The organism is Pseudomonas sp. W2Jun17 (assembly GCF_023127795.1).
Lineage (GTDB): Bacteria > Pseudomonadota > Gammaproteobacteria > Pseudomonadales > Pseudomonadaceae > Aquipseudomonas > Aquipseudomonas synxantha_A.
Map to the genome: position 1 here is coordinate 566 of NZ_SPKO01000034.1, position 54,791 is coordinate 55,356.

Consider the following 54,791-nt stretch of genomic DNA (forward strand, 5'->3'; position numbering starts at 1 on the left):
TGCCGAACTGCTCAGCAACACAGGCTTGGCGGCCTCAACATGCGTGTCCAACCGCGGCCCCGCCACCTGCCTGGCCAGCAACTCCAACAACGCCCGCGCCCCGCCGGACTTGACGCCACTCAGCACCTGCGCACCCAGCCGCAGCTGTACGCCAATACCCCGCGTAGCCCAGATCAGTAGCAAATTGATCAACACTTCGCCGGTGATTTCACCCAGCAGCTCGTACATTTCGGGCGGCGGCAGCATCCGTATCCAGGCCACCACCGCTGCCACGTAGATAAACAGCAGCGGCTCATCACTGAGCACCAGCAATCCCTTGGCCAGCGTGTCTTTGCTCAGCGCGAGCAGCGCGTCCAGTTCGGCCCGGGAGAGGTACTTCAGCAACTTTTCGCTGTTGGATTTGAGGTTCGCGAGCAGGTCATACAGCTCGGTGATGCTGTCCCACAGGTTGTAGAGCGCCTTGCCAAGTCCGGTAGCGAAGGCAATGCCCTGCATCGCACTGCGCTTGTAAGCAGGATCTTTGGCAAAGTCTGCCCATTGAGGCGCGAAACGCTCGTCCCACTGTTTACGCAGATCAGCTTCCAACCCGGCAATCACTGACGTGTAGGAGGCATACAGCGCCTTGACGTGATCCCTGGAGACATTGGGGTAAAAGGTGATTTGGTACTGCTGATCGCGGGTACAGTCGTTGACTTCGAGAATGCCGCTGGGGCCGATGGTCCGATGAAGCGGCGCGCCGACTGGGCTGCCATCCCGAGCCAGGGCTTGCAGTTCCACTTGGGTATTGCCGATGGGTACAAACCGGGTACTTTCAAACAGATGCACCAGAGTCAACCCACCCTGGGCTTTGCATTGAGCGACGGTACGGCTGGGTTTATCGGAAGAAGCCGGCGCGACCAGTGCGACGTCTTCCCCAACCTTGAACACCTGCTCCACGGCAAGTGCCGAACCACCCAACAGGCTGTCGGCCCACGCGTCGAACGTGTTCAGGCAGGTACGAAAATCCGCTAAAACGCGAGTGACATCCGGCGCCTTGGGATCCATGGGGGCCAGCACGAAGCCAGCGATCACCGGAATCAAGAGCCAGCCCTGTCAACCAGGGCTCTAACGAAAACAACCATCTGCAATCCCTCGCACTGTTCAATCAGGCGAGGGACTTTGCAGAGGTTCTTGGGTAAAAGAAGTCGGCGTTATTCGCGGAGATGGCGAGGAAGTTTCGCCTAAACTTCAGGTAAACCGAGGCTTGGTGGTAGGAATCGGATTACAGGTGGAACAGTCTTACAGCTTCAACTGCCCAATCGCCTTGCTCAACTCACCCGCCAACGTCGCCAGTTCATTGCTGGTGGTCGCCGACGACACGGTCTGCTGTACAGTGTTTTCGGTGACATCGCGAATACTCACCACGGCGCGGTTCATCTCTTCGGCCACATGGCTTTGCTGTTCGGCGGCGACGGCGATCTGAGTATTGCTTTCGCGCATCTGCGCCACGGCACCGGTGATTTGCGCCAGTGCGGCGCCAGCTTCCTGGGCTTGTTGTACGCAGTCGTCGGCCTTGAATGAGCTTTCCTGCATAAAGTCCACCGCATCGCGAGTACCGGCTTGCAATGCCGAGACCATGCGGGTGATTTCGTCGGTAGAGCTTTGCACGCGCTTGGCCAGGTTGCGAACTTCGTCGGCAACCACCGCGAAACCTCGGCCCATTTCCCCGGCGCGGGCGGCTTCGATGGCGGCGTTGAGGGCGAGCAGGTTGGTCTGTTCGGCGATGCTGTGGATCACCCCGACCACGCCGTTGATCTGTTGGCTGTCCTGGGCCAGTTTCTGGATCATTTCGGCGGTCTGTTGTACGCCGTTGGACAGCCCGGCGATTGAACGCTGTACGCGGATGACCACCTCCTGGCCGCTGCCGGCGAGGGTGTCGGCGGTCTGGGACAGGTCGCGGGTAGCGCCGGCGTGCTGGGCGATATGGTGGACGGTGGCGGTCATCTCATTGATGGCGGTGGCGGCCTGGTCGGTTTCGCTCTGCTGGCCGAGCATACCGTGCTGCACCTCGTTCATGCTGCTGGCCAGGCGTGCGGCGCCGTCATCCAGTTGCCGGGCGGTGCGTGCCACGGTGTTGACCACGCGCTGGTAGCCGGCCTGCATGGCGTTGAATGCACTGGCCATCTGGCCGACCTCGTCCTTGCAGGCCAAGGGCACGCGTGCCGACAGGTCGCCGGTTTTCTCGACGTGCAGCATCACGTCCTTGAGGGTGTTGAGTTGGCTGAGCAGGAAGCGGATCAACAGTTGTGAGGCGCCGAGCATGGCCAGCATCAGGATTGCCACGGCGACGGCATAGTTGGCGAAGCGATCGCTGAACACTTGGCCAAGGCTGGGTGCGTAGGCGAGGACGGCGACGTGTTGACCGTCAACGCGATCGATCACCTCGGCGCCTATCAGTGGGTTTTTGCCCAACAGCGGCATGTGATTGAGTTCGACCCAGCCGCTGGCAGTACTCAAGGCTGGAAGAGGCTGGTCGCCCAATTGTGGGATTTGCCCCTGGGCATAGGCCAGCCATTGCTCGCCGGTGGGCAGGGCTTTGTCGGCTGGCCAGGCGCTGAGCAACCGCCCCTGAGCCTGGGCCGAAGCCTGGGATGCCTGGCTGCGTGCCTGTTGCTCAAGCTGTACCGCGTACAGCACCAGCAGCAGGGTGGTAATGAAGGCGACCGCATTGACGGCCCAGAATTTGTACTTAAGCGAGATATTGCTAAGCCAGGCACCCATGGAAGGTTTTCTCTGATAGCGGAAACAGTATTGGCAAGGTGCCATTATTGTGCCGCTACTCAGAAAAGCGTTTTTGACATGCGTCAATGCACGGCATCAATCCACATCAGGTAAGCCGAAAAAACGGCGGGCGCAGGCGGTGCTGTGCAATGCCAGGTCTTCGAGGGTTTCATGACGGTGCAAGGCCACTTCGCGCAGGACTTCGGGCAAGTACGCCGGTTCATTGCGACCGTTTTTTGGCTTGGGGCGCAGGGTGCGCGGCAGCAGGTACGGCGCGTCGCTTTCCAGCATCAGGCGGCCCCTGGGAATTTCCCTGACCAGCGGATGCAGGTGCGTCCCACGGCGTTCGTCGCAGATCCAGCCGGTGATGCCGATATGCAAGTCCAGGTCCAGGTAGCTGAATAGCGCCGCTTGTTCACCGGTGAAGCAGTGCACCACGGCGGCGGGCAGGTGGTCGCGGTAGTCTTTGAGGATCTCCAGCAGGCGCTGGTTGGCGTCGCGCTCGTGGAGAAACACCGGCAGTTTCAGCTCGACGGCCAGGGCCAGGTGGTGTTCGAGGACTTTTTCCTGCTGGGGGCGAGGGGAGAAGTCGCGGTTGAAATCCAGCCCGCACTCGCCCACGGCACGCACCCGACTTTCTCCCAACAGGCTACGCAGGCGCTGTGCACTGTCGCCGTTCCAGTCGCTGGCGGAGTGAGGGTGGATGCCAGCGGTACTGAACAAGCGCTGGCCGCTTTCATCAAGTTTTGCACACAGCTCCAGGGCCTGTTCACTGCCCTCGATGCTGGTGCCGGTGAGCACCAATTGCTGCACGCCAGCGGCGTAGGCGCGTTCGAGGACAGCCTGGTGCCTCTCGTCGAAACTGGGGTTGGTCAGGTTGACGCCGATATCAATGAGTTGCATGGTGCTATCTCCGCCTGCGGCCGGAAAGCATATCAGAGCTGTAGATTTATAAGAAAAACCAAGAACTACAACGCGTTATCGCTGTCTTTGAACGTCGCAAGCGACATTGTGGTTGGCCAGTTGCCTGTCACTGTGTCGCCGTTGCGCGCCTTGCCAGCGCATAGAGCGCTCTGTTTCTGACCTCCAGCACTTTGTTATTCGCGAAGGCGCTGGCCAGTATTCTTTCCGGAGAGCGGATGATCCGACCCTCGGCGTTGCTTATGTTGTGCCTGACGTTGCTACTGCCCATGGCGGCGGTCGCACGTCTGGACGGGCCGTTGGAAGTCACCAAGCCTGGCAAGGTGCGTGACCTGGCGCAAATTCGTTCCAGTCGCACCCTGCGCGTACTGGTCAACCAGAGCCGCAACAGCTCCGGTGAAGTGCAGGGCCAGGCCATCGGCGTCGAATACCATCGGTTGCGTGCCTTCGAACAGTACCTCAACGGTCACGCCCGCGATGGCCAGGAAATCAACCTCAAGATCATCCCCAAGGCCAAGGACCAGTTACTCGGCGCGTTGGCCCGTGGCGAAGGCGACCTGGTGGCGCCCGGCGAGTTGCTGGATGTGAAGGCCATACACAAAATCAGCGCCAGCGAGCCGATTGTCAGCGATGTGCCGTTGTGGCTGGTCGGCGTCAAGGGAGAGCGACGATTTACCAAGTTGGAGCAATTATCTGGTCGCACGTTGACGCTGACCACCGGCAGTGCGGCGGCGGATGCCATCAGTCAGGTCAATCAGAAGCTGGCGCTGCACAAACGAGCGCCGGTGAAGGTGGAGTGGGTTGACCCTAGCCTGGCGGTAGAGGATGTACTGGAGATGGTGCAGGCCGGGATTTTTCACCTGACGATCGTTGAAAAACCGATTGCCGAGCGCTGGTCGAAAATCCTGCCCAAGCTGCGCTTTGACAAGCAGGTGGTAATCAGCGAACCGGGTGACGAGTTCTGGTTCGTGCGCCAGGACGCTTCGATGCTGCGCGCCAGCATTGACCGATTTCTCAAGACCTATCGAACCCCTGCCGATCAGGATGTGGCGTTCCAGCGTATCTACCGACGCCTCTATCAGGTGCGCAACCCGCTGGCGCGCGCCGACCGTCAGCGTCTGGAAAAACTGCGCCCGGTCCTGCAAAAGCATGCGCGCGAGCAAGGGATGGACTGGCTGAACCTGGCGGCGTTGGCGTTCAAGGAGTCCTCCCTGGACCCAGGCGCACGCAATAGCGGCGGCCCGACCGGCCTGATGCAAATCACGCCTTCGGCGGCGCAACGGGTGGGGGTCAACAACATCGAGAGTCTCGATAGCAATGTGCAAGCTGGCGCACGTTACCTGGCGTTGATCCGGCGTAAATTTTTCTCCAGCCCCAAGCTCAACGAGCGCGAGCGCATGGCTTTTGTGCTGGCGGCCTACAACATGGGCCCGGAGCGGGTCCAGGGGATGCGCACCGAGGCCAAGCGCCGCGGGCTGAACCCCAATCAATGGTTCTTCCAGGTTGAACGCATCGCCATGGAGCAGGTGGGGATGGGCGGCGTCAGCTATGTTAATAGCATCAACAAGTATTACTTGGCGTTCGACCGGGAGCGAGAGTCCCTGGAGCCGCCTGCAGCAAAAATTGCCTTACGCAAATAATCAAATTTATCGATATTAATTAGGCAATATTTGCGCTTTTGTCATTGTTTAAACTGATTAATATAGCGGCCAACCAACCCCTACCTGGAAAAGGATTTACTTAAATGAGCCCAATGATTACACGCGTCCTGTCCACCCGCGCCGGTTACGGCCTGACTATCCTGCGCATCTTCGTCGGCATCATCTTTGCCGCTCACGGTTCGCAAAAACTGTTCGGCTGGTTTGGCGGCGGCGGCCTGGCGGGTACTGCCCAATTCATGGAAAGCCTCGGCCTGACGCCGGGTACCCTGATGGCAGTGTTGTCGGGCGGTACCGAGTTTTTCGCCGGCCTGGCCCTGATCATTGGTTTGCTCGCTCGCCCGGCAGCATTGGGCCTGACCTTCCTCACGCTGGTTGCGATCTTCTCGGTGCATATCCATAACGGCTTGTTCATGGCCAACAACGGGTATGAATTTGCTTTGGCTTTGCTCGGCGGGGCGCTGGCGGTATTGCTCGAAGGTGCGGGCAAACTGTCGGTTGATCGCGCCATCACTGACTGATCTGTTTGCATGTCCCGGAAAAGGCCCGCATCTGCGGGCCTTTTCGTTGCTCGGGATTCTTGACACTGCCCCACCGGCTTCTCTAGGATGCTGTTCATGCGCCGATTTAAACAGCTAATTGCGGGGCGCCACTGGGACTCAATGCAGCCCGACAGAAGTCCGTATCCTCACCCAGGGCGCTCTTCGAAATACCGCTAAAGCGCTGGTTCGGTGTTGCCTCTCACCTGCCCGCAGACTTTTGAGGCAGAGACACGACACGATGAATGCACCACGCCCTCTCATACGCCTGGCCCCGATTACCGCGGACCTGACTCAACGCAATCCAAAAATCCTCCTGGGTGGTAAACACCAGCCGACGCTCCTGCGTTATCTGGACGGCTGGCCACGCCGTAGCGGTCGGCCCTCGGCGTTCCTGATCCAGTTTGTCGAGGACGGCGAATCCCTGGCTCGTTTTGCCAGCAATAGTTTCGACCTTGCAGTGATCCAGGCGCCCAATGCCGGCGACGCCCATGAAGTGATTCACCAACTGACGCGTATTGCCCGCCAGGGGTTGATTGCGCGGCGTTGAGCCGTCAGTCATAGGCCGCTGGCGCGGCTGATCGGCGTCGACGTTGGTGGAGGGAAAGTCCCCAGGCAATCAGGCATAACAGTAACGGCATCGTGGCGATCATCAGCCCTTTAAGGTATCGCTCGAAACGCTGCAAGGGCGCGTATGCCTGGGCTTTGAGTGCATGCAACTCGATGGGCAATTGCAGGCGTTCCTTGTTGAGTGCCTGCAACTGGGTGTTGGTATCCACGGCCTGTGTGACCAGGCTTGCGTGCCCTGGATTCAGCCTTTGCCATGCTTGCTCTGTGAGCTCTTGTCGTCGCTCCAGTTCAACCGCACTTTTGCGATAAGCCTGTGCGGCTTCTTCGCGCATGTGTTCGAGCCTGTGCAGTGGCTGGGTGATGACGCGCGGTCGGATGCGCCTGAGTATCTCCGGAACTGCCAGGTTATCCAGGGTATTCAATACAAATTGCGCATTACCGTTGGGCTGAGCGTTGCTGACAGCGTCCGCGAGCACGTCAGTGTCAGCCACGACCACCACCTGGATCTGCTCGGCGTGTTGCATCCCCGGTGGCTGGCCCTTGAGGCCGTCGGGAAATACCGAATAAGCGGGGCCCTCGACACGGGCGGCAATCACGTGGCGCTCTCCTGTCGTGGCGGTTTCATCGATGAGTGAGTCGAACGTGGTCGCAGAAGCAAAGCGCCCTGCATCCAGCAGTGCGGACTGCCGGGAGCTCTGTAGCAAGGGGGTCAGCAGCGTACGATTTTTGTTGGACAGGGAGAGGGCGCCGCTGCTGGACACGGTCACGGCATCCAGGTTCCAGGTGCTCAGGTCTGTCGGGTTCATTGCCTGCCGTGGAAGTTCCAGCCTGGCTGGGTGCAGTACCTTTGGCATTCCGGGGCCGGGCGTAGCCGATGAGGCGTAAATATTATCGACCAACAGCTTGTCCGCAGGCATTTGTATACCCCATGCAGTGAGCAGCGCATCCAGCCTGGCGTTGGTCGTTATGGCTTGCGCAGCTATCTCGCTCACCGGGTCGATAAAGGCCATCAGCGTTGCGCCTCTCATTACCGCTTGCTCAATGGCATACAGAGCCTGCTCGGGCAGGGCACCGGGCTGTACGACCATCAATGTACTTATCGATGACGGCACTTGAGCGATGGTCGATGCCAGTTCCACCACGTTGAATTGTTCGCGCATCTGTTCCAGTAGTTCGCCGGCAGGTTCATGTAGCGCCAGTCCCGACAGCAGGCCGATAGTGGGACGTTCAGGGTGCATGAGTTTGTGGAGCAGGTGGCTGATTTCATATTCAAGCAATGACTCATGCTCGGGATTGAACAGGTCAATGCGTTGCGCGCTATGGCCGGCACGGGTGCCAATAAGGCCTAGGAATCCTTGCGTGTCATCCAGGCCAAACAAACCGGCTTTGTAAGCGTCTTCTGAAAAAGGCGTTGGGTTGATGACATGTAGATTGATCATGCCGTTGGCCGCTTTTTCGACTTCCTTGAGCATGTCTTCAACGCGACGGCCGTAACGACTCACTGCCTGGCTCCGTTGAGGGGCATTGATAGCATTGAAGTAATACAGGTCCAGTGGGGTTTCAAGTGTTGTCAGCAGTTGGCGCGTTGATGACGATAAGGTATGGATTTGTGTGTGTGAAAAGTCCCAGCGGATATTGGGTAGTTTCGGTACCCAGACCAGATTGAAGGCCAGAAACAGTAGCGATATGACAAGTAAGGTCATACCCGCACGAAGAGCGGATCCCATCAGTGGCTTTCCTTCTCAGCTGTTCTTGTAGTTGAGTGTGATGGTCGTCGCAAAGAGAAAAGCCAGGATCATACTTATAAAGTAAAAGCCGTCATGCAGTGTCAGTTTGCCGTTATCCATCGTGCTAAAGCGAGCAATAGGGTCAAGGGACATCAGGCTGTCGATAATCCAAATGGGTGTCTGGCTATCAAGTGCATCCAGCATTGAGGAAAGCGCGCTGGCAATCAGCAATAAGCCCAGTGTGAGCAGGAAAATAATGATGCGTTGCTTGGCAAGTACACAGATGAAGCAGCCCACCGAGAGATAACTTCCGGCCAACAACCAACTGGCCAGGAATTGTGACGCGATAACGGCATTATCCGGTGTGCCCAAATAGTTGACCGCGATCACCAAAGGGAAATTAAACATTAAGGCAATGGCGCAGACGGTCCAGGCTGCCATGAATTTTCCGACCACCTGTTCAGTGGCGGTGACAGGCAAGGATTTCAGCGTGTCGCAAAAGCTGCTGTTGTATTCATCCGACCACAACTGCGTCGATAAAATGGGGACCAACAATAGATAAAGCCAGGGGTGCAGTTCGAAGAAAGCCTGCAAATCGCTGCTGTTTCGCTCCATCCATTGCTGGGTGTCCAATCCCAATGTCGCACACAGCACGAGGAAAACCGCCACACTCAGGTAAGTGCTTGGTGAGCAGGCATAACTGGCGAGTTGACGCTTGAAAATAACAGGTAGCAGTCTCAAGCAGGTATCTCCTGGCTCAGATGGTGAACGACATCGCCCAGGCGACCCGGCTCCAGGCTCAAAGACGTTATGTTCCAGCCGCGATGTGCGATAAGCGCGTTAATCGAGGGGAAGATGGAGTGCCCGGGCATGGCCAGGACAGTCACCTTGCCCTGTGCATGTCGGTCCTCCTCGATGCCCGCGACACCGGGTAATACGGCAAGTGCGAGTAAGTCCAAGGGGCTGTCTGATGCAAGGGTCACCGCCTGGAAATGCCGGGAACTGCGCTGCAGATCCGCCAGAGAAGCATCGGCGGCCAGGCGGCCACCGGCGATGACCAGGGCACGGGTGCACATGTCCGTCAGTTCGTGGTACTGGCGGGAGGCGATAACGACCGTCATGTCCTCGGTCAGGGACTTGATGAGTGCGCTGAACTTGAGCCGTTGATCAGGGCATAGCCCCTGCGTGGGTTCATCGAGCAGGAGCAGGCTTGGGGAGTGGACTAAAGCCTGGGCCAATGCAACTCTGCGCTTCAAATCAGGGGGCAGTATGTCGGCGGGGCAGTCGAGCACGGGCATCAGGTCCAGCCGTGCGGCTACCTGCTCTACCTGGCTGCGCTTTTCCAGGCCCCTCAAACCACGAATGGCCGCAATAAAATCAAGTATGTTTTTGACGGACATTCTATGGTGGGTGAGTCCGCCTTGAAGTTGATAGCCAATGGCTTTTTTGGCTTGAAGTGAATGAGTTTGGGTATTGAACCCCAGAATATTGATTTGCCCAGAAGTCGGTTTGATCGTACCGGCGATCAAATTCAATAAGGTCGTTTTCCCTGCGCCACTTTCTCCCAGCAGGCCCACGCATTCCTGATGCTGCGCACTGAAGGAGATATTGGTAATTGCGCTTGTTCTGCCCAGCTGTTTTGTTAAGTTGCTTATCTCGATCATGTCGTTACCGAATAAGTGTTCGGGGCGTGTGCGAAGCGGCGCTGTATAGGGAAGGGCCTTAAAAAGAGTACGTTCATTAGTTGTGATTGGGAACGCACGGCGCGACTTATAAGAAGAATCCTACGTTCGGCTCGATAATTCGCTGAAACAATTGTTTTGTTTGGAGGGCTTATTAATGTTCGGATGTTTATCTGATGTTTATATAAGGTTTTCTCTTTTGTAACGAGGCCTGATCGCCATGATGCTTCTACGTACTCTTGTTCTTGAGCGCAGCGATGCGCAGGCACCTGTAAACGGTGCGTTGCTCTGTGGGTTTGCTGTCGCCCAAACGGCTTCGAACTTTCTTGTGTATAGCCTCGATGAAGAAGCCGAACCTGGTCATTCCAGGGTCTACATCGCGGTTCTGCGTAAAAAGCTTGAACGCTACTTCCTGGGCGGCGTTGATTCGAAGGAGGATTTGCAGGTGGCGATGCAGGTCTTCAAGCAGGTTCTGACGCAGGCGGCTGCACCTGGCTCCAAGGCGATTCCGGCTGCCGAGCCCCAGGTTCCGTTCCATTTCATTGACCTGAAGGGGTGCAGGTTGCCGCCTGCCCGACCCGAGGATCACCACTCGGTGATCATCAAGAAAGCATTGGTGATGAAGGTGATTACCTTGGGCATGTCAGCCCCTGCGTTGCCTGCCATCGAAAGTAGTACGGTGATCGTGCCGTCGATCCGCTTCTCATCGCAAATGGTTGCACCGCCACGCAACCCAACCCCACCCAGGATTGCGCCACAGCCTGTGGTTGAAGATATCGTGGAAGAACCGGTGCCATCGTTTGTGCAGATGCCGCAGGCGCCCGCTGAGGCAGTTAAGGTGCCTTTTCAGGTTGAACAGCCTGAAGTCCCACCGTTTGAGGAGCCTGCGCCGCTGGAGCAAGAGTCTTTGCTTGAGATGGACAGCACCCTGAGCAATCTCGCCAAGGTCGCTCAGGAGCTGACGCAAAAAAAACGCGCTGTCCTCGAAAAGGAAGAGCAACTTGAGCAGTGGCAGATGCGGCTGCAAGAGCAGCAAAGCCAATTGGACGAAAAACACCGAGAGCTGGAGCAGCGTCATACTCAATTGCAGGATCAGCAAACAGAGGTCAACCAAAAGGCGGAAAAGCTGGCGATGATGATGTCGCAGCTGTCAGGAGTGCGCCAGCATCTGCACGGGACGCTCTTTGGCCTGGATCAGGTCCTGGATGGCCAGGGATAAGTCGATGGGCTCGCCGCCCAGGTTCATTTATCATCACCCCCAGCCAGCCAACGCCTGGGCATGATGCCTGGCGTATTTGGCACCATTGGACACTGCCTGGGGATGCAAGCGTTTGAGTACCAAGCTGATTACCAAAGAAGGCCATGAAGCGCTTAAAAAAGAGTTGGACTACCTGTGGCGGGAAAAGCGTCCGGACACCACACGCAAAGTGACTTGGGCGGCCTCCCTGGGCGATCGCAGTGAAAACGCGGACTACCAGTACAACAAGAAACTGTTGCGGGAGATTGACCGGCGGGTGCGCTACCTGCGTAAACGCCTGGAAGATATGCGCGTGGTGGAATACATGCCCGAGCAGGAGGGCAAGGTGTTTTTCGGCGCATGGGTCGAAATCGAAAACGAACAGGGTGACACCAAGCGTTTTCGTATCGTGGGTTATGACGAGATTTATGACCGAATGGATTACATCTCCATCGACTCGCCCATGGCACGGGCTCTGCTGCGCAAGGAGGTGGACGATGAGGCAATCGTGCACACCCCAGGCGGCGAGGTGTGCTGGTGGATCACCAAGATTGAATATGTGAAGCAGGCATAATGGCCCGTGCTCTGAACCGAGCACGGGCCAGCCAGGTCTCAGCCTTCGCGCAATACGGTCAGCGGGCTGGCATTCAGTGCGCGACGCGTGCCGAATACCCCGGCAGCGCCGATCAGCACGGCCCCGATCACGGGTAGCAGTAGCAGCCACGGGTGGGGGTGCCACGCCAGGTCAAAGGCGTAGCGGTACAGCACCCACGTCACCAGTTCGGTGCCCAATGCCGCCAGCAGGCCACTGACGGCACCCAGCAGGCCGAACTCAATGCGTCGCGCCTTGATCAGCAATTTGCGCTCGGCACCCAGGGCTCGCAGCAAGGCTCCCTGGCGGATGCGTTCGTCCAGAGTGGCCTGCAAGCCGGAGAACAACACCGCCATGCCCGCCGCCAACACAAACAACAGCACGTACTCCACCGCCAGGGTCACTTGGGCAAGGATGCTGCGCAACTGCTCCAGCAACGCTTCGACCTGCAGGATAGTGACAGCCGGGAAGGCCCGTGCAAGATCGACGATCTGTTGGTCGTGACCGGGTGCCAGGTAGAAACTGGTCAGGTAGGTCGCGGGTAAGTCTTTCAAGGTGCCGGGCTGAAAGATCATGAAGAAGTTGGGTTGGAAATTATCCCAGTTGATGGTCCGCAGGCTGGTGACCCGTGCCTCGCGGTTTTCCCCGCCGATGGTGAACAGCAAATGGTCGTTGAGCTTGAGTTTCAGGCTCTCGGCCACCTTGGCTTCCACCGACACGCCAGGAATCTCATCGCTTGGTTGCGCCGACCACCAGGCGCCCGCCGTCAGGGCGTTACCCGGAGGTAAATCGGCAGCCCAGGTCAGGCTCAGATCGCGTTGAATCGCACGGTCGCCACTGGAGTCCTTGCTGACAATCTCTTGCACGGGTTCGCCGTTGATGCTGATCAATCGCCCCGGCACTACCGGATACAACGGTGCCGCTTGCGCCTGTACTTCCAGCAGGCGGGCGCCAAAGGTGTCCTTGTCGGCCGGCAGGATATTCAATGCGAAGTAGTTGGGCGCGTCTTTGGGCAGTTGATTTTGCCAGGTGTCGAGCAATTCGCCCCGCAACAGTGCGATCAATCCCATGGACAGCAGAATCAGGCCAAAGGCCAGGGATTGGCCTGCCGCCGCCAGCGGGTGGCGCAGCAATTGGCCCAGGCCCAGGCGCCAGGGCAAGGAGGCGCGAGCCAATAGGCGTCGCAGGCTTTGCAACATCAGCAGCAACAAGCCGCCAAGGATCAATGCCGCGACCACGCCGCCGCCCAGCAGAGCGAAGGTCAATACCAGGTCCAGGCTCAGGCGCCACATGATCAGGCCCAAGGCAAACAGCGCCGCGCCGTAGACCATCCAGGTGCTTGAGGGGATGGGCAGCAAATCGCGGCGCAATACCCGCAGCGGCGGTACGCGCCCCAGTGCCGCCAGTGGTGGGAGGGCGAAGCCTGCGAGGGCGACCAGCCCGGTGCCGATCCCCGCGACGGCCGGCAGCAATCCGCCCGGCGGCACATCGGCGGGCAGCAGGTCGTGGAGGAAATAGAACAAACCAAATTGCGCCAGCCAGCCGAGCAGGGCGCCGACCAGGCTTGCCAGCAAGCCCAGTACGCTCAGTTGCAGGCTGAACAGCAACATGGCTTCACGTCGTGACAATCCCAGGCAGCGCAACAACGCGCTGGCATCGAAACGACGACTGGCGAATCGGTTGGCCGACAGTGCCACGGCTACGCCGGCCAGCAGCACGGCCACCAGGCTGGCCATGTTCAGGTAGCGCTCGGCCTTGCCCAGGGCGCCGCCGATCTGCTGGTTGCCATCGCGCGAGTCCTGCAGTCGCTGGTTGGCGGCAAGGCCAGGCTTGATCAAGTCGCGATAGGTTTGCAGCGCCGTGCTGCCTTGCGGGGCGCGCCACAGTTCGCGGTAACTCACACGGCTACCTGGCTGGACTACTCCGGTGGCGTCCAAGTCGGTCAGGTTGATCATCACCCTGGGCGTGAGGCTGTAGAAGTTGCCGGCCCGGTCGGGCTCATACGTCAGGATACGCGCCAGGCGCAGGGTCTTCATGCCGACATCGATGCTGTCGCCGACTTTCAGGTCCAGCGCGGTCAGCAGCCTTGCTTCCACCCAGGCTTCACCGGGTTTGGGGCCGCCGCCCTGCGTTTGCGTACCGAAGGGCTCGGCGCTGCTTTTCAACTCGCCGCGCAAGGGGTACTGCTCGTTGACGGCCTTGATACTGGAAAGCTGAATGCCATTGTCCGTGGCGATAACGCTGGAGAACTCCACGATGCGGGCGTGATCCAGGCCCAGTTCGGCCCCGGACCTGATTTGCTCGGGGCGGGCAGGTGAGCTGCCTTCGAGCACCAGGTCGGCGCCGAGGAACTCGGTGGCACGCAACAGCATGGCGCCGTTGAGGCGCGCGCCGAAGTAGCCGATGGCGGTGCTGGCCGCCACGGCCACCAGCAGGGCAAAGAACAGCACGCGCAGTTCACCTGCGCGGGCGTCGCGCAGTAACTGGCGCATGGCGAGGCTGAACAGGCGCAACAGCGGCAAACGTGCCATCAAGGCTCCAGGGGCGCGACCATCAGGCCGGCTTCAAGGCGGATCAGGCGTCGGCAACGGTGGGCCAGGCGCTCGTCATGGGTGACCAGTACCAGGGTCGTGCCGCTCTCTTTATTGAGCTCGAACAGCAGGTCGCTGATGCGCTCGCCGGTATGGCTGTCGAGGTTGCCGGTGGGTTCGTCGGCAAACAGCACGTCCGGTTCGGCGGCAAACGCGCGGGCAATGGCGACCCGTTGCTGCTCGCCACCGGACAGTTGGCGCGGCGAGTGGGTCAGGCGCTGGCCCAGACCCACACGTTCCAACAGATGCCGGGCACGCTCGCGGGCGTCCTTGCGGCCGTCCAGCTCCAGCGGCAGCATCACGTTTTCCAGTGCGTTGAGGCTGTCGAGCAGTTGGAAGGATTGAAAGACGAAACCCACATGTTCGGCACGGATGCGTGCACGCTGGTCTTCGTCAAGCGTGCTCAAGGCTTGCCCCGCCAGAGTGACTTCGCCGCTGCTGGGCAGGTCGAGGCCGGCCAGCAGGCCCAGCAGGGTGGATTTACCGGAACCGGAGCTGCCGACGATAGCCAGGCTATCGCCCTTGTTCAGTTCCAGGCTCAGTTCGTGCAGGATAGTCAGTTCACCTTCCGCGCTGGGAACCACTTTGCTAAGGTTTCGCGCGGTGAGAATGCTTGCGCCCATGGAGAATCCGATGCGAATGTGGTTTTTGAGTGCTGGCCTGGCCTTGATGTGCATGGCCCAGAACGCAGCGGCGGGTACAGTCCTGATCGTTGGCGATAGTATCAGTGCCGGTTTCGGCCTGGATACCCGCAAAGGGTGGGTTGCGCTGCTGGAGCAACGGCTCAAGCAGGAGGGTTTTGACGACAAAGTGGTCAACGCATCCCTCAGTGGCGACACCAGTGCGGGTGGCCTCGCACGCCTGCCTGCGGCGCTTGCAGAGCATAAGCCTGACGTAGTGGTTATCGAACTTGGGGGCAATGATGGCTTGCGCGGGCAGCCGCCGGCGCAATTGAAACAAAATCTTGCGTCGATGATTGACCAGTCCAAGGCTGGCGGTGCCAAGGTGCTGCTGCTGGGTATGCAGTTGCCACCCAATTACGGGCCTCGATACACCACCGCATTTGCACAAGTCTATGGTGAGTTGGCCAAGGAAAATGACATTCCCCTGGTGCCGTTTTTCCTTGAGGGGGTGGGCGGTCATCCAGAGCTGATGCAGGCTGATCAATTGCACCCGGCGGTCGCGGCCCAAGGCAAGTTGCTGGAAAATGTCTGGCCGGCGCTAAAACCGCTGTTATGACGCTTTTCTACCGGCAGGCTTTCGGCTAAGGTGGCGCCCCCCTGATTTGGAGCCCTCGATGTCGCGCCCTGCCTGGTCCCTGTTTAACTACCAACTGATCGAGCCGGACGAGCAGCTGGATCTGTTCGCCTGTCAGGAAGTTCGGGTGCATCTGGTGGCGCGTCAATTGGAGTTGGGCGGCTCGATCGACCGCACGCTCTGTGGCACTTTATTGCCGGCGCAGCCACGCTGGTCGTCGGTGAATCGCTCGATCTTCCAGGATCAGCGCCTGTGCCCGTTGTGCCGGGCGATTCTGGAATCGCAAAAGCGCGGCACGCCGCCGATCTGGCCGGAGCTGCGGTTCGAGCTATAAAACAGCTTGAAGCCTGGCGCTGCGAAGCCGTATACAATCAATTTTTCCCTACCCGTCGTCTTGCGAAGGATTTTCCGGATGTTGTCGCGCCTTTCCGTCGTCACCTGCTGCCTGTCTCTCGCTGCGCTTTGTGCGGCCGGTCCGGCGGCAGCCTTGCAGTTGCCCCTGCCGCCGCCAGGCGAGGACATTGTCGGTCAGGTCCAGGTCATCAAGGCCAAGTACGAAGATACCTTTGCCGACCTGGGCACCACGTACGACCTGGGCTACTCGGAAATGGTTGCGGCCAACCCCGGCGTCGATGCCTGGCTGCCGGGCGCGGGCACCGATATTGTGCTGCCGACACGTTTTATCCTGCCGCCGGGGCCACGGGAAGGCATTGTGATCAATTTGGCCGAGTACCGACTCTACTACTATCCAAAGGGCCAGGACGTCGTCTACACCTTCCCGCTGGGCATCGGCCGTGAAGGCTGGGGCTCGCCGATCGCCCACACCAGTATCATCGCCAAAACGCCGAACCCGACCTGGACGCCACCGGCCTCGATCAAGGCCGAGCACGCCGCCAACGGTGACCCGCTGCCCAACGTGGTGCCTGCCGGTCCGGATAACCCGCTGGGGCCGTTCAAGTTCACGCTGGGCACGCCGGGTTACCTGATCCATGGCTCCAACATGAAATTTGGTATCGGCACGCGTACCAGCCACGGCTGTTTCCGCATGTTCAATAACAACGTACTGGAAATGGCCGGCATGGTGCCGGTGGGCACCTCGGTACGCATTATCAACGACGCCTACAAGTTCGGCAGCAGTGGTGGCAAGGTCTACCTTGAAGCTCATACCCCGTTGAACGATGACGGCACGCCTTCGGTGGTCGACAAGCACACGGCGGTCATCAACGCGTTGCTCAAGCGTGAAGACCTGTCCAACAACCTGCGCGTGAACTGGGACCAGGTGCGTGATGTGGTCGCGGCCGAGGATGGTTTGCCGACCGAGATTGGCGTGCCGGGCGCGGCGCCGGTGGCCTCCAGCACGCCGGCCGACCTGTAGGCGCGTCAAGCGCGAGGCAAAAAAAAGCCGACCCATAAATGGATCGGCTTGATAACAACCCCGAAGGATTATTACTTGCGGCTTGCTTTCTCAAGCATGCGCAGAGCGCGCTCGTTAGCTTCGTCAGCAGTCTGTTGTGCTTTTTGAGCAGCAGCCAGAGCTTCATCAGCTTTACGGTAGGCTTCGTCTGCACGAGCCTGGGAGCGAGCTGCTGCGTCTTCAGTTGCAGTCAGACGAGCTTCGGTTTCTTTGGAGACGCTGCTGCAACCGGTAGCCAGAACTGCGGCCAGAGCCAGAGCAGAGAATTTCAGAACGTTGTTCATCGTGTTCCCCTTCAAGGACTTTCAATTAGATGGCTACTTGCTCAGAGTGAGCTAATAGCCGGCGTACATACTACCCATTACTTGTAGTAAGTAAACTGACGTTGCGCAAGAAGCAAAAAAAATTCCTGTGCCGAATCTATTTTGGCTAACCTTTTGAAGGTTTGTATGAAAACTGTCCAATTTTTTTCATCTCGATCGACATTGGATCCAGGCTGAAAGGGCCGGCCCGCATGTGTTAAGCCTTGTAAACAGATGAAAATTTATATATCGAAGCGGGCACTTTCGTTGCCATCGGCTTTACTCCGGCTGGCATCTTTTGCGCATCTAGAGGTGACTTTAAGAGCGGCAGTTCGTCTCAAGCTTCAACTGCCGGCAATGTTCAGGCTATCGGTCAACGGTTGATCGAGGCCCTTTCTATATATCCAGCCGGGGCAGGGAATGATGAGTGCGCCTTGAGCAATTGCAGGATTGGTGCCTACTATTCCCTACGTGCTGGCTGTGAGCGCTCAGGGTTTTCTCGTTGTCGAAACCGGCACGGGGTGGCGTAGATGTTCCTTCGCCGGAAAAACATCGGTAAGGTAGGGTCAATATTCAAGACCCGCGAGGAGTAGTGATGAGCGAGGCGTTGTCCATCCACCATGACCAGGCTGGTCATCAGTTCGAGACCAATGTGGACGGTCATCGTGCCTATCTGACCTATATGGACCTCGGGAAGCAGACGCTGGATATCTATCGCACGTTCGTGCCCAACGCGCTGCGCGGACGAGGCATTGCCGCCGCGTTGACAGAAGAAGCCTTGAAGTTTGCCGAAGAGGCCGGCTACACGGTGATCCCGTCGTGCTCGTATGTCGAACGCTACATGGAGCGCCACCAGCGCCATGCCGCAAAGCTGTAACTGACCAGTTGCCAATAAAAACGCCGGGCTTAGCCCGGCGTTTTTGTGTGCGTCTGATCCAGAAAAATGCGTGGTTCAGCTGCGTTTGCGCTTGGGCAACACGTCCTTGAGCTTGGCGTGCATGCTGCGCAGGGTGTTTTCGGTAGCCGCCCAGTCGATGCAGGCATCGGTAATCGACACGCCGTACTGCAAATCGGCCAGATCCTTTGGAATTGCCTGGCAACCCCAGTTCAAATGGCTTTCGACCATCAAGCCGATGATCGACTGGTTGCCTTCCAGGATCTGGTTGGCGACGTTTTCCATCACCAGTGGCTGCAAGGCCGGGTCCTTGTTGGAGTTGGCGTGGCTGCAGTCAACCATGATGTTTGGCTTGATCTTGGCTTTGTTCAGCGCCTGTTCGCACAGTGCGACACTGACCGAATCGTAGTTGGGCTTGCCGTTGCCACCGCGCAGCACTACGTGACCGTAGGCGTTGCCCTTGGTGGTGACGATGGAGACGCCACCTTCCTGGTTGATACCCAGGAAACGGTGAGGGCTGGAGACCGATTGCAAGGCATTGATCGCCACGGTCAGACCGCCGTCGGTACCATTCTTGAAGCCTACGGCCGAAGACAGGCCGGACGCCATTTCGCGGTGGGTCTGGGATTCGGTGGTGCGTGCGCCAATGGCCGACCAGCTGATCAGGTCCTGCAGATACTGCGGGGAGATCGGGTCCAGCGCTTCGGTGGCAGTGGGCAGGCCCATTTCAGCCAGGTCCAGCAACAGTTTGCGCCCGATGTGCAAGCCGTCCTGGATCTTGAACGAGTCGTCCAGGTACGGGTCGTTGATCAAGCCTTTCCAGCCGACGGTGGTACGCGGTTTCTCGAAATAGACGCGCATCACCAGATACAGGGTGTCGGACACTTCCGCGGCCAGCACCTTGAGACGCTCGGCGTATTCGTGGGCAGCCTTGAGGTCGTGGATCGAGCAAGGCCCGATCACCACGAAAAGACGGTGGTCGGTGCCATCGAGAATGTCACGGATGACTTCGCGACCCTTGGTGACGGTCTGCAGGGCAGCGTCGCTCAGGGGGATTTCGCGCTTGAGCTGATCGGGTGTGATCAGGGTCTCGTTGGATTCGACGTTAAGGTCATTGATCGGTAAATCAGCCATCGTGTTACTCGCCAGGGTCACGGGTGCCGGCCGCCAGCCATCCCCGTGCGGCGGGCACAGCATGATTTGAATGCAGGGGGGAGGAACCTTAGCGCGTAACACGGGCCCGCGACAATGGGCAAAGCCCGGTTTAATCCAGCGCCGATTGCACAACGGCCTCATTGGAGAACTCGGCGGCGTGGCGCGACACCCAGTCACGGGCCATGGCTTCCAGTTGCGCAGGTGTTGGCTCGGTGTTTTCGTGCAGGCGACAGTAACGTTCGATCTGGCACACTTGCTCGCCCATTCGCGCACCGAACAAGGCGTGCTCATCGGTAAAGCAAATACCGACGCGATAAGCGTTTTCGCCTTTGCGGCACCAGGCTACATAGCCCGGATAACGGGCGCTGGGCCCCAGGGAGGGGATATGCAGGTCGACCGCCGTGCCTGGGCGCCAGGCTCGCGGCCAATTGCAGGCGACGCCGCCGCGGCCGATAGTGTGCAGGCGTTGACGGGGCAGGGCAGGAGAGGGACGTTGGATCAACTCGACAGCGACATCATCAGGGTGAGGTAAAAAACGACCCATGTACACGGACTCCGAGCGCCGTCCGGTTGACGGCAGTGGCAGCAGTATAGTGAAGGAACTGGAATTGACCGACCTGGATATTGACCAGCAATTGCTGGGATTGCCAGGTATTTCGCTGGTAGTGTTTACCAGTGTCGGCTGCTCCAGTTGCCGTTGGGCACGCCAGCAACTGCCGAGCTGGCTGCTGCCGGTGGACCGCGTGTGCTGGGTTGATGCCGGGCACAATGGCGGTGCAGTCGAACGCTACCAGATCTTTCATTTGCCGGCGTTGTTCCTGGTGTGCGAGGGTCAGTTCCTCGGGCAATTACAGACACGGCTTACGGCATCCGACCTCGCCAAATGTGTAAACCAGGCGCTCACACGCACACCAGAGGATTTGCCATGACAGCCCTTTCATCCCCGTCGCCACGCATTGGCATTATTGGCACGGGTGCCATTGGTGGTTACTACGGCTTGATGCTGGCGCGTGCTGGCTTCGATGTGCATTTCCTGTTGCGCAGCGAATATGCAGCGGTCAGTCAACAGGGCCTGCACGTCAACAGCACGGTGCATGGCCCGTTGCACCTGCATCCGCTTCAGGCCTATGCCTGCGCCGCCGACATGCCTTCATGCGACTGGCTGTTGGTGGGCACCAAATCCACCGGCAACGTTGACTTGGCACCTACTATCGCCCAGGTCGCGGCGCCGGATGCCAAGGTGGTGCTGCTGCAAAACGGCCTCGATGTAGAAGACAGTCTGCGTGAACATTTGCCAGCGTCGCTGCACCTGCTCGGCGGGCTGTGCTACATCGGCGTGTACCGGTCCGCTCCGGGTGTGGTCGAGCATCAGGCACTGGGCCGGGTCAACCTGGGGTATCACAGCGGTACGGCTGCCAACGATGAGGTGCAGCAAAAGGCAATTGTCGAAGAGGGCGCGGGGCTGTTTCACCGGGCCGGCATCGAGTCCCAGGCCATGGCCAACGTGCATCAGGCGCGCTGGCATAAACTGGTGTGGAACGTGCCGTATAACGGCCTGTCTGTGTTGCTGGGCACGGGAACCAAGGCCATGATGGCGGATGAGTCCAGCCGCGAATTGATCCAGGCCTTGATGGCCGAAGTGGTGCAAGGCGCCCGTGCCTGCGGCCATGAAATTCCCGCCAGCTACGCAGGGCAGATGTTTGCCATGACCGAAACCATGGACGATTACTTGCCCAGCATGTATCACGATCACGTGCATAAGCGCCCATTGGAATTGGCGGCGATCTACGCCCGGCCCCTGGCCGCTGCGAGGGCGGCCGGTTGCGAGCTGCCGCGTATGCAGGCGCTGTTCCAGGCCTTGAGTTTTTTGATCGGCACAATCGCTGATTGGGGGGAGACACCATGGCAAAGGGGTTAGGTGACAAGCTGGTGCTGGCGATTTCCTCGCGGGCGCTGTTCGACCTCAGTGACAGTCACAAGGTCTACCTGGCTGAAGGTGTTGAGGCTTACCGCAAATACCAGATCGAACACGAGGAAGAAACCCTCGAGCCCGGCGATGCCTTCCCGCTGGTCAAAAAACTGCTGAGCCTGAATGCCAGCTTGGGCCGTGCGCGGGTTGAGGTGGTACTGGTGTCGCGCAACAGTGCCGATACCGGGTTGCGGGTGTTCAACTCGATCCAGCATTACGGCCTGGACATTTCGCGCGCCGCTTTCGTCGGCGGGCGTAGTCCTTATCCTTATTTGGCGGCCTTCGGTTGTCATCTGTTTCTCTCCACCCATGCTGAAGATGTGCGCAGCGCCCTGGATGCCGGTTTTGCCGCGGCGACGATTCTGTCGGGCGGTGCGCGTCGGGCTTCGAGCGAAGAACTGCGCATCGCATTCGACGGCGACGCAGTGTTGTTCTCCGACGAGTCCGAGCGTGTCTACCAGGCTGGCGGGCTGGAAGCCTTTCAGGCCAGTGAGCGGGAGTCGGCGCGCCAGCCGTTGCACGGCGGCCCGTTCAAAGGCTTCCTGGCGGCGCTCAACCTGTTGCAGCGCGAGTTTGCCGATGACGCCTGCCCGATCCGCACGGCGCTGGTCACTGCACGTTCGGCGCCGTCCCATGAGCGTGTAATTCGTACGCTGCGTGAGTGGGATATCCGCCTGGACGAGTCGCTGTTTCTCGGGGGGCTGGAAAAATCCGCCTTCCTGGAGGCCTTTGCGGCCGATGTATTTTTTGATGACCAGGCCGGGCATTGCGAGAAAGCCAGGGAGGTGGTGGCCACCGGGCATGTGCCCCATGGCATCAGTAACGAGTTGAGAATCCAGACCGAGAGCTAGCTGCTAAGCTCATTCAATCTCCGCCATCCTGGCAGTCCAGGAGGTTCTATGATTCGTTCGATGTTGTATGCCACGGACCTGGGTTTGTATGCGCCGTACGTGATGCAACATGCGCTGGCGCTGGCGCGAACGTTCAAGGCTGACCTGTATGTGATCCATGTGGTCGAGCCCATCGGGTTGTTCGCCGAATCAGTATTACAGAGCTACCTTGATGAGAAGGCGCTGAGCGAGTGGCAGAGCCAGGGGGTGAGCACGGTCATGGCGACCATCGAACAGCGCGTATTGGACGGCTTTCGCGATGAGTTGGGAGAAGGGGAGCAGGACCTGCAATTGATTCGTTCGGTCAGGGTGATCCAAGGAGATACCTGCGAGGTGATTCTCGACCAACTGCGAAAACTTTCCGTCGACTTGCTGATCGTAGGGAGTCATAGCCAGGCAACCGGCGTGGCCGTGCCCTTGGGGCGCACCGCTGCTCGCGTGTTGCAGCTGTCTCCGGTGCCGGTTTATCTGGTGCCGTCGCTGCAGCGTAGACGCAGCGAAGATAGCTGATCGGTAAAAACGATAAAAAGTTCTAGATTTATCTGTCTAACCTTTAATATAGTTATATATCGTCGCTGATACCCGTGGCGTCTATCTGCTTTGAGGGATTGATATGAAGCTTCAACAACTGCGCTACATCTGGGAAGTGGCGCACCACGACCTCAACGTTTCCGCTACCGCTCAAAGCCTTTACACCTCGCAACCCGGTATCAGCAAGCAGATCCGCCTGCTCGAAGACGAGTTGGGCGTCGAAGTGTTCGCTCGCAGTGGCAAGCACCTGACCCGCGTCACCCCGGCTGGCGAGCGGATCATCACCACCGCTGGCGAGATCTTGCGTAAAGTCGAGAGCATCAAGCAGATCGCCCAGGAATTCTCCAACGAAAAGAAGGGCACCCTGTCGATCGCCACCACCCACACCCAGGCGCGTTATGCATTGCCGCCGGTGATTCGCGATTTCATCAAGCAATACCCAGACGTAGCCCTGCACATGCACCAGGGTTCACCGATGCAGATCGCCGAGATGGCCGCTGATGGCACCGTCGATTTTGCCATCGCCACCGAGGCCCTGGAGCTGTTCGGCGACCTGGTGATGATGCCGTGCTACCGCTGGAACCGCTGCGTGGTCGTGCCCCAGGGGCACCCCTTGGCCAAGCTGCCGAAGCTGACGCTGGAAGCCCTGGCCGAATACCCGATTGTGACTTATGTATTTGGGTTTACCGGTCGTTCGAAGCTCGACGAAGCGTTCAGTCATCGTGGTCTGACGCCAAAAGTGGTGTTCACCGCGGCGGATGCCGACGTGATCAAAACTTATGTTCGCCTGGGCCTGGGCGTCGGGATCGTCGCCAAGATGGCGGTCGACACCAACCTCGACAAAGACCTGGTGGTGCTGGATGCCAGCGAATTGTTCGAGTCGAGCGTGACCAAGATCGGCTTCCGTCGCGGCACCTTCCTGCGGGGGTTCATGTGCGATTTCATCGAGAAATTCGCACCGCACCTGACCCGCGAAGTCATGGCCAAGGCGATCCAGTGCCACAACAAGCAAGAGCTGGAAGATTTGTTCGACGGCGTTGAATTGCCCGTCCACTGAGTGATTTATCGGGCCTCGGTAACCATAAAGTGTTGCCGGGCGCCTGCCACCAGAATCTCTACCTCATCGCCTTCAAACTTGCCGAGCAGGCTTTTGCCCAGGGGCGAGCGCGGGGTGATGACGGTCACCGGTTGCCCGACCACATCGACTTTCAACCCTGCCGCATCCGGCGCCAAAAATAGCCATTGCTGGCGACCGTTCTCGTCTTCCAGGCCCAACAGCGCCCCGACTTCTATCCCGTGTTGTTCATCGTACCCTCGCAACTGAAGGTTCTGGCACAGCGTCAGCGATTGCTTGATCTCCTCGACCCGCTTGGCCTGCCCGGCCGCCAGGTATGACGCCTCCAACCCCAAGGTGTCGTATTTGTTCTCGGCGATGTTTTCTTCGTGGGTCGCGGTTTCGTAGGCAGTCTGCGCGGCGCGCTGGGCAATATCGAGGTCGGCGGTGAGTTTTTCCAGGATCAACTGGAGGACGGCGTGTTTATTCATGGTCTTCAATCGCAAAATTGCAGGACATTGGCCCGAGTCTTTTCACTGGGGGCGTTCTGGTCCTGTTGCAGCCAGAACTGGCATTTGGGGTTGGACAGGTTGCGCGCATTACTGCGGGCCTGGTCCAGGGCCTGTTGTTGTTCCTGCTTTTGCAGGTTTTGTTGATACTGTTCGAACATGCGGTTCGGTGGCTGCGGCACAACTGCGGCCGGCTCGCCCAACTGCTGAACCGCCTGGGCCACGGGTGCCAGGCTTTGGGGAAACAGATAGCGAGTTGCCAGCCAGGCGGTCAGCGCAATGGCGATAAACCCCAGCCACACGCCTGCGGCAATGGCGATGCACAGCTTGAACAGTGACAGCTGACGGTCGGACATGATGGCCTCCTTGCAGACATTGACGGCGTGGTGCCGATTGTCGCACAGCCGCCGTGCAGAATAATCGCGATCAAGCCTTCTGCATCAGCGCATTTATGCGGACAATCGAGCCTTTGGACGATGGAGCCCGGAATGAAAGCCCGCTGGGATATTTTTTGCAGCGTCGTCGACAACTACGGCGACATCGGCGTGACCTGGCGCCTGGCCCGACAGTTGGTGGCGGAGCATGGTTGTGAGGTGCGCTTGTGGGTCGATGACCTGCGGGCGTTCGAGCGCATGTGCCCGCACATTGATGTGCAGATGGACCAGCAATGGCAAGAGGGCGTAGAGGTGCGGCACTGGCCGGCCGAGTGGCCGGGCGCGCAGTCGGCCGATGTGGTGATTGCTGCATTCGCCTGCCAGCTGCCGCCGCACTACATGGAGCGCATGGCCGAGCGTGAGCGCCCGCCGTTGTGGATGAACCTGGATTACCTCAGCGCAGAAGACTGGGTGGTGGGTTGTCATCGCCTGCCTTCGGTGAAGTTCAAGGGGGTGCAGAAGTACTTTTTCTTCCCCGGCTTTCGTCCTGGTACCGGTGGTTTGCTGCGTGAAGCCGGGTTGGTGGAGCGACGCCAGGCTTTTCAGCAGGATGACGTTGCGCAACGACAATTCCTGCAGAGCCTGGGCGTGTCTCCTGCGGGCGGGGCACGATTGATCTCATTGTTTGCCTATGAGAATCCTGGGCTGGCCGGTTGGCTGGACGTGCTCGCCAAGGATGGGCGTGCCACTCACTTGCTGGTGCCGGAAGGGCGAATTCTGGGGGATGTGCAACGCTGGTTGGGCGTGACCAGCCTGTCGGCGGGAGACATCCAGGTACGCGGGGCGCTGACGGTGCAGGTCATTGCATTCATGCGCCAGGAGCAATATGACCATTTGCTGTGGTGTTGCGAGTTCAACGCCGTGCGCGGTGAGGATTCCTTCGTGCGCGCCCAATGGGCGGGGAGGCCGTTGCTGTGGCATATCTACCGCCAGGATGAAGACATCCACCTGGACAAACTGGATGCCTTCCTTGAGTTGTACACCGCTGCACTCTCGCCTGCCGCCAAAGCGGCTGTCTTTGCGCTTTGGCAAGCCTGGAACGCTGATGGCGACATGGCACAGTCCTGGAAAATGCTGCTGGAACACTGGCCCGAGGTGAATGAGCACGCGCAGAACTGGTGTCTGGAACAAGGCTTGCAGGCCGATCTTGCGACGGCGCTGGTACAGTTTTATGAAAGTTGGATATGATACGCCACCTTGATTTTTGTAAATCCCATCCAAATTTCGGATATATGCAATGAAAACTGGTAAAGAACTGAAACCCGGTACAGTGATCCGTCTCGAAAACGACCCTTGGCTGGTTCAGAAAGCTGAGTTCACCAAGTCTGGTCGTAACAGCGCAATCATGAAGACCAAGCTGAAGAACCTGCTGACCGGTTACAAGACCGAGATCGTCTACAGCGCTGACGACAAACTGGACGACGTGATCCTCGACCGCAAGGAAGCGACCCTGTCCTTCATCAGCGGCGACACCTACACGTTCATGGACACCACCGACTACACCATGTACGAGCTGAACGCTGAAGATATCGAAGCCGTTCTGCCGTTCATCGAAGAAGGCATGGAAGACGTCTGCGAAGCGATTTTCTTCGAAGAGCGCCTGGTGTCCGTAGAGCTGCCGACTACCATCGTGCGTAAGGTTGCCTACACCGAAGGTTCCGCTCGCGGCGACACTTCGGGCAAGGTGATGAAGCCTGCCAAGCTGAGCAACGGTACCGAACTGCAAGTGGCCGATTTCATCGAAATCGACGACCTGATCGAGATCGACACCCGCGAAGGTGGTTCGTACAAAGGTCGCGCCAAGAAGTAATTCTGGCCCCGCCGGTACGCAAAAAGCCCGACCTGGTGTCGGGCTTTTTTGTGGGCGTCTGTTTATCAGACTGTTACATGCAAGCGCACATCCACGTTGCCACGGGTGGCGTTGGAATAAGGGCATACCTGGTGGGCGGCGTCGACCAGGCTTTGCGCATCCTCCTGGGCCAGGCCCGGCAGGCTGACGTGCAGGTCGATGTCCAGGCCGAAACCGCCGGGGATCTGACCGATGCCAACGTGGGCGGTGATAGAGGCGTCATCCGGGATTTTGCGTTTGGTCTGGCTGGCGACAAATTTCAGCGCCCCGATAAAGCAAGCGGAGTAGCCCGCGGCGAACAGTTGCTCCGGGTTGGTAGCCTGGCCACCAGCACCGCCCAGTTCCTTGGGGGTGGAGAGTTTGACGTCGAGGATGTTATCGCTGGAAACAGCGCGACCATCACGGCCGCCAGTGGCGGTGGCTACAGCGGTATAGAGCGTTTGCATGAGGCGTTCCTCTTTGGTTGTTAGCGCTAAATATTTGCGCGCTAAGTAGTTGGTAGGGCCAATGTATAGCGCTAATGTTTTGCGCGCAAGATAAATGTTTTTGACTTGCTGAAATTTAATGTGGAAGGGCGCACCGCCCCTCCCACATTCAAGTGATTTGCTGTTTTCTAAATAGCGCTTTGCAGATTGCCGCGCAACGCGATCAGGTCGGCCTGCAGCTTGCGCAATTGCGCAAGCTGCATCCCGCTGGCGCCCAGGATGCATTGGGGCACATCCTTGGCCTTGCCCTGCAAGGCACGCCCGGCGTCGGTCAGCTCTACCACCACCACCCGCTCATCTTCGCGGCTACGGGTGCGGCTAAGCAGGCCCTCGGCTTCCAGGCGTTTGAGTAATGGCGTGAGTGAACCGGGGTCCGTCAGCAGGCGGCTGCTGATTTCGCTGACGGTCAAAGCATCCTCTTCCCACAGCACCATCATGGCCAGGTACTGCGGGTAGGTCAGGCCGAGCGCCTGGAGCAAGGGTTTGTACACCTTTGTCATCAGCAACGAGGTGGAATGCAAGGCGAAGCACAGCTGATTGTCCAGCAGCAGCGATTGGCAGGGATCAGGGTTTTTACTCATTGGGGTGCCTCGTAAAAGCGTGTCTGCGCTGGAATCTAGCGGGCAAATCTTTAATGCGCCAGGTAATTTTGCCTGGCGGGTCAGATCAGGCCGCTTTGCAAGGCCAAATCCCAAGGCGGCACTGGGCTGAAGCGCGACTTGAGGTATTCAAGGAGTAATCGGCTACGGGCGTTGGGTTGTTGTTCCAGGCGCAGCGCATAAATGCCGGCGGTCTCCGGGCTGGGCAGGCCGTTTTCACAAAACAGCGGCAGCAGCTCACCCCGTACCAGGTATTCACTGGCAAGCCAGGTAGGCAAATGCGCGATGCCCAGCCCCGCCAGCGCACCGCTGAGCAGGGCCTCAGCGTTGTTGGCGTTCAGGCGGATACGCCGCGGACGATAAGTGGTGCGGCGCCCGTCGTGCTCAAAGCGCCAGGCAAACATCGGCGCCAGGCCATCCCAGTCAAGGCCGTCATGCTCGCTCAGTTCTCGAGGATGGGTCGGTGTGCCGCGGCTCTTCAAGTAGGCCGGGCTGGCACAGGCGATACGCACGATGCTCGCCAGCGGGGTAGCGATCAACCGCGTGTCTACGATATGCCCGGCGCGCAGCACCAGGTCGACCTTGCCCAGGTGTGCGCCCTGCATATCGACAAAGCTGTCGATCAGGTGCAGGTGCACGTCCAGGCCCGGGTACACGTTCAAAAAATCCGCAATCACCGGTGCCAGGTGCCGTCGACCGAATGCCGCAGGTGCATCCACCCGGATCAAGCCTTCCGGCGCGTGGCTCAGGGACACTGCTTCCGCCCGCGCCAGTTGCAACTCACTGACGATCCGCCGGGCCCGTTCGGCAAAGGCCAAACCCGCCGGTGTCGGCAGCACCGCATGGGTGCTGCGCTGGAACAACTGGCTGCCCACTGAGCTTTCCAGGCTGTCGATACGCCTAGCCACCGCGGAGGGCGTCAGCGGATGGCGCCGTGCGGCGGCGGAAAAGCTGCCGGTTTCCAATACGTCCAGAAACAGGCCCAGTTGTTCGGTGAGGGTATTGGGGTTCATTGGCTAGCGCTTGTGCGAGATTGGCATAGCCATTGTGCGTTGCTGTGCGTTTCCGCGCTAGAGCCGACTGCGTAGCATGCAAGGCTTGGGATGACGGAGTAGCGCGGTGTTGGATTTAGTGATGTACCTGATATTGGGCGCGGCCCTGGGCACGGTGGGTGGGCTGTTTGGCATTGGCGGCGGGCTGATTGCTATCCCGGTGCTGGGCGTGCTGTTCGGCCTGGATCAGCAGATCGCCCAGGGCACCGCCTTGGTCATGGTGGTGCCCAATGTGATGCTTGCCCTGTGGCGCTATCACCAGCGTAATCGCATCGAATTGCGTCACGCCTTGCCATTGGGCGTGATGGGATTCTGCTTTGCCTGGCTGGGATCTATCTGGGCGGTGGGGCTGGATGCGGGCGCAATGCGTATCGGCTTTATTGCGTTCCTGGTGGCGCTGTCGGCCTACAACCTGCTGCGCATGTTCACCCGCAACGCACCGCCCACGGCGCAGATGCGCTATTCATGGCCGTGGCTTGGGGTATTGGGCGCGGCGTCCGGCTCCATGGGCGGATTGTTCGGGGTGGGGGGCGCGGTGGTCGCCACGCCGGTACTCACCAGTGTGTTCGGCACCACCCAAGTGGTTGCCCAAGGCTTATCGTTGGCCTTGGCGCTGCCCAGCACCAGCGTGACCCTGGTGACCTATGCCTGGCACCACGAGGTGGACTGGATGATCGGCCTGCCACTGGCGGTAGGTGGCCTGCTCAGTATCAGTTGGGGTGTGAAAGTCGCGCACGCCATGCCGGAGCGCCTGTTGCGCGGCCTGTTCTGTGGTTTTTTAGTGGTGTGCGCGGTGATGCTGACCTTTAAAGTTTGAAGCCTTCAACGATGTACTCCGCCAGGCATTCCGTGATCGGCGACGTCATCTGCGGGTTGCGCAGCAAGCGCAGATTCATCGACGGCAGCGGGGGAAAGCCTTCTTCGCTGCCAAGCACTCGCAGGTCGTCGGTGATCAGGCTTTCCATGCTGACCATCGCCGCCAGGCCAGCACTGACCACCGCCTGGATCGCCGCGCCGTTGGAGCTGTGATAGGCCAGGCGATAATCCCGTCCGGCCGCATCCAGTGCGGCGCGTGCCCAATGGGTGTACAGGCAGTCATCGCCGGAAATCGCCAGTGGCAGGGCATCGTGCTCATCGGCACAGAAGCACGGTGACGCAGCCCACACCATGCGTTCAGTGCGTAGCAACTCACCGATATCATTACCAGGCTCGCGGCTGATGACGGTCAGCGCCAGGTCCCGCCGTTGCATCAATACAGACGACGCCTCGCAGTGCATCTCAAGCTGAATCAGTGGGTAAGCTTTGGAAAACTGCTTCAGGATTCCCGGCAAAAAACGCATGACGTAGTCATCCGGCGTGCCGATGCGTACCAGCCCCACCATATGTGGCTCGCGCAGGGTATTGAACACCTCGCTGTGCAGTTTCAGGATGCGCCGCGCATACCCCAGCAGCACCTGGCCTTCGGGCGTGAGCCGCACTTGTCGGCCGTCACGCTCGAACAGCTTGCGCTGCAACACATCCTCCTCCAGGCGTTTCATCTGCATGCTCACCGCCGATTGAGTGCGGTTGACCAGCTCACCGGCGCGGGTAAAGCCGCCTTGGTCAGCAATGGCCACGAAGGTGCGTAGCACGTCAGTGTCGATACTCGGGTAGCCGGACAATGGATCAATCTCCGAGATGTATTGCATAAGAAACATTCGTTGGATTGATCATAGCGGCAGGCACACACTTTCGTCATCCCCACTGGAGGGCGAGAAGATGAAAGGCCAGAAAGGTTCTGTATTGCTGAATAAAGGGGCGTTTGCCGAGCTGTTCCACAGGTTTGCGCGTTGGCAGTTATTGCATCAGGAGCGCAACTTGCTGGCGACCTTGAGCGATGACGCACTCAAAGACATTGGGCTCAACCGCGCCGACGTCGAGCAGGAAAGCCATCGGCATTTCTGGGAAGACCCGCTGCGAAAGTAAGCCAGGATGCAGTAGGGTAGGGAGCGAGCTTTTATGGAGATTGCCATGCCCGCCGACCTGTCCTTTTCACTCAAGCAAGCTCGACGCATGGCGCTGGCCGCCCAGGGTTTCTCGGGGCGCCAGGCGCCTGCCCAGATAAAAGCTGCGCACCTCAACCGGCTGATCGAACGCCTGGGCGTTATACAAATCGACTCGGTCAACGCATTGGTGCGTTCCCACTACCTGCCGTTGTTCTCCCGCCTTGGCCAGTACACTCCGTTGCTCCTTGAGCAAGCAGCCTGGAGCCAGGGGCGGCGGCGTTCATTGTTCGAGTATTGGGGGCATGAGGCGTCGCTGTTGCCGATGGCGATGTACCCGCTGATGCGCTGGCGCATGGAGCGGGCCAGGCAAGGGCAGGGCATCTATGCGCAGATGGCGCGTTTTGGCCGTGAGCAGCAGGCGACTATTGGGCGTGTGTTGCACAGCGTCGAGCAACAGGGCGCCTTGGGTGCGGGCAGTTTGTCGACCCGAGAGGAGCGTGCTGGGCCCTGGTGGGATTGGAGTGATGAGAAGCACGCACTGGAATGGCTGTTCGCCGCCGGTTTGGTCACCGTCGCGGGGCGCCGGGGTTTTGAGCGACTGTATGATTTGCCGGAGCGTGTGATCCCGGGCGAGATTCTTCAAACGTCCATGAGCGAGGCTCAAGCCCAGCGCGGCTTGCTGATGCAAAGCGCAACGGCGCTGGGTATCGCCACCGAAAAGGACCTGCGCGATTATTTCCGCCTCGACCCCGCGGACAGCCGCCCGCGCTTGGCCGAACTGGTCGAGGACGGGCAGTTGCTGACGTGCCAGGTGCAAGGCTTCAAGCAACCAGCGTACTGTCTGCCGGAGCCCAAAGTGCCACGCAAAGTGCCGGCGAGTGCCTTGCTGTCACCGTTCGATTCATTGATATGGGAGCGCAGCCGCACCGAGCGTTTGTTCGATTTCCGCTATCGACTGGAGATCTACACCCCGCAAGACAAGCGGGTGTATGGCTACTACGTGCTGCCGTTTTTGCACAATGAGCGGATCGCTGCGCGCGTCGACCTGCGGGCCGAGCGTGCCCACGGGCGGCTGGCGGTGCATGCAGTGCACGAAGAAGAATCGGGGCTGGATGACGAAGGCATGTTGGCGCTGGCCGTCAACCTGCGGCGAATGGCCGCCTGGCTGGGGCTGGAGCAGGTCCAGCTCAATTGCCAGCGACCCGATGCCGCCCGATTAAGGGCGGCGATGTTGATCAGCGTTTGACCTGTTTCAAGGTCTCGGCAATCAGAAACGCCAGCTCCAGCGACTGATCGGCATTCATCCGTGGGTCGCAATGGGTGTGATAGCGGTCCGACAGCCCGTCTTCGGTAATCGGCCGTGCGCCGCCGATGCATTCGGTGACGTTCTGCCCGGTCATCTCGATATGAATACCGCCGGCGTAGCTGCCTTCGGCGTGGTGCACCTGAAAGAACTCCTTCACTTCGCCGAGGATTTGCGCAAAGTCGCGGGTCTTGTAGCCGCTGCTGGCCTTGATGGTGTTGCCGTGCATCGGATCGGAGCTCCACAGCACCTGCTTGCCCTCGCGCTGTACGGCGCGGATCAGGTTGGGCAAGTGGTCGCCGACTTTGCCTGCGCCCATGCGCGCAATCAGGTTGAGGCGACCAGGGTCATTGTTCGGGTTAAGGATATCAATCAGGCGGATCAGATCGTCCGGGTTCATGCTCGGCCCGACTTTCACGCCGATCGGGTTGTTCACCCCGCGCAGGAATTCGACGTGGGCGCCGTCCAACTGGCGTGTACGGTCGCCGATCCACAGCATATGGGCCGAGCAGTCGTAGTAGTCGTTGGTCAGGCTGTCGCGGCGCACGAAGGCTTGTTCATAGTTGAGCAGCAACGCTTCGTGGGCGGTGAAGAAGCTGGTTTCGCGCAATTGCGGCGAGCTGTCCATGCCACAGGCGCGCATGAAGGCCAGGGTCTCGTCGATGCGGTCGGCCAGTTGGCTGTACTTCTCGGCCAGGGCTGAGTTGGCGATAAAGTCCAGGTTCCACTTGTGCACCTGGTGCAGGTCGGCGAACCCCCCTTGGGCAAACGCGCGTAGCAGGTTGAGGGTGGCGGTGGACTGGTGGTAGGACTGCAACAGGCGGTCCGGGTCCGGCACACGGCTTTTTTCATCGAAGCCGATGCCGTTGACGATGTCGCCACGGTAGGCAGGCAGGGTGATACCGTCGATGGTCTCATCGTTGGACGAGCGCGGTTTGGCAAACTGGCCGGCCATGCGTCCGACTTTCACCACCGGGCAACCGGCAGCGAAGGTCATGACAATCGCCATCTGCAGCAGCACCTTGAAGGTGTCGCGGATTTTTGCCGCGGAGAACTCGGCAAAACTCTCGGCACAATCGCCACCTTGCAGGAGGAAGGCGCGGCCTTGGGTCACTTCGGCAAACTGGCGACGCAACTCACGGGCTTCCCCGGCAAACACCAGCGGCGGGTAGCTGGCCAGGTTCTGCTCCACCTGCAACAGGTGTGCAGCGTCCGGATACTGGGGTTGTTGCTGGATTGGCAGGGCGCGCCAGCTGTCGGGGCTCCAAGGTTGGCTCATCATGAACTCGATTGGGTGATTGACGGATAACGCTGATGTTATCAGCAATTAGTGCGTGACCTGTTGCTGCCGGTTGGCCGACAATCGCGCCTTTGCCAAGCGGTAACCCCTTAGGAGTAGTGATGACCGAGGAGCGTGTCGAGCGCCTGCTGGCCGAAGTCCATGATGATTTCGGCATGATCCGTGTGCTCGAAGTAGCCGATTACCGCTTTCTCGAATTCGGCGACGCCATCGAGCAAAGCTGCGTGTTCACCGCCGACCCTAGCTGGTTGGAGTATGACTACACCCGGGCCATGTTGATCGGTGCGCTGTGCCATGAGCAGCCGGAGAGCGCGTTGTTCCTCGGTTTGGGCGCGGGCACGTTGACCCAGGCATGCCTCAGGTTTCTGCCTTTGGAAGACGTCGAGGCCATTGAACTGCGCCCTGATGTACCGCGCCTGGCCATCGAATACCTGGGGCTCGATGACGACCCGCGCTTGTACATTCGAGTGGGGGACGCCCTGCAATTGCTCGATACCGCTGAATCGGCCGACCTGATCTTCGTCGACCTCTACACCGATGTCGGCCCCGGTGTAGGGCATCTGGCCTGGACCTTTCTGGAAAGCTGCCAGAAGAAACTCAACCCCGGCGGCTGGCTGGTGATCAACCAGTGGGCCACCGATGATGGTAAACCGCTGGGCGCGGCATTGCTGCGTGGGTTGTATCACCGACACTACTGGGAGCTGCCGGTGAAGGAGGGCAATGTGATTCTGCTGGTGCCTTCCGAGCTGGATCAGGAACTGGACCTCGATGCCCTGTCAGCCCGCGCCGAAGCCTTGGCGCCGCGATTGGGGTACTCGTTGCAGCCGTTGATCAAGGCTATTCGGCCGGCGACCTAGTTGGCAATACCGACGCGATCGGGAGCAAGCCCCCTCCCACATTCGACCGCATTTCAGATCCGTTTACACGTACACATGTGGGAGGGGGCTTGCCCCCGATCGCGTCGGTATTGCCAACTCAAATCCCCTTGAACACCCCCGGTCGCTTCTCGATCATCGCCCGCACACCTTCCTTGGCATCCTCGCTGTTGAGCAATTTATCCACCATGGGTGGCAGGGCGGCGGCTGCGACAGCTTCGCCTTCCATACGCGCCAGACGCGCCGACATCAACGTCGCCTGCACGCCAAGCGGCGCCTGACGAGCAATGCGGTTGGCCAGTTCGATGGCGCGGGGCAACAGGTCTTCACTGGCCATTACTTCCTGTACCAGGCCCAGGCGCAGGGCTTCATGGGCGTCGAACTCGTCTCCGGTAAGCAGCCAGCGCATCGCATTGCCCCAGCCCGCGATCTGGTGCAAGCGCATTGTCGCGCCGCCAAACGGAAAGATCCCACGTTGCACTTCCATCTGTGCAAAGCGTGTATTGCTGGCGCAGAGGTTGATATCCGCCGCCAGCATCAACTCGATACCAATGGTCAGGCAGTAGCCCTGGGCCGCGACGATCACCGGTTTGCTGACCCTGGGCCCTGCGAATACGCCCCAGGGATCGCACCCGCCCAGCGGCGGTTGCCAGCCGCCCGCCATCACGCCGCTGACATTGGCCAAGTCCAGCCCCGCCGTGAAGTGATCGCCGTGGGCAAATACCACGGCCACCCGGGCGTCATCGTTTCGATCAAATTCGCCATAGGCCAGGCTCAGCTCATTGAGTAAATCCAGATCGAAGGCATTGCGTTTGGCCACGCGGTCCAGGCCCAGCAACAGAACATGGCCCTCAAGTGCACGGCTGACGCGGCTACTGCTGGCTTGTTTCATCGGGTGTGCCCTCGGGCGCGGGTAGGGTTTCAGACCGAAGGGCCTGAGTGGGTGGGTGAACCGTTTAAGCTTGATGACCAGCAGGGCTGGGCCTTTGAAAAATAGACCCTGGCGCACAGATCTGCAAAGCCCGCGACGCAGCGCGGTTTATCAGTGCGCTGCGATAAAAAAAGCTCCCTTTTTCAGCTATTTCCGGTATAGTGCGCGCCGGCCTTTAACCGGGCCGCGTTTAGGTAGCGCAATTCCCCGAAGTCAGCTTCGGCTGCACGTCCGCACAGCGGACTCTCCCTTGACGAATCTTTTTCATTCATTCGTTTTCGCAAATCCCCGCCGACAAAGCAGCCAGGGCGACTCTTGAGTCTCAACACGGCATGCGCAGCTTTGGAGCATGGGTCTTTGCGGATGCACTTAGAGGCAGACCCATGACCCAGGAAACCGGCGGCTTCGCCGCTTTTAATCTTAACCCGAACATTCTCGCCGCTGTCATCGCGACTGGCTACGAAGAACCTTCGGCTATTCAGCAGCAATCGATCCCGATCATCATGGCCGGCCAGGACATGATTGGCCAGGCGCAAACCGGTACCGGTAAAACCGCCGCGTTCGCCCTGCCTATTTTGCATTGCATCGATCCTGCCAAGCGCGAGCCGCAAGCCCTGATCCTGGCGCCAACCCGAGAGTTGGCGCTGCAAGTAGCAACCGCTTTTGAAACCTACGCCAAGCAAATGCCAGGCGTAACCGTTGTGGCCGTTTACGGCGGCGCGCCGATGGGCCCACAACTCAAGGCTATCCGTAACGGCGCACAGATCGTTGTCGCCACCCCGGGCCGTCTGTGCGACCACCTGCGTCGTGACGAGAAAGTCCTGTCGACCGTGAACCACCTGGTTCTGGACGAAGCTGACGAAATGTTGAAGCTGGGCTTTATGGATGACCTGGAAGTCATCTTCAAGGCACTGCCACCGACCCGTCAGACCGTATTGTTCTCGGCTACCCTGCCGCAGTCGATCCGTGCCATTGCCGAACGCCACCTGCGCGATCCGCAACACGTGAAGATCCAGACCAAGACCCAGACCGTTACCGCGATCGAACAGGCTCACCTGTTGGTTCACGCTGACCAGAAGACCTCGGCTGTATTGAGCCTGCTGGAAGTCGAAGACTTCGACGCCCTGATCATGTTCGTGCGCACCAAGCAAGCGACCCTGGACCTGGCCAGTGCCCTGGAAGCCAAAGGCTACAAAGCCGCTGCGCTGAACGGTGACATCGCCCAGAACCAACGTGAGCGCGTGATCGACTCCCTCAAGGATGGCCGTCTGGACATCGTTGTAGCGACCGACGTTGCTGCCCGTGGCCTCGACGTTCCACGTATCACCCACGTGTTCAACGTTGACATGCCGTACGATCCAGAGTCCTACGTTCACCGTATCGGCCGTACCGGCCGTGCGGGTCGCGAAGGTCGTGCACTGCTGCTGGTGACTCCGCGCGAGCGCCGCATGCTGCAAGTGATCGAGCGTGTCACCGGTCAGAAAGTTGCCGAAGTGCGCCTGCCGGATGCCCAGGCCGTTCTTGATGCTCGCATCAAGAAATTGACCAACAGCCTGGCGCCATTGGTGGCTGACGCTGAATCGACTCACGGCGACCTGCTGGACCGCCTGACCGCCGATATCGGTTGCACCCCGCGTGCCCTGGCTGCAGCCCTGCTGCGCAAAGCGACCAATGGTCAAGCCCTGACCCTGGCTGCCATCGAGAAAGAGCGCCCACTGGTACCGAACAACGCCCCGCGCGGTGATCGTCCAGAGCGTTCCGGCGACCGTCCAGAACGTGGCGATCGTGAGCGTCGTGCTCCGGTTCCATTGGCTGAAGGTCGTGCTCGTTGCCGTACCGCGCTGGGTGCACGTGACGGTATCGCTGCCAAGAACCTGCTGGGCGCTATCCTCAACGAGGGTGGCCTGGCGCGTGAAGCCATCGGTCGCATCCAGGTACGTGACAGCTTCTCCCTGTTGGAGCTGCCGGAGGATGGCCTGGAAAAACTGCTGGCCAAGCTCAAAGACACTCGCGTTGCCGGTAAGCAGCTCAAACTGCGTCGCTACCGCGAAGATTGATCCGCCTCTGGGCTGATTGATCGCACATAAAAAATCCCCGACTGGTTCGGGGATTTTTTTTGCCTGGGATTTCAGGCTGTGCATCTGCGTTAGCCAAAGCGGTAGATGTCCATGCCCAAGGCGCCGAGGGTGAAGCCCTGATGTGCCACGCTGAAATCACCTCCGGCACCCCGCGCAAAGTACAGCGGCAACAAATGCTCGTCGCTGGGGTGGCTGCGCACTGCATGGGGCGCCAGGAGGCGATAGTCATGCAAGGCTGTTTCGTCACCGGCAGCGAGTTTTTCGACCACCCAGTCGCGAAAGGCTAGCGCCCATGGCGTGATGGTTTCCGGCCCGGCGCGCCAGTCCAGCTCACCGAGATTATGGGTGATGCTGCCGGAGCCGATCAGTAGCACACCTTGATCGCGAAGGCTGCAGAGGGCGTGTCCAACTCGGGTTTGAAAAGCCGGGCCCATGCGGCTTGGCAGGGAGACTTGCACCACCGGAATATCCGCCGCCGGGTACATCAGCGACAGGGGCACCCAGGTGCCATGGTCGAAGGGCCGTTGGTTGTCGACGCGTGCAGTCAGGCCGTCAGCCTGCAATAACTCGACAATTTCATTTGCCAGCTGTGGATCACCCGGCGCAGGGTATTGCACCGCAAACAGTTCGCGAGGGAAGCCGCCGAAGTCGTGCCAGGTTTCGGGCGCGGCGCTGCCACTCACCAGTAACTCGTGGCTTTCCCAATGCGCCGATACCACCACAATCGCCTTGGGCCGTGGCAACGCGGCTGCCAGGGCCTGCAGCGCCGGGCCGCTGGCACCGGGTTGCAGGGCCAGCATCGGGGAGCCATGGGAGATAAACAGGCTGGGGAGCATAAGAGGGGTCCTGAAGAATAATATGGCGCTATCTTCATTCAGATCATTAATCGAGATCTAATATAAGATTTAGTGTCTTTTGATCGATTTTTTCAAGGTGATGCATGGACGCAAAAATTTGGCAGGAACGCTGGGCAACCAATCAGATCGGTTTTCATCAGTCCGACGTTAATCCTTACTTGCAGCGGCATTGGTCAACGTTGGGCCTGGCTGATGGTGCCAGGGTTTTCGTGCCTTTGTGTGGCAAGAGCCTGGACATGAAGTGGTTGGCGGATCGCGGGCATCGCGTGATGGGTGTGGAGGTGTCTGATCAAGCCGTTGAGGCGTTCTTCAGCGAGCAGGGGCTTACGCCGCAGATCGATCAGAGAGGCGTGTTCAAGGTGTATCAGGCGGGTCTGGTCGAAGTGTGGTGCGGTGACTTCTTCGCCCTTGACTCAAGTGCAGTGGCTGATTGCACGGCGCTGTATGACCGTGCGGCACTGATCGCCTTGCCGCAGCCAATGCGCTCGCGATACACCGAGCATCTCGATACCCTGCTGACCCCCGTCTGTGAGGGGTTGTTGATCACTGTCGACTACGACCAGGCACAAAGGGCTGGCCCGCCTTTCGCCGTCCCGGATGAGGAAGTGCAGTCGTTGCTGGGCCCGCACTGGAATGTGGTCACGCTGCAAGAGCGGGACATTTTGAGTGAAAGCAGCAAATTCAAGGCGGACGGCGTTACTCGGCTTGATGAGCGTGTTTATCGGCTGACCAGGCGGTAAATCACGTCCACGAAAAAGGGGCGATTCAATCGCCCCTTTTTTGTCTTGCCTGGGTTATCAGCCCCGACGACGCAGTGCGTCGATCCGCTCTTCCAGCGGCGGGTGGCTCATGAACAGGCGAGCCATGCCCTGTTTGATGCCACCGTTGATGCCAAAGGCCGTCAGGCTGTCCGGCATATGCACCGGCAGGCCCTGTTCGGAGCGCAAGCGTTGCAGCGCGCCGATCATTGCGCTGGTGCCCGCCAGGCGTGCGCCGGCTTCATCTGCGCGGAACTCGCGTTTGCGCGAGAACCACATGGTGATCGCGCTGGCCAGGAAGCCCAGCACCAACTCGGCGAAGATGGTCGCCACGAAGTAGGCAATGCCGCGACCTTCTTCGTTCTTGAAGATGACCTTGTCGACAAAGTTGCCGATGATCCGCGCAAAGAACATCACGAAGGTGTTCACTACGCCCTGTACCAGCGCGAGGGTGACCATGTCGCCGTTGGCCACGTGACCGATCTCGTGGGCCAGCACCGCCTTGACTTCATCGGGCGAAAAACGCTCCAGCAAGCCCTGGCTTACGGCCACCAGCGCGTCGTTCTTGTTCCAGCCGGTAGCGAAGGCGTTGGCCTCATAGGCAGGGAAAATCCCCACTTCGGGCATTTTGATGCCTGCTTCTTGAGATAGCTGCTCCACGGTTTGCATCAGCCATTGTTCATGGCGAGTGCGAGGTTGAGTGATGACCTGGGTGCTGGTACTCATCTTCGCCATCCACTTGGAGATGAACAGCGAAAACAGCGAGCCGGCAAAACCAAAGACCGCACAGAAAACCAACAGCTGATTGAGGTTCAGGTCAACCCCGTTGGCCGCCATGAACCCGTTGAAGCCGAACAGGCTCAGGGTGATGCTGGCAATCAGCACGACCGCCAGGTTAGTGGCCAAGAACAGCAGGATGCGCATCATGGTTGTAGGGTTCTCCTCATGCTTAATATGTCGCGTACTGCGGGGTATATAAGGTGCCGCATGGGGTGATTCAACCGAGCGACTATTTCAAACTGTGTCCTACAGCGTGAACGTAAGGCCCTGAAGGGATTTTCCGACCTGTATTGTCGGCCATGACCGGCGTGAGTTTGCCTTGCCGCCCCGTGATTACAGGGGGCACGCCTCAGGCAGGGGCTGAGTGAACTACCACCGCGCGTAAGCGAGAAAGAAGTGTTGCCAGATAATCGCTGTACGACCCAATGTGAGTCGTACAGCGTCAATTTCCTTACTGGCGATAGGACTTCAGGAAGTTGCCGATGCGACCGATGGCCATTTCCAGGTCATCCACACGTGGCAAAGTCACCACGCGGAAGTGATCCGGCCATGGCCAGTTGAACGCAGTGCCCTGGACCACCAGCAGCTTTTCCGACAGTAGCAGGTCGAGCACGAACTTCTCGTCGTTGAGAATCGGGCAGACTTTCGGGTCGATCCGCGGGAACGCATACAACGCGCCCATAGGCTTCACACAGCTCACACCGGGGATCGCGTTGAGCAACTCCCAGGTGCGGTTGCGCTGCTCCAGCAGGCGACCCTGGGGCAAGATCAGGTCATTGATGCTCTGGTAGCCGCCGAGGGCGGTCTGGATGGCGTGCTGGCTCGGCACGTTGGCACACAGGCGCATGTTGGCCAGCATGTCGATGCCTTCGATGTAGCTCTGGGCATTATGCTTGGGGCCGGAAATGGCGATCCATCCGGAGCGGAAGCCCGCCACGCGATACGACTTGGACAGGCCGTTGAAGGTCAGGCATAGCAGGTCCGGAGCCAGGGAGGCGGTGCATATGTGAACGGCGTCATCGTAGAGGATCTTGTCGTAGATCTCGTCGGAGAACACTACCAGGTTGTGCTGGCGTGCCAGTTCAAGCATGCCCAGCAGCACTTCCTTGGAGTACACGGCGCCGGTAGGGTTGTTCGGATTGATGATCACCAGCGCCTTGGTGTTGGGGGTGATCTTGGCCTTGATGTCGGCCAGGTCCGGAAACCAGTCGGCGCCTTCATCACACAGGTAATGCACCGGATGGCCGCCAGCCAGGGTCACGGCAGCGGTCCAGAGCGGATAGTCCGGTGCCGGCACCAGCACTTCATCGCCATTGTTGAGCAGCGCCTGCATCGACATCACGATCAGCTCGGACACGCCGTTGCCCAGGTAGATGTCCTCGATGCCGACACCTTCGACCTGCTTCTGCTGGTAGTACTGCATTACCGCCTTGCGTGCACTGAACAGGCCCTTGGAGTCGCTGTAGCCTTGGGCGGTCGGCAGGTTGCGGATCACGTCCTGGAGGATTTCGTCCGGCGCTTCGAAACCAAACGGCGCCGGGTTGCCAATGTTCAACTTGAGGATGCGATGGCCTTCCTCTTCCAGGCGCTTGGCGTGCTTGAGCACTGGGCCGCGAATGTCGTAGCAGACGTTGGCGAGCTTGTTCGATTTGCTGACCTGCATGGCGATGTGATCCTGAAAATGAACGATTCAGACGGCGTAGGCACTACCGTAGGGTGAATCCTGCGCGGTTCGCCCCCATAAATACGTTTGAATGCCGATGGCGCGGGTGCCAGACTGGCGTTTTGAAGAGGCGCAATCATACGTGCCGCCTGATCCATGGAAAAGACACAGATCAGGGTTTTTCAGTTGCCGAGGTGTACCGATGGAAAAGTTGCAGAAAACCGTTGATGAGTGGAAGGCCATGCTCGACCCTGAGCAGTACAACGTGTGCCGCCTCAAGGGCACCGAGCGGCCTTTCAGCGGCAAGTACAACGGCACCAGGACCGACGGCGTGTATCACTGCATCTGCTGTAATGAGCCGCTGTTCGATTCGACCACCAAGTTTGATTCCGGCTGCGGCTGGCCGAGCTTCTACGCGCCGATTGCCGACAGCGCGATGATCGAAATTCGTGACGTCAGCCACGGCATGATTCGTACCGAAGTCACCTGCGCCAAGTGCGACGCACACCTGGGGCATGTGTTCCCGGACGGGCCGCCGCCGACGGGCCTGCGCTACTGCATCAACTCGGTGTGCCTGGACCTGGTGCCGCGCTCGGCTTGAAGCGATAAACAGGCCCGAATGCCAGTCGGTCAAGCGTACGCGTATCACTTCTTCCCCTGAATTGAGGCATTGCCATGAGCGACTCCCTGCTGAGCATCCCTTGCACCACCATCAAGGGTGAGCAAAAGACCCTGGCCGATTTCGCCGGCAAGGCCATTTTGGTGGTCAACACCGCCAGCAAATGTGGCTTCACCCCCCAGTACAAGGGCCTGGAGCAACTTTGGCAGCGCTACAAGGACCAGGGGCTGGTGGTGCTGGGGTTTCCCTGCAACCAGTTCGGCAAGCAGGAACCGGGTAACGAAGGCGCGATAGCCGAGTTCTGCGAGCTGAACTTCGGTGTCAGTTTTCCGCTGTTCAAGAAGGTCGACGTCAATGGCAGCGATGCCCACCCATTGTTCGTACAGTTGAAAAAGCAGGCCCCGGGGCTGCTGGGCTCCAAGAATATCAAGTGGAACTTCACCAAGTTCCTCATCGGCCCCGACGGCAAGCAGGTCAAGCGATTTGCGCCAACGACCAAGCCACAGGACCTGAGCCAGGAGATCGAAGCCTTGCTCAAATGACCACGATAGTGCGGGCGCAGCCTCAGAGGCTTGTCGTCGTCGGTACCCACAACTCCAGCAGCGCATGGAGCTCTTCGCGGCGAAACGGCTTGGCCAGGTAATCGTTCATGCCCGCCGCCCGGCAACGCTCGCGCTCTTCGGACAGGGCATTGGCGGTCAAGGCGACAATGGGCAGGTCTGGCCAGCGCCCGCTACGGCGAATTTGCCGGCTGGCCTCGTAGCCATCCATCACCGGCATGTTGCAGTCCATCAGCACCATATCGAAGCGCTGGTCCTCAAGCAGCTTGAGCGCTTCCCCACCATGGGCAGCCACAATCACCTCACACCCCAGCTTGCTGAGCATCCCCTTGGCCACCAGTTGATTGACCGCGTTGTCCTCCACCAACAAGATGCGCGCGCGGTGAGCCAGCGGCGCGGCTTCCATCTGGATCGGGTCGAGGATCGGTTGCGTGCTGCTGCGCAGGTTGCGTTGCAGGATCTGGTACAGCGCGTTACGGCTCAATGGGCGTGCTTGTTGCTGCAGCGGTGCCAGCGCCGCGACTTCTTCACTGGGCATGAAGTTGCCATAGGCGGTGACCAGCAGAATCGGCGCGCTGATTGCCGGGCGCAAGCGGAACAAGCATTCAGGGCAGTCGGTAATCAACAGGTCAGGGGCCAGTGCGCTCAAATCATCGTCTTGGGAATAGCACCTTGGTGTCAGCCCCCAAGAGGGCAGCAGGGTGGTGAGCAGCTCTGTCAACCCGCCACCGGCATGGGTGATGGCGATTACATCACCTGTGAGCGGTGTATAGCGCGTGGCAGGTAAATGGGTCGGTAGCGGGAGGTCGGCGCAGAACTGGCTGCCAAAGCCCACCTCCGAGCTGATACTCAAGCGGCCTTGCATGGCTTCACACAGATTGTGCGTCAAGGCCAGTCCCAAACCCGTACCGCCAAATTGACGGGTGATGCCCGCACCGGCCTGGGTGAAGGGTTGGAAGATTTTCACCTGGGCTTCCTGGGCGATACCGATGCCGGTATCACAGACTTCAATATTGACCCTGCCTTCCAGGGCACGCAGGCGCACATCGACCCGGCCGAAGCGCGTGAACTTCAAGGCATTGGAAAGCAGATTACTGACGATTTGCCGCACCCGGGTCGGGTCGCCGATGACCTGGGCGGGAAACTGTGGATCAATCAGGCACGTCAGCTCGACACTCGGCGCCGCATTCTGCGACAGCAGGTTGGCAGTGTCTTCCACCAGTGAGCCCAGGTCGAAGGGGATATGTTCCAGTTCCAGTTGGCCGGCATCGAACTTGGACAGATCGAGAATATCGTTGAGCAATTCGACCAGCACTTTGCCCGAGTCATGGGCGATCGACAGTTGCTGGCGCTGCTCGGCATTCAGTGGGCTGTCGAGCGACAGTGCAATCATCCCCAGCAGGCCATTGAGCGGCGTACGGATTTCATGGCTCATATTGGCCAGGAACGCGGCCCGTGCCTGTGCCATCCCCAGCGCGGTCATCCTGGCTGCTTCCAGTTCATCATTGGATTGGCTCAAGCGTTGGTTGCTGGCCTTGAGTTCAAGGGTGCGCGCCGAAACGATATTTTCCAATTGGCCCAGGTATTCGGTGAGGCGGTCCTCGGCGTGACGCCGCTGATGGATCTCGGTTTCCATGTTTTCAAATTGCTGGTTGGCGACGTCGACCAATACGCCGATTTCGTCGTGCTCATGCCCCGGCGGGCAATCCAGGCGTGCCTGTTTGCGGGTACTCAACTCTCGGATAATACGTACCAGCGGTTGCGTGAGCATTACGTAGAATAAGCCCAGCAAGATCCCGGTCAGCAGCAGGCTGCGGGTAAATCCGTTGAGCAGGGTGATCTCGGCGCGATGCAGGAAACGGCTGCCAAAGGCATAGGTATCGACGTCGAGGCGCAATACGCCGAGGGATTCGTTGGGCATATGGTTGAGAAACAGTCGGTCCTCGAACTGACGATTGGCGCCAAACAGAAAATCGCTGACCGGGCGATAGTTGCTTTCTTTGCGCGGGCGGTTGACGTCGGCCAGCACCGCGCCATTGTTGTCGATCAGCTGCGCACGGGTGATGGCAGGGGAGTGCAGCAGGCCCAGGGTCAGCTCCTGGGCGAGTTCGGCATCGATGTTGTAGGCGATACGCGACGCGGGGTTATGGCTGATTTCAATCAGTGAGCGTATTTCACGGTTGATGGATGCGTCTTCACTGGCATAATCAATGCCGATTTGGATCAGACTGAGCAAGGTTCCCAACACGAAACCGACCAGCACAGTCAATCTGGCTTGTTTATAAGACAAGCGGTGGGCGAACTTGATATCCATCGAGTGTTGAACCACTTCACGTTTCCTTTCGCCCGGCAAGCATAGCTGAACATCCCCAAGCTTCTGCTTGCCGGGCACGAATCGTTTTTTGACGCAGCCTCATGCGGTCTGCCGCAGGGTTGCCAATACGCCATCTTTTACAAGAACTTGCCAGAGGAATAATCATGGATTCTCGATTGAATGCCTTCCTTGAGCGGGCCGACGCCGTACTTGCTCGCCTGGAACCCTTATTGCCGGCCCCGCGCCAAGCCATCGACTGGCGCCAATGCCTGGCCGCTCGTTGGCAGCGTGAAGGTCGCAGTGGCTTCCTGTTGCCGCTGGAAGTGAGCCTGGATATGCGCTTGTCGGACCTGATTGGCGTCGACAAGCAACGTGAACAACTGGCGCGTAATACCCAGCAGTTCCTCGATGGCCTGCCCGCCAACCATGCGCTGCTGTGGGGTTCTCGCGGCACCGGCAAGTCTTCCATGGTGCGCGCCTTGCTGGCTCAGCACGCCACGGCGGGTCTGCGCTTGATCGAAATCGAACGCGACCACCTGGCCGACCTGCCGCGCGTGGTCGAACAGTTGATAAAACTGCCGCAGCGCTTCATTTTGTTTTGCGATGACCTCTCGTTCGAAGCCGGCGAAGGCGATTATCGCGTGCTCAAAAGCGTGCTGGACGGCTCCCTGGAGCAGGCGCCGGAAAACGTGCTGCTGTATGCCACGTCCAACCGCCGTCATCTGGTGCCGGAGAACCAGAGCGACAACGACAACTGGAAACGTGTGGATGGCGAGTTGCACCCGAGCGAGGCGGTAGAGGACAAGATTGCCTTGTCGGACCGTTTTGGCTTGTGGCTGTCGTTCTATCCGTTTTCCCAGGAGCATTTCCTGGATGTGGTGGAACACTGGATTGGCGAGTTGGCCGGCAAGGCCGGCTTGCAGTGGCAGCGCGATGAGCAGCTTGATGTACTCGCGGTGCGCTGGGCCACAGGGCGCGGTAACCGCAATGGCCGTTGTGCCTATCAGTTTGCCCGTTACTGGGTAGGTCTTAAATTGCTGGAACGTCAACCATGATCGATTTGCAACAGGCCGGCAGCGGTCTTGATGGCTACGCCATGCTGTGTGCACAACTGGAGTCATTGCTGGCGGATGAGCGTGACTTTATTGCCAACAGTGCACAGTTTTCTGCATTTCTGTTCAACCAGCTCGATGACCTGAACTGGGCAGGCTTTTACCTTAATCGCAATGAAGAACTGGTGCTTGGGCCGTTCCAGGGTCAGATAGCCTGCGTACGTATCCCGTTCGGCCGTGGCGTATGTGGCGCTGCTGCGGCTTCACGACAAACCCAGCGAGTAGAGGATGTGCATGCGTTCCCAGGCCATATCGCCTGTGACAGCGCCTCGAACAGTGAGTTGGTGGTGCCATTGGTCAAAGACGGTCAGCTGATTGGCGTGCTTGACCTCGACAGTCCCTCGCTGGCCCGTTTTACACCTCAGGACCAGGCAGGGATTGAACGGCTGGCGGCGATTTTCCTGCGGCTGACCGACTGCTGAACCTGGGAGCCACGGCAGAGGAGTGCAGGAGCGAGTGACTCGCTCCTGCCGTTGCGGGCCCGGGCGTTTATTGGCCTTGCAGCTCGGCCAGTTGAATCTGCAGCATCCTCTCCAGTTCCAGCATGAGATGCTCCAGCGCCTTGATGCCGGTTTCAATGGTTGCCCACTCTTCATTGCGAGCGCAGGTTTGCTCCAGCGCTTCGCATTGCCCAGCCAATGAATGGGCCTGAACGATACGGGCAGCGCCCTTGATTTTGTGGGCTTGTTCAATGATCTCGGGGGGGTGGGCCTGCCGGTTCAACAGCGTGACAAGCGCCTGACGGTCGTCACGGCTGCTGCTCAGCAGCTCCTCCAGCAGGCGTCGACTCAATTGCGGGTCGCCGCCGGTCAACGCTTGCAGGCACTCGAGGTTCAGGCGCTGGTTCGCAGGTTTGGGAGCGATTTGCGCCAGTTGCCGTTCCAGTACGGTCAGGCTGATGGGCTTGAACAGGCAGTCATCCATGCCGGCCTGCACGCAACGTTGTCTTTCCTCTGGCTGGGCGTTGGCAGTAAAGCCCAGCACCACACAAGGTACCAATTGCTCGCGTTGCTCATATTCACGGATTGAACGGCTCAGCTCATAGCCATTCATGATGGGCATGTTGCAATCGGCGATCACCAGGTCGAAATGCTCCTTGCGCCAGGCCTGGAACCCTGCAGCACCGTGCTCGGCGGCAGTGAATTGATGACCCAGGTAGCCCAGTTGCTGGCACATCAGCAGGCGGTTCGCCGGGTGGTCGTCTACCACCAGTACATTCAGCACCCGAGTGGCGGCCGGTGCTTCAGGCTGTTGCTCACCCACCACCGTGATCGTTTGCAGGCGGGGTACGCTCAGGTTGACGTGCACCTGGGTACCTACCATGGGCACGCTGCTCAGGCTCAACTGGCCGCCCATCATGGCGCACAGGCTGCGGCAGATCACCAGCCCCAGCCCCGCGCCGCTCCTGGCCAGTTGACCGGAATTGTCCGCTTGGGCAAAGGGTTCGAACAGACGCAGTTGATCCTCCCTGCTGATGCCGATGCCGGTGTCTTCCACCACCAGCTTCAGCTCGATCTGCTCCGGTGCCTGGGTCGGCTGTACTTCCACTTTGATCTTCACCTGGCCTTGCTCGGTGAACTTGATCGCGTTGCTCACCAGGTTCGACAGTACTTGCTTGAAGCGCAGAGGGTCTATCAGCACTTCGATATCGTTCAGGTCGGGCTTGAATTCCAGCAGCAGGCTGAGGGTTTTCTGGCGTGCCAGACCGTCGAAGACACGCACCACCGACTCAATCACCTCGCGCAGATTGACGCGCTCCGGCGCCAGGCTGAGACGGCCGGACTCGATACGCGCGATGTCCAGGATGTCACCGATCAACTCCAGCAGATCCTTGGCCGAGTTGTACGCCACTTCGATGGCCGGGCGGTCGAGATGCCCTTGATCGGCGCGCTTGAGCGTCAGTTCGAGCATTCCGATCACGGCGTTCATGGGCGTACGGATCTCGTGGCTCATGGTGGCAAGGAACGTGCTCTTGGCGCGATTGGCCTCATCGGCCCGCTCTTTGGCGGCGCGTAGCTCATCAAACAACTCGCGTCGGTCGCTGATGTCGATCCAGCCGCCGATGATGCCCTGGACTTCGCCTGTGGAGTCGCGGTACGGCAGGATCCAGTGATAGATCGTCAGTTTGCGCTCGTGGATATGCAATGTGCGATCCAGGATCAGCGGAATGCCCTCGGCCACTACGCGCAGATAGTCGGCATGGTATTGCGCCGCCTCCGACTCCAGGGCCATGCTCATCTGGGTGACGCTTTTGCCGATCACGTCTTCGCGTTTGACGTCGAATACCTGCAGGTAGCTGTCGTTGCAGGTTTGCAGCAGGCCGTTGCGGTCACGCACGTAGATCGGATGGGGGGTTTCATTGACCAGCGCACGCATGAATTCGAATTGGTCGTTCAGGGCCCGTTCGGCCATTTTGCGGTGTTTTATCTGGCGCCGCATGTAGGCGTTCCAGGTCAGGGAAATCAGTAGCAACAGCCCGGTACCGATGATGATTCGAGATATCAATTGATGGTAGTTGCGCCAGTAGCTGTCGGACGCGGCGGTGTAACCCCGCCAACGACTGTTGATCACGCCCATTTCATCCGGGGCGATGCTGAGCAGCGCCTTGTCGAGGATCGAGCTCAGTTCCGTGGCGTGGCGCGATGTCGCCAGGGTATAAGTTGCCGGCGTAGTGCCAATGCTGGCGCTGATCTGCAGCTTGTCCTGAAAAGCCTTGGAAGACAGCAGGTAGTTGGCGATCACCAGTGTGCTCACTGCGCCATCCACTTGGCCCTGTGCGAGTAACTCCGATGCCCTGAAAGTATCACTGGTTTCGACCAGGTGAACCTGGGGGAAATCGTTGGTCAAGGTCTCGATCAAGGGGTTGCCCTGGGTTATCGCCAGGCGCTTTCCTGCCATTTGTGCGATGTTCGCGGGTGGCCCTGGCTCCTTGCGTGTCAACAATACGTAGGAGTTTTCCAGGTAGGGTCGGCTGAAATTGAGCTGCGAGTCCCTTGTGTTGCTCGGCACAATGGCCCCGATCATATCGACCTTCTGGCTGGTGACCTGATCGATCATCGCGTTGACATCACGCCCGCGTACAATCGAAAAGCGTAGGCCGGTGCGCAGGCGAATCAGCTCCAGGAGATCGGCGGTAATGCCGCGAAAGTTGCCGTCCGCATCGAAGAACGTGAGAGGCGCGAAGGTTTCATTGACGATCACCTTGACCACCGGATGCTCTTTAAGCCAGCGCTCTTCGCGTTGGGTCAGTTGCAATTTCTTGTCGGTGAGCAGGATATCGCTGCCGGCGCTCCAGCGTTTGGCGATGCTGTCTCGTTCGGTGATGGGGACCGCAGCCAGGACCGCGTCGACAATGCTCAGCAGCACGCGGTTATCTTCACGCATGGCGAAGCTGAAACCATAAGCCTCATGCTTGCCGAAATTGGCCATGCGGATGTTTTTGAGATAACCCTTGTTGATCATGTAGTGGGTGGAAATGGTGTCACCCAGAAACACATCCGCCTGGTCGAAGGCCACCGCATTCAAGGCGTTCTGATAAGACGGATAGGCGCGGATGATGGCCTTGGGGTACAGCTTTTCTACCTCATTGAGCGGCAGGTAATGGTAGACAAGGCTCAAGCGCAGCCCGTCCAGGCCCTCGTTGAGGCTACGGGTTTCTCCCTCGCGGGTGACCAGTACCGGTTGGTCCACGGCGTAGGGTTCAGAGAGGATAAGGTTCGGTGTCGCAGCCTCAAAACCGTTGGATGAGCCCAACAAGTCGATTTCCCCGGTTTCCAAGGCTCGAATGGCTGCATCCCGGGACGGGTAGCGCATTACGTTGACCGGCAAGGAGAGTGCTTTGGCCAACAACCCCGCGTAATCGGCGGTCAGCCCTTCATAATCATAGCCGCTGGACGTCAGGTCGAATGGCGGGTAATCGGGCGCGGAGGTGCCCAGCACCAGTTCGCGTTTGTTCTGTAGCCACTGGTGCTGAGCCTTGTCAAAATGAGTGCCGAGTTGAACGGCTCCCGCACGACTCAATAAGGTGAAGCGTTCCGGGTTTGTTTGGTGCTCTGCGAGCACGGCAGTGCTGAAGTACAGACCGGCACTCAATATAATCAGATAGTCCTTTATACGCCTGGGCATCCGCTTTCTCACACTAGCGCGTTTCGTTTTGCCATCTCGATGAGTTCTACCAAGGATTTGGCTTTGAGTTTTTGCATTAACCTCTTTTTATAAGTACTGACAGTCTTGTTGCTCAAAAACATGCCTTTGGCTATTTCCTTGTTAGTGCGGCCTTGTGCAAAAAGTTGCAAGACCATCAGCTCCCGGTCATTGACTGTCTTGAACAGTTCCAGTTCTTGTACATCCAGGCCTTCCGTTCCGGGGCCGTTCAACGCCTGGCTGGGGAAGTAGTTGTAACCGGACAGGACCGCACGGATGGCGCTCAGCAACTCGCTCAAGTCCCCTTCCTTGCACACATAGCCCTCGGCACCCGAGCGCATGCATCGCGTGGCAAACAGCGTAGGGCATTGCGCCGTGAGCACGAGGGTTTTCATCGAGGTGTTCATGGCGTTGAATCGGCAGAGCACCTCAAGGCCGTCGAGTTTCGGGATGCTGATGTCGAGAATCACCAGGTCTGGAAGGCATTCGCGGACCATCTGTATCGCATCGCACCCATTGTCTGTTTCGCCGACGACCTTGTAACCCTCATGCTCCAGTAACATTCGAATGGCAAGCCGGATTACCGGGTGGTCATCGATAATAAAAACTGAGTTCATAATCACATTCCATGCTGGTGCAAATAAAGCGGGCACATTAGCTCAGAAGATGAGGGCTCAGCATGAAGCTCACAGGGAGTAAATGCAAAACAGGAAAGTTCCTACGTTTAATAAGGCAAAAGCCTACAAGTTGTTAGGGGGACGTTACAGGGTATATCAACAATTTGAAGGTGGTTGCGCCAATAAACGGGGCCTTGGATTTTACGACGGACCTTATAGTGTTTTTCGTTGAAAATGGTGTTTAAGTTCCTACATGAGAGAGTTAAAAATTAACCTATTAGCCTTTCCAGCTCATCTTTGTTCAAGGGCTTGGACAAATAGCCAAGCAGTGGAAGACGTCGTTGCAAGGCTTGCCTGCTCAGGTTGATCAATTCCTGTGTGGGTAAGCCGCTTAACAGAATGGCGCCAGTGATGAAGCGCTGGCGGTTGGCGATTTCGATCAGTTCAAGCCCCGGCAGGTCAGGCAGGCATTGGTCACACAGCATCAGGTCGAAGGGGTGTTCGGACCGACTCATCGTGTGTATGGCCTGCTCGGCATTTTCCACAGGTGTCAGTTGCTCGAAGCCGAAGCTTTTGAGCAGGCACTGGGTGGCCAGAAGTTGAAAAGGGTGATCCTCCACCAAAAGAATACGAAGAGAGTGTCTGGGCATAAAAGTGCACACAGTGATGCAAGCGTCGATGGGGGCGGTAGGAATTGCGCGGCTGGCCCGTTAGGAGCGTGCGTGATTATTCTTCGGGTGCCTGTACGAATTCGATCAGGCCGCTCTGTTCCCATCGTAGGGCGATTCGTTTCAGGGAACGGGCGGCTTGATCGGATCGTTATTGAGGGCTGGAGCGCCCGGTCATCTCCCGTGCCATTTCAGTGGCGTAGCTGTCGGTCATACCGGCGATGAAGTCGATCATCCGCAGGAATGAGGCGTGCAGCGGCCAGGCCGGATCCGGCGCGCTATTGCCGAGCAAGTCCAGAATGCGCCGATTCTTGAATGACGGCGTGCGCCCGCCATGTTGTTCAAGGGCCGCGCCGCAGAAGGCGTTCAGCAGGATTTCCAGGGTGGTGTAGGCGCCGATTTCGTGCAGTGTCTTGCGCTTGTCCTGGAAGATCTTCTTGCGCGCCATGTCCTTGGCATCCAGCACACAGCGCTTCGCCGGCCCGTGCATATGCTCGACCAGATCGCCCGGCAGCGTGCCGGCGAGCAGGGCGTCCTGCTGTTCGACAAAGGCCTGCGCCGCTGCATTGGTCAGGTGCTCAATCGCTTTGCCGCGCAAGATCGCCAGCTTGCGGCGCCGAGAGTCAAGCGGGCCCAATTGGCGGTACGTCTGCGGCAAGTCATCGCCCACCAGATCAAGCAACAGCGACTCGACTTCGGCGTACTGCAGCAGCTCCATTTCCAGGCCGTCTTCCAGGTCGATCAGCGCATAGCAGATGTCGTCGGCCGCTTCCATCAGGTATACGAGCGGGTGACGGGCCCAGCGTTGCTCTTCAAGCTGGGGCAGGCCGAGCTTATGGGCGATTTGCTCCAGAATCGGCAGCTCGCTCTGGTAACAGCCGAACTTGTGCTTCTTGTAGCCCAGCGAGTCGGCGTGGCGGGCGGTCCAGGGGTACTTGAGGTACGTCCCCAAGGTGGCGTAGGTCAGCCGCGTGCCGCCGTCGAACTGATGGTATTCAAGTTGGGTCAGTACCCGAAAGCCCTGGGCATTGCCTTCGAAGTTGAGAAAGTCATTGCGTTCGGCGCTGCTCATGTCGTCCAACCAGCCGCGCCCGGCGGCCTGTTGGAACCAGTGGCGAATGGCATCCTCGCCGGAGTGCCCGAACGGCGGGTTACCGATATCGTGGGCAAGGCAAGCCGATTGCACCACCATGCCCAGGTCGCTCGGGTCGCACCAGTCGGGCAGGGCGCCGCGCAACGTTTCACCCACGCGCATACCCAGGGATCGGCCGACGCAACTGACTTCCAGCGAATGGGTCAGGCGCGTGTGGATATGGTCGTTGCTCGATACCGGATGCACCTGGGTCTTGCGGCCCAGGCGCCGGAACGCGCCGGAGAAAATAATGCGGTCGTGGTCTTTGTGAAAGGGGCTGCGGCCCAGTTCTTCAGGGCTGTGCAGAGGTTTTCCCAGGCGTTCGCGGTTCAGCAGGGTGGGCCAATCCAAGGCAACTACTCTCCGTTCGGTGAATGACATCCGCCAGCTTCCCGTTTCCGGCGTGGCGGAGCAAGCAAAAATCTACAGGTCGGCGGTGCGGGCGAAAAAAGGCCCGGCACCCGTTGACGAGGGCCGGGCCACTGGTATCGGCACGCTAAACGCCGGCAAAGGTTTAACTTTTGCGCGAGCCTTGCATGGCCAATTTGATCAATGGGATCAACCCTGCACCCAGCCGCACCAGACGTGTCACGCTGCTGATACTGCCGCCCTTGGCGCCCTTGCCGGTGAAAAAGCCCATCAGCGTCACCGCCGCCACGCCCCACAGTGGCGCGTGCTTGATGCCCAGGCTGTCCTGCCAGTTGTGGCGCATGTTGCGCATTTTCTGCAGAGGGGCCATCAGTTGCTGGGACTCATGACGGATTTCCTGGCGGTGCATTTCCATGCGCAGGCGGATCAGCGTCTTGCGCATTTCCCGGCGGGAGGTATTTTTCGGGATCTCGGTCATGCTCATGGCAGCAGGCGCTCCCGGTCGTTGGCCAGCTCTTCGAGCGTGGCGTGGAAGGGCGTGGATTCATCGAACACCGCCGCTTTCAGGCGCACACCGCAGAAGGCCGCGGCCAGGCTATAGAACACGCAAAGGCAGATGATCCCCGTCAGGCGGTAGCCGGTATCCCACACCAGGATCATCACCAGCGTCGACAACCCTACCAGCAACAGCAGGGCGAACACCAACGCCAGACCGGCAAACAACAACAGGCTGACAGTGCGGGCCTTTTGCTCCTGCAATTCGATGCCAAACAACTCGACATGGCTGTGCAGCAAGCCCAGCACAGCGGCGCCCAGGCGTCGGGAGGTGGAACCGCTTGCCGAAGAATGTGCGCTCGTTGATGAGCTGGATTCGCCGATAGACATGATTAGCGCCTTGTAGCCAGCAGACCGATCAAAAAGCCCACGCCGGCAGCGATGCCGACTGACTGCCATGGGTTGGCTTGCACGTAGTCTTCGGTGGCGGTGATGGCCGCCTGACCGCGCTCGCGCAGGGAGTCTTCGGTCAGTTGCAAGGTCTCGCGGGCCTTGAGCAGGCTCTCGTGGATCTTGGTGCGCAGTTCGTCGGCCTGATCGCCGGCCAGCACTGCGGTGTCGTCCAGCAACCTTTCGGTATCACTGACCAGGGTTTGAAAATCCGCCATCAGTATCTCTTGAGCAGTCTTTGCTGTTTTACCGGCCATGGTTGTCTCCGTGTGTGGCTGATCTGTACGTGTGGTTTCGAGTCGCGGCGTTCGCTGAAGGTTCACTGCAATTGTGTGGTACAGCTTTTGCTTTGCATTGGTGCGCAGGCTCAGAGGCCCGCGCCGAATATGGGCGGTCGGGGCGCACGCCTTGAAAAACCTTACCCTAAATAACTAAAACCCGCGGAAAAACCCTGTCGGCAACGGTCCGTTGTGTTGATCGCTGCGCTAAAGCGGTTCGTGCCCTCCCAAGAGGGACGAAGCCGGTGGTACCCATTTAGTGCGCCAACCCTCAGCTTGAACCGATTTGGTGCTTTTTGCCTTGATGCAGGCCTGCCAACCTCCATGGAAAATCTGCAAAGTGCGGTGGATACACTCGTCCACAGTTCCAACACCCTGTTTATCCTGATTGGCGCGGTCATGGTCCTGGCCATGCACGCCGGCTTTGCCTTCCTTGAAGTCGGCACGGTGCGCCAGAAGAATCAGGTCAACGCCCTGTCGAAAATCCTCAGCGATTTCGCCATCTCCACCCTGGCCTATTTCTTTATAGGCTATTGGATCTCATACGGTGTGAGCTTCATGCAACCGGCAGCCGTCATCAGCGCCGATCATGGCTATGGCCTGGTGAAGTTTTTCTTCCTGCTGACCTTCGCCGCGGCGATCCCTGCGATCATTTCCGGTGGCATAGCCGAACGTGCGAAGTTTGCGCCGCAGTTGTGCGCCACTGCACTGATCGTGGCGTTTATCTACCCGTTCTTCGAGGGCATGGTGTGGAACGGCAATTTCGGTCTGCAAGCCTGGCTGCTTGCAAGCTTTGGCGCCAGTTTTCACGATTTTGCCGGTTCCGTGGTGG

55 protein-coding genes and 2 pseudogenes (1 of these 57 cut by a window edge) are annotated in these 54,791 nt (G+C 59.1%); 27 read left to right on the forward strand and 30 right to left on the reverse strand.

Annotated elements, in window-relative coordinates; genetic code table 11:
* The 3 genes and pseudogenes from E4O98_RS21830 to E4O98_RS21840 form a co-directional block, all read right to left on the reverse strand.
* Window positions 1-1,080: pseudogene (locus tag E4O98_RS21830) on the reverse strand (type IV secretion protein Rhs); the annotation flags it as partial.
* 198 nt (window positions 1,081-1,278) lie between these two features.
* Window positions 1,279-2,760, reverse strand: a complete 1,482-nt coding sequence (locus tag E4O98_RS21835; protein ID WP_248136237.1) for a methyl-accepting chemotaxis protein — start codon at window positions 2,758-2,760, stop codon at window positions 1,279-1,281.
* Window positions 2,761-2,856: 96 nt separating this feature from the next.
* Entirely contained in the window at window positions 2,857-3,663 is an 807-nt protein-coding gene (locus E4O98_RS21840) for a TatD family hydrolase (protein WP_032877148.1), read from the reverse strand.
* A gap of 236 nt (window positions 3,664-3,899) precedes the next feature.
* Here E4O98_RS21840 and E4O98_RS21845 point away from each other — a divergent pair, with 236 nt between their 5' ends.
* From E4O98_RS21845 to E4O98_RS21855, 3 genes are all read left to right on the forward strand, one after another.
* Window positions 3,900-5,321 (forward strand): transglycosylase SLT domain-containing protein, encoded by a 1,422-nt coding sequence (locus tag E4O98_RS21845; protein ID WP_248136239.1) that lies wholly within the window; start codon window positions 3,900-3,902, stop codon window positions 5,319-5,321.
* A 104-nt stretch (window positions 5,322-5,425) separates the two neighbouring features.
* Entirely contained in the window at window positions 5,426-5,860 is a 435-nt protein-coding gene (locus E4O98_RS21850; RefSeq protein ID WP_032877146.1) for a DoxX family protein, read from the forward strand.
* 259 nt (window positions 5,861-6,119) lie between these two features.
* On the forward strand, window positions 6,120-6,428 hold the full coding sequence (locus E4O98_RS21855; RefSeq protein WP_032877145.1) for a hypothetical protein: 309 nt from the start codon (window positions 6,120-6,122) through the stop codon (window positions 6,426-6,428).
* Window positions 6,429-6,432: 4 nt separating this feature from the next.
* Here E4O98_RS21855 and E4O98_RS21860 read toward each other — a convergent pair whose 3' ends face one another.
* The 3 genes from E4O98_RS21860 to E4O98_RS21870 are packed head-to-tail and all read right to left on the reverse strand — an operon-like array spanning window position 6,433 to window position 9,839.
* Complete coding sequence (locus tag E4O98_RS21860) at window positions 6,433-8,175, reverse strand: Gldg family protein (protein WP_248136241.1); 1,743 nt, start codon at window positions 8,173-8,175, stop codon at window positions 6,433-6,435.
* 15 nt (window positions 8,176-8,190) lie between these two features.
* A complete protein-coding gene (locus tag E4O98_RS21865) occupies window positions 8,191-8,916 on the reverse strand; it encodes an ABC transporter permease (protein ID WP_103735052.1) in 726 nt (241 codons plus the stop codon).
* The gene (locus tag E4O98_RS21870; RefSeq protein ID WP_078820693.1) at window positions 8,913-9,839 is read right to left on the reverse strand and encodes an ABC transporter ATP-binding protein; all 927 of its coding nucleotides are present in this window, start codon (window positions 9,837-9,839) and stop codon (window positions 8,913-8,915) included. The genes E4O98_RS21865 and E4O98_RS21870 overlap by 4 nt, the downstream gene beginning before the upstream one ends.
* Window positions 9,840-10,077: 238 nt before the next feature.
* On the opposite strand from E4O98_RS21870, the gene E4O98_RS21875 reads away from it, so the two are divergent.
* Both E4O98_RS21875 and greB read left to right on the forward strand, forming a co-directional pair.
* Complete coding sequence (locus E4O98_RS21875) at window positions 10,078-11,076, forward strand: hypothetical protein (RefSeq protein WP_248136243.1); 999 nt, start codon at window positions 10,078-10,080, stop codon at window positions 11,074-11,076.
* Between the two features lie 112 nt (window positions 11,077-11,188).
* The gene (greB, locus tag E4O98_RS21880) at window positions 11,189-11,668 is read left to right on the forward strand and encodes a transcription elongation factor GreB (protein WP_005786387.1); all 480 of its coding nucleotides are present in this window, start codon (window positions 11,189-11,191) and stop codon (window positions 11,666-11,668) included.
* A 38-nt stretch (window positions 11,669-11,706) separates the two neighbouring features.
* Here greB and E4O98_RS21885 read toward each other — a convergent pair whose 3' ends face one another.
* Together E4O98_RS21885 and E4O98_RS21890 are read right to left on the reverse strand one after the other, a co-directional pair.
* On the reverse strand, window positions 11,707-14,217 hold the full coding sequence (locus tag E4O98_RS21885) for an ABC transporter permease (protein ID WP_032877140.1): 2,511 nt from the start codon (window positions 14,215-14,217) through the stop codon (window positions 11,707-11,709).
* Window positions 14,217-14,900 carry an ABC transporter ATP-binding protein gene (locus E4O98_RS21890; protein ID WP_005786391.1) on the reverse strand — a complete coding sequence of 228 codons (684 nt, stop codon included), beginning with the start codon at window positions 14,898-14,900 and terminating at the stop codon, window positions 14,217-14,219. The genes E4O98_RS21885 and E4O98_RS21890 overlap by 1 nt, the downstream gene beginning before the upstream one ends.
* Before the next feature lie 10 nt (window positions 14,901-14,910).
* Here E4O98_RS21890 and E4O98_RS21895 point away from each other — a divergent pair, with 10 nt between their 5' ends.
* The 3 genes from E4O98_RS21895 (at window position 14,911) to E4O98_RS21905 (ending at window position 16,909) form a co-directional block, all read left to right on the forward strand.
* Entirely contained in the window at window positions 14,911-15,516 is a 606-nt protein-coding gene (locus E4O98_RS21895) for an arylesterase (RefSeq protein ID WP_032877139.1), read from the forward strand.
* 58 nt (window positions 15,517-15,574) lie between these two features.
* Entirely contained in the window at window positions 15,575-15,868 is a 294-nt protein-coding gene (locus E4O98_RS21900; RefSeq protein ID WP_003189866.1) for a hypothetical protein, read from the forward strand.
* A gap of 78 nt (window positions 15,869-15,946) precedes the next feature.
* The gene (locus E4O98_RS21905) at window positions 15,947-16,909 is read left to right on the forward strand and encodes a L,D-transpeptidase family protein (RefSeq protein ID WP_032877138.1); all 963 of its coding nucleotides are present in this window, start codon (window positions 15,947-15,949) and stop codon (window positions 16,907-16,909) included.
* 71 nt (window positions 16,910-16,980) lie between these two features.
* On the opposite strand, the gene oprI is transcribed toward E4O98_RS21905, so the two are convergent.
* A complete protein-coding gene (oprI, locus tag E4O98_RS21910; RefSeq protein ID WP_003172710.1) occupies window positions 16,981-17,232 on the reverse strand; it encodes an outer membrane lipoprotei OprI in 252 nt (83 codons plus the stop codon).
* 613 nt (window positions 17,233-17,845) lie between these two features.
* On the opposite strand from oprI, the gene E4O98_RS21915 reads away from it, so the two are divergent.
* Window positions 17,846-18,127 (forward strand): GNAT family N-acetyltransferase, encoded by a 282-nt coding sequence (locus E4O98_RS21915; protein ID WP_003189869.1) that lies wholly within the window; start codon window positions 17,846-17,848, stop codon window positions 18,125-18,127.
* 75 nt (window positions 18,128-18,202) lie between these two features.
* On the opposite strand, the gene E4O98_RS21920 is transcribed toward E4O98_RS21915, so the two are convergent.
* On the reverse strand, window positions 18,203-19,279 hold the full coding sequence (locus E4O98_RS21920) for a 3-deoxy-7-phosphoheptulonate synthase (RefSeq protein WP_032877137.1): 1,077 nt from the start codon (window positions 19,277-19,279) through the stop codon (window positions 18,203-18,205).
* 130 nt (window positions 19,280-19,409) lie between these two features.
* Window positions 19,410-19,844, reverse strand: coding sequence for a pilus assembly protein PilZ (locus E4O98_RS21925; protein ID WP_078820697.1), 435 nt, complete (start codon window positions 19,842-19,844; stop codon window positions 19,410-19,412).
* On the opposite strand from E4O98_RS21925, the gene E4O98_RS21930 reads away from it, so the two are divergent.
* The 5 genes and pseudogenes from E4O98_RS21930 to cysB all read left to right on the forward strand — a co-directional run bounded on the left by E4O98_RS21930 (window position 19,843) and on the right by cysB (window position 23,747).
* Window positions 19,843-20,229 carry a thioredoxin gene (locus E4O98_RS21930; RefSeq protein ID WP_103735054.1) on the forward strand — a complete coding sequence of 129 codons (387 nt, stop codon included), beginning with the start codon at window positions 19,843-19,845 and terminating at the stop codon, window positions 20,227-20,229. The genes E4O98_RS21925 and E4O98_RS21930 overlap by 2 nt on opposite strands.
* Window positions 20,226-21,187, forward strand: a pseudogene (locus E4O98_RS21935) (putative 2-dehydropantoate 2-reductase). The gene E4O98_RS21930 and the pseudogene E4O98_RS21935 overlap by 4 nt, the downstream one beginning before the upstream one ends.
* A gap of 15 nt (window positions 21,188-21,202) precedes the next feature.
* Window positions 21,203-22,120, forward strand: coding sequence for a 5'-nucleotidase (locus tag E4O98_RS21940; RefSeq protein ID WP_005786420.1), 918 nt, complete (start codon window positions 21,203-21,205; stop codon window positions 22,118-22,120).
* Window positions 22,121-22,168: 48 nt separating this feature from the next.
* Window positions 22,169-22,669, forward strand: coding sequence for a universal stress protein (locus E4O98_RS21945; RefSeq protein WP_032877135.1), 501 nt, complete (start codon window positions 22,169-22,171; stop codon window positions 22,667-22,669).
* A 103-nt stretch (window positions 22,670-22,772) separates the two neighbouring features.
* Window positions 22,773-23,747, forward strand: a complete 975-nt coding sequence (gene cysB / locus E4O98_RS21950; protein WP_005786423.1) for an HTH-type transcriptional regulator CysB — start codon at window positions 22,773-22,775, stop codon at window positions 23,745-23,747.
* Window positions 23,748-23,752: 5 nt separating this feature from the next.
* Here cysB and E4O98_RS21955 read toward each other — a convergent pair whose 3' ends face one another.
* Window positions 23,753-24,235: a transcription elongation factor GreAB gene (locus E4O98_RS21955; RefSeq protein ID WP_248136245.1), complete on the reverse strand. Its 483-nt coding sequence runs from the start codon at window positions 24,233-24,235 to the stop codon at window positions 23,753-23,755.
* A gap of 5 nt (window positions 24,236-24,240) precedes the next feature.
* Window positions 24,241-24,609: a hypothetical protein gene (locus E4O98_RS21960; RefSeq protein ID WP_005786426.1), complete on the reverse strand. Its 369-nt coding sequence runs from the start codon at window positions 24,607-24,609 to the stop codon at window positions 24,241-24,243.
* A 132-nt stretch (window positions 24,610-24,741) separates the two neighbouring features.
* Here E4O98_RS21960 and earP point away from each other — a divergent pair, with 132 nt between their 5' ends.
* Both earP and E4O98_RS21970 read left to right on the forward strand, forming a co-directional pair.
* The gene (gene earP, locus E4O98_RS21965; RefSeq protein ID WP_148852298.1) at window positions 24,742-25,875 is read left to right on the forward strand and encodes an elongation factor P maturation arginine rhamnosyltransferase EarP; all 1,134 of its coding nucleotides are present in this window, start codon (window positions 24,742-24,744) and stop codon (window positions 25,873-25,875) included.
* A 49-nt stretch (window positions 25,876-25,924) separates the two neighbouring features.
* Entirely contained in the window at window positions 25,925-26,497 is a 573-nt protein-coding gene (locus E4O98_RS21970; RefSeq protein ID WP_003172723.1) for an elongation factor P, read from the forward strand.
* Between the two features lie 65 nt (window positions 26,498-26,562).
* Here E4O98_RS21970 and E4O98_RS21975 read toward each other — a convergent pair whose 3' ends face one another.
* From E4O98_RS21975 to E4O98_RS21985, 3 genes are all read right to left on the reverse strand, one after another.
* The gene (locus tag E4O98_RS21975) at window positions 26,563-26,982 is read right to left on the reverse strand and encodes an organic hydroperoxide resistance protein (protein WP_005786430.1); all 420 of its coding nucleotides are present in this window, start codon (window positions 26,980-26,982) and stop codon (window positions 26,563-26,565) included.
* Between the two features lie 167 nt (window positions 26,983-27,149).
* Complete coding sequence (locus E4O98_RS21980) at window positions 27,150-27,602, reverse strand: MarR family transcriptional regulator (protein WP_223018397.1); 453 nt, start codon at window positions 27,600-27,602, stop codon at window positions 27,150-27,152.
* Window positions 27,603-27,682: 80 nt separating this feature from the next.
* Window positions 27,683-28,633: a LysR family transcriptional regulator gene (locus E4O98_RS21985; RefSeq protein ID WP_248136247.1), complete on the reverse strand. Its 951-nt coding sequence runs from the start codon at window positions 28,631-28,633 to the stop codon at window positions 27,683-27,685.
* A 106-nt stretch (window positions 28,634-28,739) separates the two neighbouring features.
* On the opposite strand from E4O98_RS21985, the gene E4O98_RS21990 reads away from it, so the two are divergent.
* The gene (locus tag E4O98_RS21990; protein ID WP_032877131.1) at window positions 28,740-29,489 is read left to right on the forward strand and encodes a sulfite exporter TauE/SafE family protein; all 750 of its coding nucleotides are present in this window, start codon (window positions 28,740-28,742) and stop codon (window positions 29,487-29,489) included.
* On the opposite strand, the gene E4O98_RS21995 is transcribed toward E4O98_RS21990, so the two are convergent.
* Window positions 29,479-30,360, reverse strand: coding sequence for a LysR family transcriptional regulator (locus E4O98_RS21995; protein WP_032877130.1), 882 nt, complete (start codon window positions 30,358-30,360; stop codon window positions 29,479-29,481). The genes E4O98_RS21990 and E4O98_RS21995 overlap by 11 nt on opposite strands.
* A gap of 70 nt (window positions 30,361-30,430) precedes the next feature.
* Between E4O98_RS21995 and E4O98_RS22000 the strand changes: the two genes are divergently transcribed.
* Both E4O98_RS22000 and E4O98_RS22005 read left to right on the forward strand, forming a co-directional pair.
* On the forward strand, window positions 30,431-30,637 hold the full coding sequence (locus E4O98_RS22000; RefSeq protein WP_005786437.1) for a DUF1127 domain-containing protein: 207 nt from the start codon (window positions 30,431-30,433) through the stop codon (window positions 30,635-30,637).
* 45 nt (window positions 30,638-30,682) lie between these two features.
* Window positions 30,683-31,903, forward strand: a complete 1,221-nt coding sequence (locus E4O98_RS22005; protein ID WP_248136249.1) for a winged helix-turn-helix domain-containing protein — start codon at window positions 30,683-30,685, stop codon at window positions 31,901-31,903.
* Here E4O98_RS22005 and E4O98_RS22010 read toward each other — a convergent pair.
* Window positions 31,893-33,239, reverse strand: a complete 1,347-nt coding sequence (locus E4O98_RS22010; RefSeq protein WP_032877128.1) for a 3-deoxy-7-phosphoheptulonate synthase class II — start codon at window positions 33,237-33,239, stop codon at window positions 31,893-31,895. The two genes, E4O98_RS22005 and E4O98_RS22010, sit on opposite strands and share 11 nt — an antisense overlap.
* Before the next feature lie 122 nt (window positions 33,240-33,361).
* Between E4O98_RS22010 and E4O98_RS22015 the strand changes: the two genes are divergently transcribed.
* The gene (locus tag E4O98_RS22015) at window positions 33,362-34,117 is read left to right on the forward strand and encodes a spermidine synthase (RefSeq protein WP_005786442.1); all 756 of its coding nucleotides are present in this window, start codon (window positions 33,362-33,364) and stop codon (window positions 34,115-34,117) included.
* 118 nt (window positions 34,118-34,235) lie between these two features.
* On the opposite strand, the gene E4O98_RS22020 is transcribed toward E4O98_RS22015, so the two are convergent.
* Complete coding sequence (locus E4O98_RS22020; RefSeq protein ID WP_005786443.1) at window positions 34,236-35,027, reverse strand: crotonase/enoyl-CoA hydratase family protein; 792 nt, start codon at window positions 35,025-35,027, stop codon at window positions 34,236-34,238.
* Window positions 35,028-35,449: 422 nt separating this feature from the next.
* Between E4O98_RS22020 and E4O98_RS22025 the strand changes: the two genes are divergently transcribed.
* Window positions 35,450-37,123 carry a DEAD/DEAH box helicase gene (locus E4O98_RS22025; protein WP_248136252.1) on the forward strand — a complete coding sequence of 558 codons (1,674 nt, stop codon included), beginning with the start codon at window positions 35,450-35,452 and terminating at the stop codon, window positions 37,121-37,123.
* Window positions 37,124-37,212: 89 nt separating this feature from the next.
* Here the strand turns inward: E4O98_RS22025 and E4O98_RS22030 are convergent, their stop codons facing one another.
* Window positions 37,213-37,980, reverse strand: coding sequence for a class III extradiol ring-cleavage dioxygenase (locus E4O98_RS22030; RefSeq protein ID WP_032877127.1), 768 nt, complete (start codon window positions 37,978-37,980; stop codon window positions 37,213-37,215).
* 104 nt (window positions 37,981-38,084) lie between these two features.
* On the opposite strand from E4O98_RS22030, the gene E4O98_RS22035 reads away from it, so the two are divergent.
* On the forward strand, window positions 38,085-38,741 hold the full coding sequence (locus E4O98_RS22035; RefSeq protein WP_032877126.1) for a thiopurine S-methyltransferase: 657 nt from the start codon (window positions 38,085-38,087) through the stop codon (window positions 38,739-38,741).
* 57 nt (window positions 38,742-38,798) lie between these two features.
* On the opposite strand, the gene htpX is transcribed toward E4O98_RS22035, so the two are convergent.
* Both htpX and E4O98_RS22045 read right to left on the reverse strand, forming a co-directional pair.
* Window positions 38,799-39,686 (reverse strand): protease HtpX, encoded by an 888-nt coding sequence (gene htpX, locus E4O98_RS22040; protein WP_005786451.1) that lies wholly within the window; start codon window positions 39,684-39,686, stop codon window positions 38,799-38,801.
* A 304-nt stretch (window positions 39,687-39,990) separates the two neighbouring features.
* Window positions 39,991-41,202: a pyridoxal phosphate-dependent aminotransferase gene (locus E4O98_RS22045; protein ID WP_003189906.1), complete on the reverse strand. Its 1,212-nt coding sequence runs from the start codon at window positions 41,200-41,202 to the stop codon at window positions 39,991-39,993.
* Between the two features lie 202 nt (window positions 41,203-41,404).
* On the opposite strand from E4O98_RS22045, the gene msrB reads away from it, so the two are divergent.
* Window positions 41,405-41,803, forward strand: a complete 399-nt coding sequence (msrB, locus tag E4O98_RS22050; protein WP_005786454.1) for a peptide-methionine (R)-S-oxide reductase MsrB — start codon at window positions 41,405-41,407, stop codon at window positions 41,801-41,803.
* A 74-nt stretch (window positions 41,804-41,877) separates the two neighbouring features.
* Complete coding sequence (locus E4O98_RS22055) at window positions 41,878-42,363, forward strand: glutathione peroxidase (RefSeq protein ID WP_005786456.1); 486 nt, start codon at window positions 41,878-41,880, stop codon at window positions 42,361-42,363.
* Window positions 42,364-42,385: 22 nt separating this feature from the next.
* On the opposite strand, the gene E4O98_RS22060 is transcribed toward E4O98_RS22055, so the two are convergent.
* Entirely contained in the window at window positions 42,386-44,695 is a 2,310-nt protein-coding gene (locus E4O98_RS22060) for a response regulator (protein ID WP_032877124.1), read from the reverse strand.
* Window positions 44,696-44,859: 164 nt separating this feature from the next.
* Between E4O98_RS22060 and E4O98_RS22065 the strand changes: the two genes are divergently transcribed.
* Complete coding sequence (locus tag E4O98_RS22065; protein WP_032877123.1) at window positions 44,860-45,750, forward strand: ATP-binding protein; 891 nt, start codon at window positions 44,860-44,862, stop codon at window positions 45,748-45,750.
* On the forward strand, window positions 45,747-46,229 hold the full coding sequence (locus E4O98_RS22070) for a GAF domain-containing protein (protein WP_032877122.1): 483 nt from the start codon (window positions 45,747-45,749) through the stop codon (window positions 46,227-46,229). Before E4O98_RS22065 ends, E4O98_RS22070 begins: the two co-directional genes overlap by 4 nt.
* 67 nt (window positions 46,230-46,296) lie before the next feature.
* Here the strand turns inward: E4O98_RS22070 and E4O98_RS22075 are convergent, their stop codons facing one another.
* From E4O98_RS22075 to E4O98_RS22105, 7 genes are all read right to left on the reverse strand, one after another.
* Window positions 46,297-49,932: a transporter substrate-binding domain-containing protein gene (locus E4O98_RS22075; protein WP_078820706.1), complete on the reverse strand. Its 3,636-nt coding sequence runs from the start codon at window positions 49,930-49,932 to the stop codon at window positions 46,297-46,299.
* 8 nt (window positions 49,933-49,940) lie between these two features.
* The gene (locus tag E4O98_RS22080) at window positions 49,941-50,567 is read right to left on the reverse strand and encodes a response regulator transcription factor (protein ID WP_005786466.1); all 627 of its coding nucleotides are present in this window, start codon (window positions 50,565-50,567) and stop codon (window positions 49,941-49,943) included.
* 269 nt (window positions 50,568-50,836) lie between these two features.
* Entirely contained in the window at window positions 50,837-51,217 is a 381-nt protein-coding gene (locus E4O98_RS22085; RefSeq protein ID WP_032877121.1) for a response regulator, read from the reverse strand.
* Between the two features lie 169 nt (window positions 51,218-51,386).
* Entirely contained in the window at window positions 51,387-52,718 is a 1,332-nt protein-coding gene (locus E4O98_RS22090; RefSeq protein ID WP_005786469.1) for a deoxyguanosinetriphosphate triphosphohydrolase, read from the reverse strand.
* Between the two features lie 163 nt (window positions 52,719-52,881).
* Window positions 52,882-53,220 carry a hypothetical protein gene (locus tag E4O98_RS22095; RefSeq protein ID WP_032877120.1) on the reverse strand — a complete coding sequence of 113 codons (339 nt, stop codon included), beginning with the start codon at window positions 53,218-53,220 and terminating at the stop codon, window positions 52,882-52,884.
* Window positions 53,217-53,621, reverse strand: coding sequence for a phage holin family protein (locus tag E4O98_RS22100; RefSeq protein WP_005786473.1), 405 nt, complete (start codon window positions 53,619-53,621; stop codon window positions 53,217-53,219). The genes E4O98_RS22095 and E4O98_RS22100 overlap by 4 nt, the downstream gene beginning before the upstream one ends.
* Before the next feature lie 2 nt (window positions 53,622-53,623).
* Window positions 53,624-53,938 (reverse strand): YqjD family protein, encoded by a 315-nt coding sequence (locus tag E4O98_RS22105; protein WP_005786475.1) that lies wholly within the window; start codon window positions 53,936-53,938, stop codon window positions 53,624-53,626.
* A gap of 345 nt (window positions 53,939-54,283) precedes the next feature.
* On the opposite strand from E4O98_RS22105, the gene E4O98_RS22110 reads away from it, so the two are divergent.
* A protein-coding gene (locus tag E4O98_RS22110) for an ammonium transporter (RefSeq protein WP_032877119.1) crosses the window boundary here: on the forward strand, window positions 54,284-54,791 show its start. The gene runs 701 nt beyond the window's last position; only the first 508 of its 1,209 coding nucleotides appear in the window; the start codon lies at window positions 54,284-54,286; its stop codon lies beyond the right edge, outside the window.

What these genes read in the sequence shown, in the direction of transcription:
- E4O98_RS21835 (WP_248136237.1), bottom strand. Translation starts at nt 2,760, where the DNA reads ATGGGTGCCTGGCTTAGCAATATCTCGCTTAAGTACAAATTCTGGGCC.
- E4O98_RS21840 (WP_032877148.1), bottom strand. Translation starts at nt 3,663, where the DNA reads ATGCAACTCATTGATATCGGCGTCAACCTGACCAACCCCAGTTTCGAC.
- E4O98_RS21845 (WP_248136239.1), top strand. Translation starts at nt 3,900, where the DNA reads ATGATCCGACCCTCGGCGTTGCTTATGTTGTGCCTGACGTTGCTACTG.
- E4O98_RS21850 (WP_032877146.1), top strand. Translation starts at nt 5,426, where the DNA reads ATGAGCCCAATGATTACACGCGTCCTGTCCACCCGCGCCGGTTACGGC.
- E4O98_RS21855 (WP_032877145.1), top strand. Translation starts at nt 6,120, where the DNA reads ATGAATGCACCACGCCCTCTCATACGCCTGGCCCCGATTACCGCGGAC.
- E4O98_RS21860 (WP_248136241.1), bottom strand. Translation starts at nt 8,175, where the DNA reads ATGGGATCCGCTCTTCGTGCGGGTATGACCTTACTTGTCATATCGCTA.
- E4O98_RS21870 (WP_078820693.1), bottom strand. Translation starts at nt 9,839, where the DNA reads ATGATCGAGATAAGCAACTTAACAAAACAGCTGGGCAGAACAAGCGCA.
- E4O98_RS21875 (WP_248136243.1), top strand. Translation starts at nt 10,078, where the DNA reads ATGATGCTTCTACGTACTCTTGTTCTTGAGCGCAGCGATGCGCAGGCA.
- E4O98_RS21885 (WP_032877140.1), bottom strand. Translation starts at nt 14,217, where the DNA reads ATGGCACGTTTGCCGCTGTTGCGCCTGTTCAGCCTCGCCATGCGCCAG.
- E4O98_RS21890 (WP_005786391.1), bottom strand. Translation starts at nt 14,900, where the DNA reads ATGGGCGCAAGCATTCTCACCGCGCGAAACCTTAGCAAAGTGGTTCCC.
- E4O98_RS21895 (WP_032877139.1), top strand. Translation starts at nt 14,911, where the DNA reads ATGCGAATGTGGTTTTTGAGTGCTGGCCTGGCCTTGATGTGCATGGCC.
- E4O98_RS21900 (WP_003189866.1), top strand. Translation starts at nt 15,575, where the DNA reads ATGTCGCGCCCTGCCTGGTCCCTGTTTAACTACCAACTGATCGAGCCG.
- E4O98_RS21905 (WP_032877138.1), top strand. Translation starts at nt 15,947, where the DNA reads ATGTTGTCGCGCCTTTCCGTCGTCACCTGCTGCCTGTCTCTCGCTGCG.
- oprI (WP_003172710.1), bottom strand. Translation starts at nt 17,232, where the DNA reads ATGAACAACGTTCTGAAATTCTCTGCTCTGGCTCTGGCCGCAGTTCTG.
- E4O98_RS21915 (WP_003189869.1), top strand. Translation starts at nt 17,846, where the DNA reads ATGAGCGAGGCGTTGTCCATCCACCATGACCAGGCTGGTCATCAGTTC.
- E4O98_RS21920 (WP_032877137.1), bottom strand. Translation starts at nt 19,279, where the DNA reads ATGGCTGATTTACCGATCAATGACCTTAACGTCGAATCCAACGAGACC.
- E4O98_RS21930 (WP_103735054.1), top strand. Translation starts at nt 19,843, where the DNA reads ATGTACACGGACTCCGAGCGCCGTCCGGTTGACGGCAGTGGCAGCAGT.
- E4O98_RS21925 (WP_078820697.1), bottom strand. Translation starts at nt 19,844, where the DNA reads ATGGGTCGTTTTTTACCTCACCCTGATGATGTCGCTGTCGAGTTGATC.
- E4O98_RS21940 (WP_005786420.1), top strand. Translation starts at nt 21,203, where the DNA reads ATGGCAAAGGGGTTAGGTGACAAGCTGGTGCTGGCGATTTCCTCGCGG.
- E4O98_RS21945 (WP_032877135.1), top strand. Translation starts at nt 22,169, where the DNA reads ATGATTCGTTCGATGTTGTATGCCACGGACCTGGGTTTGTATGCGCCG.
- cysB (WP_005786423.1), top strand. Translation starts at nt 22,773, where the DNA reads ATGAAGCTTCAACAACTGCGCTACATCTGGGAAGTGGCGCACCACGAC.
- E4O98_RS21955 (WP_248136245.1), bottom strand. Translation starts at nt 24,235, where the DNA reads ATGAATAAACACGCCGTCCTCCAGTTGATCCTGGAAAAACTCACCGCC.
- E4O98_RS21960 (WP_005786426.1), bottom strand. Translation starts at nt 24,609, where the DNA reads ATGTCCGACCGTCAGCTGTCACTGTTCAAGCTGTGCATCGCCATTGCC.
- earP (WP_148852298.1), top strand. Translation starts at nt 24,742, where the DNA reads ATGAAAGCCCGCTGGGATATTTTTTGCAGCGTCGTCGACAACTACGGC.
- E4O98_RS21970 (WP_003172723.1), top strand. Translation starts at nt 25,925, where the DNA reads ATGAAAACTGGTAAAGAACTGAAACCCGGTACAGTGATCCGTCTCGAA.
- E4O98_RS21975 (WP_005786430.1), bottom strand. Translation starts at nt 26,982, where the DNA reads ATGCAAACGCTCTATACCGCTGTAGCCACCGCCACTGGCGGCCGTGAT.
- E4O98_RS21980 (WP_223018397.1), bottom strand. Translation starts at nt 27,602, where the DNA reads ATGAGTAAAAACCCTGATCCCTGCCAATCGCTGCTGCTGGACAATCAG.
- E4O98_RS21985 (WP_248136247.1), bottom strand. Translation starts at nt 28,633, where the DNA reads ATGAACCCCAATACCCTCACCGAACAACTGGGCCTGTTTCTGGACGTA.
- E4O98_RS21995 (WP_032877130.1), bottom strand. Translation starts at nt 30,360, where the DNA reads ATGCAATACATCTCGGAGATTGATCCATTGTCCGGCTACCCGAGTATC.
- E4O98_RS22000 (WP_005786437.1), top strand. Translation starts at nt 30,431, where the DNA reads ATGAAAGGCCAGAAAGGTTCTGTATTGCTGAATAAAGGGGCGTTTGCC.
- E4O98_RS22005 (WP_248136249.1), top strand. Translation starts at nt 30,683, where the DNA reads ATGCCCGCCGACCTGTCCTTTTCACTCAAGCAAGCTCGACGCATGGCG.
- E4O98_RS22010 (WP_032877128.1), bottom strand. Translation starts at nt 33,239, where the DNA reads ATGAGCCAACCTTGGAGCCCCGACAGCTGGCGCGCCCTGCCAATCCAG.
- E4O98_RS22015 (WP_005786442.1), top strand. Translation starts at nt 33,362, where the DNA reads ATGACCGAGGAGCGTGTCGAGCGCCTGCTGGCCGAAGTCCATGATGAT.
- E4O98_RS22020 (WP_005786443.1), bottom strand. Translation starts at nt 35,027, where the DNA reads ATGAAACAAGCCAGCAGTAGCCGCGTCAGCCGTGCACTTGAGGGCCAT.
- E4O98_RS22025 (WP_248136252.1), top strand. Translation starts at nt 35,450, where the DNA reads ATGACCCAGGAAACCGGCGGCTTCGCCGCTTTTAATCTTAACCCGAAC.
- E4O98_RS22030 (WP_032877127.1), bottom strand. Translation starts at nt 37,980, where the DNA reads ATGCTCCCCAGCCTGTTTATCTCCCATGGCTCCCCGATGCTGGCCCTG.
- E4O98_RS22035 (WP_032877126.1), top strand. Translation starts at nt 38,085, where the DNA reads ATGGACGCAAAAATTTGGCAGGAACGCTGGGCAACCAATCAGATCGGT.
- htpX (WP_005786451.1), bottom strand. Translation starts at nt 39,686, where the DNA reads ATGATGCGCATCCTGCTGTTCTTGGCCACTAACCTGGCGGTCGTGCTG.
- E4O98_RS22045 (WP_003189906.1), bottom strand. Translation starts at nt 41,202, where the DNA reads ATGCAGGTCAGCAAATCGAACAAGCTCGCCAACGTCTGCTACGACATT.
- msrB (WP_005786454.1), top strand. Translation starts at nt 41,405, where the DNA reads ATGGAAAAGTTGCAGAAAACCGTTGATGAGTGGAAGGCCATGCTCGAC.
- E4O98_RS22055 (WP_005786456.1), top strand. Translation starts at nt 41,878, where the DNA reads ATGAGCGACTCCCTGCTGAGCATCCCTTGCACCACCATCAAGGGTGAG.
- E4O98_RS22060 (WP_032877124.1), bottom strand. Translation starts at nt 44,695, where the DNA reads ATGGATATCAAGTTCGCCCACCGCTTGTCTTATAAACAAGCCAGATTG.
- E4O98_RS22065 (WP_032877123.1), top strand. Translation starts at nt 44,860, where the DNA reads ATGGATTCTCGATTGAATGCCTTCCTTGAGCGGGCCGACGCCGTACTT.
- E4O98_RS22070 (WP_032877122.1), top strand. Translation starts at nt 45,747, where the DNA reads ATGATCGATTTGCAACAGGCCGGCAGCGGTCTTGATGGCTACGCCATG.
- E4O98_RS22075 (WP_078820706.1), bottom strand. Translation starts at nt 49,932, where the DNA reads ATGCCCAGGCGTATAAAGGACTATCTGATTATATTGAGTGCCGGTCTG.
- E4O98_RS22080 (WP_005786466.1), bottom strand. Translation starts at nt 50,567, where the DNA reads ATGAACTCAGTTTTTATTATCGATGACCACCCGGTAATCCGGCTTGCC.
- E4O98_RS22085 (WP_032877121.1), bottom strand. Translation starts at nt 51,217, where the DNA reads ATGCCCAGACACTCTCTTCGTATTCTTTTGGTGGAGGATCACCCTTTT.
- E4O98_RS22095 (WP_032877120.1), bottom strand. Translation starts at nt 53,220, where the DNA reads ATGAGCATGACCGAGATCCCGAAAAATACCTCCCGCCGGGAAATGCGC.
- E4O98_RS22100 (WP_005786473.1), bottom strand. Translation starts at nt 53,621, where the DNA reads ATGTCTATCGGCGAATCCAGCTCATCAACGAGCGCACATTCTTCGGCA.
- E4O98_RS22105 (WP_005786475.1), bottom strand. Translation starts at nt 53,938, where the DNA reads ATGGCCGGTAAAACAGCAAAGACTGCTCAAGAGATACTGATGGCGGAT.